Source organism: Emticicia aquatica (assembly GCF_923079645.1).
GTDB classification, from domain to species: Bacteria; Bacteroidota; Bacteroidia; order Cytophagales; family Spirosomataceae; genus Emticicia; species Emticicia aquatica.
The window spans coordinates 1,894,384-1,952,054 of the sequence record NZ_CAKLPY010000001.1; the positions used below are offsets into that span (position 1 = coordinate 1,894,384).

The window sequence follows — 57,671 nt, forward strand, 5'->3', positions numbered from 1 at the left end:
TGAGGTAAATCATCAACTTTTGGGCAAATACAAACTTTATGTGGAAGGAGCTGACGAACTTGTTTTTTGTGAAAATGAAACGAATATGGAGCGAATTTTTGGCAGACCAAACACTGCCATGTTCGTTAAAGATGGTATAAGTAATTATGTAATCACAGGAAATCCAAAAACAATCAATCCAAATCGTATTGGAACGAAAGCTTCTGCGAAATTCACAAAAAAAATTGCTGGTGAAGATAGTTATACAATAAAACTAAGATTTAGTCAAAATTCTAACAATAAAGCATTTGCCGATTTTGATGAAATATTCGATTTGAGATTAAAAGAAGCTGATGAATTCTACGAGCATATTCAAAAAGATATTAAAACTGAGGAACTGAAAAGTATCCAACGTCAGGCTTTTGCTGGAATGATGTGGAATAAGCAATTCTATTATTATAACATTAACGAATGGCTCAACGGAGACCCAAAAATGCCTTTTGAGTTTAAAGGTCGAGCTTTTCCGAGAAATAATACTTGGAAACATGCCTACATGGCGAATATTCTTTCGATGCCCGATAAATGGGAATACCCTTGGTTTGCAGCTTGGGATTTAGCTTTTCATACATTAACATTAGCAAGAATTGATGCTGATTTTGCAAAAAGGCAATTGGCTGTTGTTTTGCGAGAATATTATATGCATCCAAATGGGCAAATTCCAGCATACGAATGGAATTTCTCGGACGTAAACCCGCCTGTTCATGCGTGGGCAACTTGGAAAGTATATGAAATTGACAAGAAAAATAGTGGCGTTGGCGATTTAGCTTTCTTGGAAAAGGTTTTTCATAAACTACTTATCAATTTTACGTGGTGGGTCAATCAGAAAGATGAAGAAGGTAACAATATTTTCGGTGGAGGTTTCTTAGGTCTTGATAATATTGGTGTATTTGATCGAAATGCTCAAATTCCTGGCGTAAAACTAGAGCAAGCTGATGCAACTGGCTGGATGGCCATGTACACACTCAATATGCTTAGAATTGCTTGCGAAATTTCTATCGAAAAACCTGTTTATCAAGATATGGCTTCCAAGTTTTTTGAGCATTTCTTGCATATTGCTGCTGCCATCAATAAACCAATCAAAGGTAATGATTTAGGACTTTGGGACGAAGCAGACCAATTTTACTACGACAAACTACATGCTCCAAACGGTGAAACAATTTTCATGAAAATTCGCTCTTACGTTGGACTTATTCCGTTGTTTGCGGTAGAAATCATTGATGAAGAAATGCTTTCAAAACTTCCTGATTTCAAACGAAGGCTTGAGTGGGTTTTAAATAATCGTCCTGATTTGGCTTCGCTTATTTCACGTTGGAACGAACCAGGTAAAGGTGAGACTCATTTGTTATCATTGCTACGGGGGCATCGCATGAAAATGGTTGTTAAAAGGATGTTCGACGAAGCCGAATTTTTATCAGATTATGGTATTCGCTCTTTATCAAAATCTCACAATGAAACACCTTATCAGTTTAACTTGCATGGTGAAATTTTAAGTGTAAAATATACTCCTGCCGAATCTGATTTAAGTATAATGGGTGGAAACTCTAACTGGCGTGGACCAATTTGGTTTCCAATAAACTTCTTGTTAATCGATTCATTATTAAAGTTTTATGGCTATTATGGCGATGATTTTGAGATAGAATATCCGACTAATTCAGGAAATATTATGTCCATAAAAGATGCGGCATTGCTGGTTGCTGAACGCCTCATTAGTATTTTTATGATGAATGAAAAAGGAAAACGTCCAAATACTGGTGATTTTGAAAAATTTGATTCGGACACTCATTTCAAAGATTTGCATTTATTTTATGAATATTTCAATGGTGATACTGGAGAAGGACTTGGAGCTGCACATCAATGCGGTTGGACAGGTTTGGTAGCTGATTTGATTGGCTATGTGAGCGAGAAAGCCTAAAGAAATGGCGGATGAAAAGAGAAATGATTCTTACTTTTTCATCCGCCTAAAATATTTTAAATTATTCATTTTTGATTCTCTTTATACTTATTCAACTCTGTGAAATACAAGATTTTTGCCAAAAATCTCAAATCCCCAATAACCTCGAACAACAAGTGTATTTATATCTTTCAATTTTACAACCGAATTATACGTTCGTCCAGTATTTGGGTCGTAAATTGACCCATTTTCCCAAGTATCTTTTCCATTGAATAGTAAATTTTCAACTACCAACATTCCAAGCCAAGAACGATTACGCAAATTAGGGTTGGGATTTTCTATATCTTTAAAATCTTCCATATTTGGGGTTTTTGGGTCGCAAATGAACCACACAACTTTCCCCAAAAAATGACCATTTTTCTTAAAAATTTCAACCTTCAAATCTTTATCTTCCGAAAACCATGTTCCAATAATTCTATCAGATACTGGAGTATTTTGGCTAAAACTTAACGAAAAACTCAATAAAAAAACAATAAAAAGCAGTATTTTAAACAATCTCATTTACATTAACTAATTTTATTTTTATAATTTCATCTAAAATACTTCTCCTAAATTAAAGAAAAAACCTTTTGTACCACCACTTCCTGCACCGTAAGAAACAACAAAATAGACATTTGATTTTTTGTTAACTTTTATTCTTAAACTACCACCATAACCAGTCAATAATTTTGAAAATTTATACGTAACAGGCTCTGTAAAACTTTGTGTATTTACAAATAATGCACCTCCTAATAATTCGTTTTTTAAAATATTGAATCTGTATTCCATTTCAAAATAAAGCATATTTCTACCTCTAAATCGGCCTTGAATAAATGTTCTTCCTGCATTATCATAAGTATCCCAAAGGGTACTTGGTAAGTCAAAATAAGGTGATTTTCCTCCAAAAGTTAACCAATTTAGATTCCAAAAAGCTAGTATATTTTTTGAGTTTCGAGGAAATGAAATATAGTGTCTAAAATCAGCATAAATTGTGTTATAATTTGTAGAGCTTTTAAGAACCTTCATGTTTTTAACAAACGAAAAATTACCATACCAACCACTAGCAATTGGACTGTTTTCATTTCTCCGAGAATCATATAAAGCGTTCAACACAATACCCGAAGATACAGTTGAGCGGCTAACGCCATAGTCATCGGCATTGGTAAGTAGGTGGCTATCAATGTTTTCAACTTTAAAATGTTTATCAAAGTTATAGCCAATACCGAGCAGTAAATCGGAGGTAATAGACCTTGACAATAGTTGATGAAAACGTAGAGAATTATAAGTATAATTATTAAAAATATTTTCGGAGGTAAATCCACCTAAACCAAAATCTTTGAGTGAATAATGGTAGAAACGCCAATCAGACACAAAATTATAACGATTATTTTTGCTCCAAATACTGGAAGTTAAAATCGGAGTAAATTGTTTATTTTGAGTATATTCTGGTGTAATTTTAATAACAGAAATATTGGTTTTAGTGTGCGTATAGAATGAAATATTTCCGTCCACTAAAATAGTAAAACCAGTTAATTGACTATATCCAAATCCTGGCAAAATTGTTAATAATGGCACTCCAACTGCTGCTTTTGAGGTGTCTGCTTTATAGTTTTTATTTTTCACTATATGCCAAATATCAACTACATCCATTAAAACCGTTTTATTTGTATCAATTTTTTGACTAAATGCTTGCTTCATTAAACACACAAAAAAAACAATTCTAAAGGAATTGAACATAATAATTTTCTTTCAATTTTATCCTATTTATCACTACGTCTTAACTACTAAAAAGGTGGGGTTATGGTAAAGTCGTCAATGAGAGAATATCATTAAAAAAATCTACGCTACTTTTTAGGTTCAAGTGGCAATTTCAATAGTTTGCTGAATGTATCAATTTTATTTTCTTGTAAATGTGTATCAACGCCAAAGACTACCTCATTCTCTTTTAAGCAACTATAAGTACCAAAAAATCTATCCCAAATACTTAATACATCACCATAATTTGAATCTGTATATGGTTGTAAATAATGATGATGTACTTGGTGAAAATTAGGTGTAACAAAAATACTACTCAATATATTATCTATTTTCTCAGGAATACGGACATCAGCATGTGCCATTACGTTTGAAGCAATTTGAATGAACTGTCGGAATATTAAAACCCAAAGAGAAACTCCTCCAATAAATACCCAAACTGTTGTAAATAACAACCGAATAGCTGTTTCGCCTGGATGCTCACGTAAAGTTGTAGAAACATCAACGTGTGTATCAACATGATGAACCAAATGAAATTGCCACAGGCTTTTCACTTTATGCATCAGAACATGGTATGAATATTCACAAAAATCTAAGAAAAAGAAAGTAGCTATAAATAATAGCAATGGATTTTTAATAATCATCCAATGAAACAATCCGAATTGATGATTTTGAGTCCATTTAAGCGTAAAATTCATTAGTATTCCTAATAAAAACTGTACAGGAGCTGCTGAAAGCATAAATTTTGCATTAAGCGACAGATGGCTCCATTTGTTAAAATTTTTATTAAAATTCAAAAAGTATTCTAAATTCCAAAAGATAAAGAAAGAAAATGTCAGTAATAGTATTCGATCAGAATCTGGTGCAGCATTGAAATAACTAATAATAGTTTGCATTTGTAGTTTTAAGGGTTAGTACATTTATTAAGCATACGTAGATACTAAAAGGATAGTTGGGTAATAAAACTAAATTTCCCTTGTTTAAATAATATCTTACTTGTTAGCAAATTTATTATAATCAATTCAAGAGCATCTTTAACAAAAATTAAAATATGGTTAAAGTTTAAATTATACCGTATGTAGCATACAAACAAATTATTAAAGTGAATCAAACATCTGGCAAAAAAAATCTCTGGTTAAGAAACATGCCTTAACCAGAGAAAAATAACCCTAACTAAACCTAATTACAAAATGGAAAAACCATTTACTCCTAATTTGAAAAAACTCTGGTTAATTACAAACCAGAGTTTTAAATCCTTTTGAATCCTTTTATGAAAATTTCTACTACTTTTATCTTACACAAAAATATGATTTGATACTCAAGGGTTTATCAAAAATAAATTAAATAGCTATTAAAATTAAGCTTTCAAAATATAGCCCATTCCGACAACTGTATGAATCAGTTTTTGGGTAAATTCTTTGTCAATTTTTTTACGCAAAAAATTAATATATGTATCAATTGTATTGCTGGCTGGGTCAAGGTCTGCATCCCATATTTTTTCAGCAATATCAATTCTTGACACGACCCTATTATGATTTATCATCAAATATTCAAGTAAAGCGTATTCTTTGGCTGTAAGTAATATTTCTTTTCCTGCACGAGTCAGATTACGAGCTGTTAAATCTAATTCTAAATCGGCTACTTTCAACAAACTTCGCTTGACTTGCTGTTGAACCATCGAACTACGTCGATGAAGTGCATTTAACCGCATCAATAGCTCTTGAAATTGGAATGGTTTTACCAAAAAATCATCAATTCCTGCTTCATAACCAAAAGCTTTGTCGTTGAGAGTACCCATAGCTGTAAGCATCAAAATTGGTGTATTTTGCTTTTCATTTCTAATTGCCTGAGTAATGTCATAACCATTCATTTTAGGCAAATTCACATCCAATATTATTACATCATACTCATTCTCAAATGCCATTTTTAGGCCTATTTCGCCATCTTTTGCAAAATCAACGAGATGCGTATTTTCTTCCAAACCTTTTTTTATGAATTCAGCCAAACGAATTTCATCCTCAACTATTAATATTTTCATACTTTATTATTGTTAAATCAATCACCTCAAATAGTTGTCTTGTCTTGCATTTTTGTAGACAAATGCATCAAAATACGCTTATTTAGTAGGCAATTCAACGGTAAAAATAGACCCCACTCCTTCGGTTGATTGAACTCTAATATTTCCCGAATGAATTTCCAATATACGTTTAGTCAGTGGCAATCCTATTCCATGTCCAGAAATCTCTTTTGTTTTTTCATTTCTGTAAAAAGGGTCAAAAATATGCTCCATTTCGCTTGAAGTCATACCCACACCTTCATCAATAAACTCCAAAATTATTTTTTCATTTTGGGAGTAAATTTTAACAAGCACTTTTTGGTTAATACTATATTTACAAGCATTTTCCATCAGATTTCTGAAAACTAAAATCAGTAATTCGGCATTTCCACTAACAATCATCGCTTCATCATTTTCAGGAATTTCTTCAAATTCGATGTTAATGTAATAATTGGCTTGATTTTTTTTCACTATATCAGAAGCTCCCCAAAGTACTTCATCAATCCTGACTTCATAAAATGGAACTGATTGAGCATCAGCATTCATTCTGGCCAATTCTAACAAACTATTGACCAAACTTATCATATTATTGATGTCATACTGAAAATTTTCAACGGTATGTTTGTATTCTTCCGCGGTTCGGTCTTTCATTAAAGTCACTTGTGCATTACCAAGCAAAATTGATAGTGGCGTACGCAACTCATGCGTGACATACGAAACAAAATTTCGTTGTTGCGTGTATGATTCGTCTAGTCGGTCTAATAAATCATTAAAAGTATGAGCCATTTGACCAATTTCATTATCTAAATTTGACTCAGGAATTCTTTGTTGAAGGTTTTTGCTTGAAATTCGTTTCATCCGTTTCGCAATTACGCCAATGGGTCTTAGGTCTTTTCTGATGAAATAACGAGTAGTAAGTGTAATAATGGTAATGAGAGTTACTGAGTTCAAAATCAGTATGTAAAGCAAGTTTCTTTGTTTATTAAACCCTGACAAATCAAATCCCGCAGCTTCAATGATTAGTAATTTCTTGAATTTGTTGTTACGACTCAAAAAAATTGTTCGTTCGTAACCATCTTTCTTAAATTCAAGTTCACGGCTAAAAACTTCACGTTTTCGAGCAGCAGTTAAATGTGGAATTGCATATCTTGATTTAAAAATAATTGTGCCCGTAGAATCGTATATGACAAATTGTTCTTTTGTGTAGATATTTTCTTTCATATCATCCATCATCATAATATATTCACCACTAATGCCTTTATTGACAATCATTTTCTCAATCGTGATGGCATTATTTCTGAGATAGAGATAAAATTCATTTTCACGAAAATTGCTGTAAAAAAGGTAAATATTGGTCGAAAAAATGATGAGAGCAATACTCAAAATTGTTGGGATTCTGAGTGTTTGTTTATCTACAATTTGCATAGCTTCCTTTAAAAATGTGAATTTGTCTTTAAAATTAAATGATTATCACGGAATGACTTGCAAAAAACAATAAATAATAGCAGAAAAATCAAATTTCACTTTTTAACATATAACCACGACCAATGACAGTATGAATGAGTTTGTTTGAATAACCTTGGTCGATTTTTTTTCGTAGAAAATTTACATACACATCAATGGTGTTGGTACCAGTATCAAAATTCAGATTCCAAACTTTCTCTGCAATTTCAACTCTTGAAACAACTTTTCCTTGATTTCTCATGAAAAACTCCAATAATCTAAATTCTCTGGAAGTCAATCCAATAATATTGGAATCTCGGCGTGCAACTTTTTCGTTTAAATCTAGTTCTAAATCTGCCACTTGAATGTTCTTTTTCAAATCACTCACATCACTTGCACGGCGATGTAAAGCATTTAAACGAGCTATTAACTCCAAAAAATCAAATGGTTTTACTAAATAATCATCAGCCCCGAAGTCCAATCCCATTACTTTATCCTGAACCGTTCCCATGGCAGTCAACATCATAATGGGCGTTTTTATTTGCTCATTTCTTAGCTGCTTTGTTAGTTCTAAACCACTTATTTTAGGCAAATTAACATCAAAAATCATCACATCATACGAATTCGATAAAGCAAAGTTTTTTCCAATTTGTCCGTCATAAGTAACATCAACTGAGAATCCGTTCTCTTCAAGACCTTTTTTAATATACTCGGCTAACCTAGACTCATCTTCAACGAGTAAAACTTTTATATCTGCCATTTTAATGCTATTTATAATGTACAATGATTTTTAACAATTGTATGAGCAAAAATGCAGTTCAAACCATAGTATGAATTAAAAATAAGATTAAAATTTGATTAAAACCACTTTTCATAAATCAACGAATATTATTCCAGCGTCTTTTCTGTTTTCGTTTATTCAAAACATTTCTTAATTCTTGACGTAGGGTGGTTTTTGATTCTACATAACAGCCATTAGGAACATCGGGTAAAGACCTGAAAATAGGTAAAAATAGGCCAAAATAAGCACTTATTCCTTTTGGATTAGCTACATTCAAAATTCCCATTAAATTGTCTGTGCCTAAAAAAATTGGACCAATACGCCCTAATAAACCAATTGTGAAGTTTTTATAGCCATTTTGCAATGCAATTGGTAAAGAAACTTCTGCTCTTTTTGTTTCAAATCTTGGAATAATAGCAAACATTGAAGCCTGCACCATTCCAGATTTATTTGGATTTCTCAAACTCTGTATCCATGTTGAATTCAAATATATTTTTTCAGAAATTTTATAATCAAAATTAGCAGAAAATGCCATTGGCAAAACCGAAACAAAACTATGTTGATAATCACTAGGACTTAAATTAAAGGCATTATTGGTTTGATTATATAATCTTTCTGGCGAATCAATTTTGTTGAAAGTTCCAGGCAAAACCATGACATTAGTTCTTGCAAAACTTGTTACATTTACATAATTTGGATTGTTAAAATTAATTTGCCCAACATCAACCAAAGCAACACCAATTCGGTACAAATATTTGTTTTTAGTTCCGTCTGATTGCCATTTTCCTTTTATTTTAATATCATATTTATCAAAATCGGGTCGAAACTCATAAACTACACCAATATCAAACCCGTAGCCAGTTCCTGCCGCCAAGTTTCCAAACAACCAGTTCGGATCAAAACTAGCACTTCTAAATCCATTGCTCGATGTCATTCCAAAAGTTCCTTCAACGTTTGAAAACAAAATATCTTGTCTTGTTGGTCGGCCTGCCGTTTGCGTAATCGTATAATCTAGGTTATTTGCCAAATAATGAACATTTAGTAGGCCATTCAGTCTTTTTAAAGTTAATCCTACCTTAAAAAAGTCTTGGTCTTGCTCTCTCACAACAAACCCCAATGATAAACCCATTTCGGTATAACTATTGAGGTTCATGGTAAAATGATTATTTGTCTGCGGAACACCATATAAAGTTGGTAGAAAAGTTCCTTTCGCCATTATATGAGCAACGTCCGAAGTTGTATTTGCTAAATTATTCAAAACTCTTAAACGAGAAGTAAATCCGATAGCCAATTTTGCTTTTTCAAAAGTATAAAACATTGAAGGGCCTTTTACATCAACAGCACCAAAAGCAACCGTATTAGGTTTATTAACTGCTTCTTCAATGTAAGAATTTCTAAAACCAATCAAACCATTTGATGCACGATATTGACTAGGAACAGTGTTGGTTACTACTCCGAAAAATGAATATGGGGCAGCCCATCCAGCATAATTATTAGTAAACTCGACATTTCCACCAGCTACATTCAAAAAGAATTTATAACGAGAATCGGCAATATTTGCAGGATTTGAGTAGATATTGTATGTTCCTGCATAGTTACTTGATGAAATCCCAAGCCATTGTTGAGCTTGCAAAGTATATGTTAGAAAAAAAAAACAAAAAAGAATTCGCATTTTTAAAGCAGAGCTGTCGATGAAATATTATATAAATTATATTTTGTTGTAATGAATCGTAAAATTAAAGAATTATAATCGAATGCTTTTGATTTTAATTATAATATTGATATTTTGGACTCTCATTTATACAAAGACCAAAGAAAAAACATGAATTACGATTTCAACAACTACAATACCGAAAATTTCTTCGATGAAATGGTTACCCCAGATGGAAACCCTCGGATTGGTAATCAGTTTTTAAAAAACAAAATTGAAAACCTTGCTTTTGAAAATCTGAAAAATAAGCAGAAAGCAGCAGAACGTTCGATGGTCTCAGCAGGTATAACATTTAATGTTTACTCAGAAGATGGCGGAACCGAAAGAATTATTCCGATTGATATTGTTCCTAGAATCATTGATTCTCAAGAATGGGACAATCTGGAAAGAGGCTTGGTTCAGCGTATCACCGCCTTGAATTTATTTTTACAGGATATTTATAATGAGCAAAAAATCATTCGTGATGGTATCATTCCTCGTGAAATCATTGAATCAAGTAAAGGTTTTTTGCCTGAATGTAAAGGACTTACACCTCCACAAGGAGTTTGGATTCATATTACTGGAACTGACTTAATTAGAGATAATAATGGCGTTTTTACGGTTTTAGAAGATAATTTACGTTGTCCTTCGGGCGTTTCTTATATGCTTGAAAATCGTGAACTTTCAAAACAAACTTTTCCTGATGTTTTGTCGCAATCTAATGTTCGTTCGATTTCGGAATATCCAGCCAAATTATTGGAAGTTTTACGTTACACTTCTGGCCGCCCTGACCCAACTGTGGCAGTTTTAACGCCTGGGATTTATAATTCTGCCTATTTTGAACATTCTTATTTAGCTCAACAAATGGGCGTTGAATTAGTTGATTACCGCGACTTAGTTGTTGTAGGTGATTATTTAAAAATGAGAACAACGACAGGATTTAAAACAGTTGATGTACTTTATCGTAGAATTGATGATACATTTTTAGACCCAAAAACATTTAATCCACATTCATTAATCGGAATTCCTGGTTTATTTGATGTTTATAAAAAAGGTAATATTGGACTTGCTAACGCTCCAGGCACTGGTGTTGCAGATGATAAAGTTGTCTATGCGTATGTTCCTCGTATCATTAAATATTATTTAGGAGAAGATGCTTTGATTCCAAATGTTGAAACATACTTGTGCGGTGAGCCAGATTCGATGAAATATGTATTAGAAAACATTGAAAAATTAGTAGTAAAAGAAGCCAATGAAGCTGGTGGATATGGTATGTTAATCGGGCCAAAAGCAGATAAGGCCGAACATGATAAATTCAGGGCATTAATCAAGAATAATCCAAGAAATTATATTGCACAACCAACCATTTCTCTTTCACGAAGCCCTTGTTTGGTCGAAAATGGTTTGGAAGGCCGCCACGTAGATTTACGTCCATATATTTTATATGGAAACGGAATTCATGTAACCCCAGGTGGACTTACAAGAGTTGCTTTGAAAAAAGGCTCATTAGTTGTAAATTCATCTCAAGGTGGTGGCAGTAAAGATACTTGGGTACTCAAATAATTATAGTTGATGAATTATGATTTTTTTGTATTTTTGTAGCTAATAAAAATAATCTCTGTGCCATAGTGCCTTTGAAACTATAAAAAATGAATATTACACGTTTTTCAACATTAGTAGCGATTGTGGTTTTGGCAGCATTGTCAAGATTTTTACCGCATCCGTTTAATTTTACACCAATTGCAGCCATTGCCTTGTTTGGTGGAGCTTATTTCACGAATCGTTGGCAAGCAATTGCAGTGCCGATGGGTGCGATGCTTTTGAGTGATACAATGCTAGAAATTTTGACTGGATACGGATTTCATTCAGGAATGATTCTTGTCTATGGTGTATTTGCTTTGGTAACGATTTTAGGTATGGTTTTACTAAAAAATGTAAATCCAGTTCGTGTAATTTCTGCATCAATTGTAAGCTCATTGATTTTCTTTTTGATTACAAACTTTGCTTTTTTATATCCAGAAGCAGTTATTGCAGACCCAAATCTAGGTCATTACCCACATAATTTATCAGGAATCATTGCGTCTTATACAGCAGGTATTCCATTCTTGAGAAATCAAATCTTAGGTGATTTATTCTTTTCGGGGGTATTATTTGGTGGATTTGCCTTATTGCAAAAACGTTTTGAAGTCTTAAAAACAGCTTAGTACTTTTAATCACAAAAAAAGGGAGTTTCCGCTGGAAACTCCCTTTTTTTATGATTATTTTTTTATTTTTTTCAACGAATCTTTCATTGAGATAAAGTCTGATAAAATAAAAATGATGGTCAAAAAAGCAATGATAACTTCCATCAAAACTAAGATTTTTGCGGGAACAGTGGCTGGCATTAAATCGCCATATCCGAAGAAAGTAAAGTTTAAAACACTAAAATAAAAAAACTCAAAGGCTTCTTCGAGTTTACCAAATTCGGGCATTACCCCAACGAAACTTCTCGTATCAACTTCATATAAACAGAAAAAATCAACGGCAAAAGAAAGCGTCATTTGGCCGATGTTATATGTCATCAAAAATAAAAATCGGTGATAAGCAATATCCTCAGAAGTAGCAATGAGTAATTGTGTAGAGTTTTCAAAGATAAAATAAATGCTTTTCACGAATGCCCAAAGTGTAATAAAAACTACAAGTGTTTGCACAGAAAAAAATTGCTGTACAAACACTATTTTGAATAAATATGCTACTACAAATAGGGTAGCAAATTCAGCTATTTCACGCTTGGGGATATTCATTATTTATTTCTCAATCATAATTCAACACTGGAGCGAGCCATTTTTCGACTTCTTCTAGTGGCATATCTTTACGTTTGGCATAATCTACAACTTGGTCTTTGGCAATCTTTCCAATGGTAAAATATTTACTTTCTGGATGAGAAAAATACCAACCACTTACCGAACTCGCTGGGTACATGGCAAAACTTTCGGTCAATTCGATGCCGATTCTATTCGCTTGCAAAAGCTCAAATAAAGCTGTTTTTTCAGTATGGTCTGGGCAAGCAGGATAACCAGGTGCTGGACGAATACCTTGGTATTTTTCGGCAATCAGTTCGTCGTTACTGAAAGTTTCATTTGAAACATATCCCCAAAACTCCGTTCTCACACGCTCGTGCATTAACTCAGTAAATGCTTCGGCCAAACGGTCGGCGATAGACTTGAGCATGATTGAATGATAATCATCATGGTCTTTTTCGTATTGTTCGAGCAGAGCTTCAATTCCTAAACCCGCTGTAACTGCAAATCCGCCAATATAATCTTCAATTCCAGTATTATTTGGTGCAATATAATCTGATAAACAAAGATTGGGTAAATTTTGGGCTTTTAAATTCTGCTGACGCAAATGATGTAAAATTGCCAATGAGGCATTGTCAATCAATTCTCCATTTTCAGCCACGCCTGTTTCACCCAAAACTCTATAACCTGTACCTTTCAATGCTCCTTGACCAGCGGCATTGTATTCATAGGATTCAAAATTATGTAAAACAATATCATCTCCTACCGAATTTGCAGGATAAAATCCGACAACGGCTTTCGCTTGCAATGACTTCTCGGCAATTACTTTTTTAAGCATTGCTTGGGCATCATCATAAAGTTTTTGGGCTTCTTTCCCTACAACTGCATCATCAAAAATCTTTGGATATTTACCTGATAACTGCCATGTTTGGAAAAATGGTGTCCAGTCGATGTATTTTGCAATTTCAGCTAAATCATAATCTTCAAAAACTTTTGTTCCAAGAAATTTTGGTTTAGTGGCTTTGTAATTATTCCAATCAATTTTTACATGATTTTCTCTTGCTTTTTCAATTGGAATAAAGTTTTTATCTTTTTGGCGACTAGCGTGGTCAATTCTCAATTGAGCATATTGGGCTTTGATTTCATCAAAAATCTCTTGATTAGTTTGCTCATTTTGCATCAAACGGCCAGCAACAGGTACACTTTTCGAGGCATCTAAAACATGAATCACTGGCCCAGAATAATGTGGGTCAATTTTTACGGCCGTATGAATCCGTGAAGTTGTAGCTCCACCAATCAATAAAGGGACTTTGAAACCTTGTCGCTCCATTTCTTTGGCTACACCCACCATTTCATCTAAACTTGGCGTAATCAAACCACTTAAACCGATGATGTCAACGTTATGTTTTTTTGCTTCTTCCAAAATTTTATTGGTTGGCACCATCACGCCTAAATCTATGATTTCATAATTATTACATCCTAATACAACCGCAACAATATTTTTCCCAATATCATGCACATCTCCTTTTACGGTCGCTAATAAAATCTTACCCGCACTTGATGATGTTTCTGCTTCACCTTCAACTTTATTCAGTAATTTTTCTTCTTCAATAAATGGCAATAAATAGGCTACGGCTTTTTTCATTACCCTTGCCGATTTTACTACTTGTGGTAAAAACATTTTCCCTTCTCCAAATAAATCGCCCACAATATTCATCCCATCCATCAAAGGGCCTTCGATAACGTGCAATGGTTTTTCTACTTTCAGACGAGCCTCTTCTACATCTTCATCAATAAATTCAGTCAAACCTTTGATTAAAGCATGAGCCAAACGCTGTTCAACGGGTTGCTCACGCCAAGCATTGTCAACTACAATTTCCTTTCCTTTCGATTTTACGGTTTCGGCAAATGTCACTAATCGCTCAGTTGCATCGGGTCTTCGATTAAGAAGTACATCTTCACAAAGTTCCAACATATCCTTTGGAATATCATCATAAACGCCCAATTGACCAGCATTTACGATACCCATATCCATTCCAGCCTTGATTGCATGGTACAAAAACACGGTGTGCATTGCTTCACGAACAGGCTCATTTCCTCTAAAACTAAATGAAATATTTGAAACACCGCCCGAAACTTTGGCATAAGGCAGATTTTCTTTTATCCAACGAGTGGCATTAATAAAGTCAACAGCATAATTATTATGTTCCTCCAAACCTGTAGCTACCGTAAGAATATTTGGGTCGAAAATTATATCTTGCGGAGGGAAATTAACTTCATTAACCAAAATATCATACGCTCTTTTACAAATTTCAATACGGCGTTCGTACGAATCGGCCTGCCCTGCTTCATCAAAAGCCATCACAACCGTTGAAGCACCATAACGTTTAACTTTTTCAGCAGATTCTCTAAACTTCGCTTCACCTTCTTTCAAGGAAATAGAATTTACAATTGATTTTCCTTGCACACATTTCAAACCTGCTTCAATTACCTCCCATTTTGAAGAGTCAATCATCAAAGGTAATCTTGCAATATCAGGTTCAGCAGCAATCAAATTCAAGAAAGTTGTCATGGCTTCCACACCATCGATCATTCCTTCATCAAGGTTTACATCAATTATTTGAGCTCCATTTTCAGCTTGATTTCTCGCTACTGAAAGTGCATCATCATATTTTCCTTCACGAATCAAACGAGCAAAAGCTTTTGAACCAGTAACATTACAACGTTCACCAACATTTATGAAGTTAGTTTCTGCTGTCATTTTCAACGGTTCTAAACCAGAGACTTTTTGAATTGGCTCGAAAGAAGGAATTACACGTGGTTTATAGTTTGCTGCTACTTCTGCAATTGCCTTGATATGAGCGGGCGTTGTTCCACAACAACCACCAATAATATTCATGAATCCATTTTGCAAGAAATCTTCTACAATTACAGACATTTCTGCGGGTGATTGGTCGTATTCTCCCATTTCGTTGGGTAAACCTGCATTTGGGTGAGCCGAAACCAAAAATGGAGCTTCATTAGCCAAAATTTGAACATAAGGACGCATTAAATCTGCCCCTAAGGCACAATTCAAACCGATTGATAATAAATCAATATGAGAAACTGACGTCAAAAATGCTTCAGTTGTTTGTCCTGAAAGTGTTCGTCCAGAAGCATCGGTGATTGTTCCCGAAACCATTACTGGAATATTTTTTTCTACAAATTCCAACAAATTCGCTCTTGTTTGCTTCGCTAAAGATGCACTTTTCAAAGCCCTAATTGTTCCATTTTTTACATCATGAGCAAACAAATCAATGGCGTATAATGCAGCTTTTGCATTGAGCGTATCAAAAATAGTTTCGACCAAAAGAACATCAGCACCACCATCGACTAAACCTTGAATTTGCTCATAGTAGGCATCAACCAATTCATCAAAAGTGATGGCACGAAAACCTGGGTCATTTACATCTGGAGATAGCGAAAGTGTTCGGTTCGTTGGCCCAATTGAACCTGCAACAAAACGAGGTTTTGATGGATTTTTGGCGGTGAATTCGTCAGCAACTTCACGAGCAATTTTAGCAGATTGATAATTCAATTCATACACATAATCTTCCATGTGATAATCGGCCATAGCGATTGATGTTCCCGAAAAAGTATTTGTTTCGGCAATATCAGCCCCCGCTTCAAAGTATTTTGCATGAATTTCTTTGATAACTTCTGGTTTCGTGATAGAAAGCATATCGTTATTACCTTTTACTTCATACGGGAAATCTTTGAAACGCTCGCCACGATAATCAGCATCTGATAATTTGTATTCTTGAATCAATGAACCCATCGCCCCATCAAGGACAAGGATTCTATCTTTTAGTATTTCTCGGATGTTAGCCACTTTTTACTATATTTTTAATTAAGAAATTAATCACAATTCAGGAAATTGTGTTATATGAGAATAACAAAATTTATCTTACAAAAGTACGATTTAAAGATTGATTTTTTAAATAAATTACAAAAAATAGATAAATTATCTAAAATTCAATTGTTTGATACGGTTTTTATTTTTAATTTTGACATAAATATTTGATAAAAACGACATTTTATCTATGCAAAAATTAGATAGTACCGACCGTGAAATTTTGAAGTCACTTCAAGAAAACGCTCACTTAACAACCAAAGAATTAGCTTCTCGATTGAATCTTTCACCAACACCCGTTTACGAGCGTGTAAGAAGATTGGAAAATGAAGGAGTAATAAAAAAATACGTAGCCGTAATTGACCGTGAAAAAGTAGGCAAAGACTTAATGGTTTTTTGTAATATTCGCTTAAAAGAACACGCCCAGGAAGCTGGCAAAAAGTTTGTGCTTGAAATTGTGAAATTGCATGAAGTAATCGAATGCCACAATATTTCGGGTGAATACGATTTCATGATAAAAGTTGTAGTCGAAGATATGCGTGAATACCAAAGTTTTTTGATGAATAAACTGGCTTCTCTCGAAAATATTGGAAGCACACACAGCACATTTGTGATGAGCGAGATTAAAAACGAAACTAAGTTAGAAATTTAGATTTGAAATAATGAATAGGAGATTCGAGAAATGTTTTTAACAAAATCTCGAATCCCATATTTTAAATCTGATAATTAAACTATAAATCAAACTTAATGCCTTGAGCAAGAGGCAGTTGCGTACTATAATTGATGGTGTTTGTTTGACGACGCATATAATTTCTCCAAGCATCTGAACCACTTTCACGCCCCCCACCTGTTTCTTTTTCTCCGCCAAAAGCACCACCTATTTCTGCTCCAGAAGTACCAATATTTACGTTGGCAATTCCACAATCAGAGCCTGCGTAAGATAAAAACTGCTCGGCTTCACGCATATTTAGGGTAAAAATTGAAGATGAAAGTCCTTGTGGAACCGCATTTTGCAATTCAATGGCTTCATCAAGCGTTTTAAATTTCATTAAATATAAAATCGGTGCAAAAGTTTCGTGGCAAACTGTTGAAGTTTGGCTCTCAACTTCAACAATTGTTGGCTTTACATAACAGCCTGACTCAAAGCCATTTCCAGTTAAAACTTCATTTCCACAAAGCACTTTTCCTCCTTCGTTTTGTATATTGGCAATGGCGGTTTTATAATTATTTACTGCATCAGTATCAATCAATGGCCCAACGTGATTATGCATATCAAGTGGGTCACCGATTCGTAGTTGAGCGTAGATTTTAACTAAACGGTTTTTCACTTCTTCGTACATACTTTCGTGCAGAAATAATCGGCGTGTGGTTGTACAACGCTGTCCCGCAGTTCCAACTGCACCAAAAACTACCGCAGGAATAACTACTTCTAAATCAGCATTTTGAGTGACGATAATAGCATTATTTCCACCCAATTCTAACAAACTTTTCCCGAAACGAGCGGCTACAGCTTGACCAACCGCCTTACCCATGCGAGTAGAACCAGTGGCAGAAATCAAGGCCACATTGGCATCATTAGAAAGCCACTCTCCTACTTTTCTATCACCAATAATCAAACTCGAAACGCCTTCAGGAATATCATTTTTTTTGAGAACAGTTTGAATAATATTTTGACAAGCGATGGCAGTTAAAGGAGTTTTCTCTGATGGTTTCCAAACACAAACATCCCCACAAATCCATGCAAGCATGGTATTCCAAGACCAAACCGCCACAGGGAAATTAAACGCTGATATAATCCCGACGATTCCAAGCGGATGCCATTGCTCATACATTCGGTGCTGCGGACGCTCAGAGTGCATTGTCAATCCATAGAGTTGGCGAGAAAGGCCGACCGCAAAATCGCAAATATCAATCATTTCTTGTACTTCTCCCCAGCCTTCTTGTAGGCTTTTGCCCATTTCGTAACTTACCAAACGGCCTAAAGCATCTTTATTTTCACGCAAGGCATCGCCCATTTGTCGTACAATTTCCCCACGTTTGGGAGCAGGAACTGTTCTCCAAACTTTAAATGCTTCTTTGGCATTTTCAATTACTTTATCATAATCTTCTCGATTCGCTTGTCGGACTTTCCCAATCAATTGTCCATCAACGGGCGAATAAGAATTAAGCACTTTGCCACTACCAGCCCAACTTTCAACACCAGTGCTTACTCCATTGTTGAGGGATTTAATTTTAAGCGTTTTTAATACTTGTTTCATTTGTTTTGTTGTTTTTTTGAAGTGTTATTTTGTTTGTAGTTTAAATTTTATTTTTTTTCAATGATTGTTTTATTAAACTTATAATGTAATCGAAATCGTCATCATTATTCATTAGAATTTCATAATCACCATTTCCCCAATGCCCTAAATTAGAAACATCCCTTGTAATTCCTTTTGGGTCATTTAATTCTCCTTTTTTTAAATTAATCCATAATTTTAAATTATTTTTTGCAAAATTTATATCAATTATATTTGACTTTGAAACAAAGGCTATGTAAAGTTTTTTGGGTTTTACTTCAATTTCATCCAAATTTAAAATTTCAGTTTTTAACTTTTGATATAATTCAAAAATTTCGACGTTGACTTTAGCTAAGTGTTCTTGCTCTGTATATACTTTTATTTCATTTGACACTTTTTGAATTGTATCATCTTTTCTGCTAATTGTTTTTACACTTACCGTCGAATTTAAAGTTTGAATTTTTGTATAGCTCACCATTTTATTGTCAAATCTTTTAACTTCCCAAAGTTCAATTGGTAAGTCCTTGAAACTAATGGCTTCTCTTTGATAAGTAGTAAAATAAGGAGAAACAAAAATTACTTTTGATTGAGACCAATCAACATTATCTCTTTTTAAACTAACAGTGTTGTTTTCATTAAATTCTAAAATAAAATCTGCTTTATTATTGAGCATCAAAGATAAATAAGCAAATCCTTGGTCTATTACACTATAATTTTTGTCTCGCTTATATTCTATAATGACAAAAGCGTTTGATTCAAAATCGAATGCCAATGTATCAATTCTAAAATTACCTATAACAAACTCATTCTTTACAAATTTCAAATTAAAAATTGCCTTTAAATTATTTTCGGTTAGCTTTTGAATATCCTTTTCAAGTTTAAAGTCTAATTCTTTCACTTGTTCTAAACATTCATTATCTTTTATACTAAATAGCGACATTCCTCTTCTTTTTTTATAATAAATATAAATTCCCCTCCCACAAATATAAAGAAACCAACCCAAGCCACAAACTCTCAATACTTTATCATGATATTTCTTTATATTTATGCTTCAAATCTATTCAATCAACTAAAATGAACGCTACCGAATTATCTTGGAAAACTTCCGACGGAATCAATATTTACGGCAAAATGTGGAAAACAAATATGCCTACAAAAGCCGTAATTTGCCTTATGCACGGCATGGGCGAACATATCAATCGTTATAATCATGTAGCCGAAATGTTCACTTCTAATGGTTACGCTGTCATTGGCTGCGACCAACGTGGTCATGGAAAATCAGGTGGTTCTCGTGGACATTTTCCTGATTTTGAGACTTTTTTAGATGATGTAGATGCCTTGTTAAATGCTACTTCCGAACATTTTCCTGATGATAAAAAGATTCTTTATGGCCATAGTATGGGTGGAAATTTGGTAGCAAATTATTTACTTCGTCGGCAACCAAAAATTACTGGTGCAATTTTGTCTTCACCTTATTTTCAATTGGCTTTTCAACCTTCAAAAATCACGCTTTTCATCGGAAAATTAATGAAAGGTATTTTTCCTGCATTATCATTGAGTAGCGGCTTAGATTCTTCTGCTATTTCAAGAGATGCTAGTGTCGTAAAAAAATACAACGAAGACCCATTAGTTCATGACAAAGTTTCGGCAAAAATGGGAATCGAAATGATAGAAACGGGTCAATGGGCCATTGATAATGCTGAAAAGCTAAGTGTTCCAACACTTATTTATCACGGTACAGCCGACAGACTAACTTCTTTCGCAGGAAGTAAATTATTTGCCGAAAAAGTAGGAAAACTCGCAACTTTTGTGCCATTTGAAGGCCTTTTTCATGAAACTCACAACGAACCAGAAAAAGAAGATGTCTTTAAAATGATTTTACAATGGTGCAATAATGTTATTCAATAACATTCAAATTTAATTTTGTATAACTATAAAAGGGCATCCGCATCATCCAACATAAACGCTTTTGGATGATGCGTCATTCCTATTCTTGGGTAATAATCCACAGCCGCTGGAGCTGAAAGTAAAATCAATTTAGCTTCTCGAGAAAGTAATTTCGTTTGCCGAATCAATTCTTTTCCAATACCTTGTTTTTGGTAATTTTTATCTACAAATAAATCAGAAAGGTAGGTACAAAATACCCAATCAGTAACTGACCTTGCAACACCAACTAATTTCCCTTCATGACGAGCAGTCACTATTAAGTTGGCATTTTCAACCATAAGTTTTATTCTATCTAAATCATCAATCGGACGGCGTTCTCCTAAAGTTGAAGCAATCAAGGTTGCCCTAAACTCTTGCCAATCAAGGTTTTCTTCTTGTTTATATTTTATCTCCATCATACTTATTGTTTCTCAAATATAATTATTTAAGCTAAAAAAGACCATAAAACTTATTTAAGTACAAATCAATAAAAAAATATTCACAATATAATTGTCATAACAATTAATTTCAATAACTTTGTACGCATAACAATATTTAGTACAACAATTAAATATTTTCTATTCAAATGCCTATTTATCATAAACTAGGAAAAATTCCATCTAAAAGACATACGCAATTTGAAAAACCCGAAAATAAAGGCTTATACTATGAGCAGCTTTTCGGAACAATTGGCTTTGACGGAATGGCTTCATTGATGTACCACATTCATCGACCAACGCAAGTCGTACAAATTCTTGATAGCAAAGACATTACGCCAAAAATAGCCGATACTCACAACATGATGATGCGGAAATTTATCGGTTTTGATGTTACTCCAAAGGATGATTTCTTAGAAAGTCGAGTACCGATGATGACAAATTCCGCTTGTACAATCGGCTTGGCTGCTCCAACAAAATCTTTACGTGAATATTTCTATAAAAATGCTGATTCTGACGAATTGCTTTTTATTCATCAAGGTTCTGGTACACTTCGTACGCAACTGGGAAATATTAATTTTGAATACGGCGATTACTTTATTATTCCACGAGGAATTATCTATCAAATTGATTTTGAAACAACCGAAAACCGTATTTTTTACGTAGAATCTCATTCACCAATTTATACCCCAAAACGTTACAGAAATCATTTTGGACAGCTTTTGGAAAGTTCACCATTTTGCGAAAGAGATTATAAACTTCCTGAAATATTAGAGACTTTTGATGAAAAAGGCGAATTTTTAATAAAAATTAAGAAACAAAACCAACTTCATCAATTAGTTTACCAATATCATCCTTTTGATGTTGTTGGGTTTGATGGCTATAATTTCCCTTGGGGTTTTTCGATTCACAATTTTGAGCCAATCACAGGTAGAATTCATCAGCCTCCACCCGTTCATCAAACTTTTCAAAGCGATGCTTTTGTGATTTGTTCGTTTTGTCCGAGACTTTACGACTATCATCCTAAGGCAATTCCTGCTCCTTATAATCACTCAAATATTGATTCTGATGAGGTAATTTATTATGTAGATGGCGATTTTATGAGTCGAAACGATATTGCAAAAGGGCATATCACGCTTCATCCTGGCGGTATTCCACATGGCCCTCACCCAGGAGCAATGGAACGTAGCATTGGAAAATTAGCTACACAGGAATTAGCAGTCATGGTTGATACTTTTCAACCACTAAAAATCACTGAAAATGCTTTAAAATATGACGACGGAAAATATTTTCAGAGTTGGAAAGCCGATTAAATTGAATTTAACGGGTTGTTCAAAGATTTACACAAAATAAAAAATCATCATCGCTAAAAAATAAAATAATGCTACTCCAAGAAACAAAAAATATGATTGACCAAGATATTAATTTTCTACCAATCAACGGCACAGATTATATCGAATTGTATGTAGGCAATTGCAAACAGGCTGCACATTATTATCAAACAGCTTTTGGTTTTCAGCCGTTAGCTTATGCAGGTCTTGAAACAGGTCTGCGTGACCGTGAAAGTTATGTGTTGCATCAAGGGAAAATTCGTTTGATTTTGACTTCACCTCTTCATGGAGGGACAGCGATTGGAAAGCACATTGACCAACATGGTGACGGTGTAAAAGTAGTAGCTCTTTGGGTTGACGATGCACGAGATGCTTACTATGAAACTATTTCTCGTGGAGCAAAATCATATTTTGAACCAACCATTGAAGAGGATGAATTTGGTAAAGTTGTGCGTTCGGGCATTCATACTTATGGAGATACTGTTCATGTTTTTGTGGAAAGGAATGAATACAAAGGAGTTTTTCTGCCAAATTTTAGAGCATGGAAACCAAGTTATCATCCTTCGCCAGTTGGTTTAAAATACATTGACCATATCGTAGGAAATGTTGGTTGGAACGGCATGAATGAATGGGTTAATTTTTATGGAAAAATAATGGGATTTAATCAATTAGTAAGTTTTGATGACAAAGATATTTCAACCGAATATACAGCTTTGATGAGCAAAGTTATGTCAAATGGAAATGGGCGAATCAAGTTTCCAATTAACGAACCAGCAATTGGAAAAAAGAAATCCCAAGTAGAAGAATACCTTGGTTTCTATGGTGGTGCAGGTGTGCAGCATTTGGCAGTTGCAACTGATGATATTATCACAACTGTTACACATTTGCGGGAACATGGTGTTGAATTTCTGCAAGTTCCCGCTAGTTATTATGCTGAACTAAAGGAAAGAATTGGTGATATTGAGGAAGAAATTGAACAACTAAGCCAACTCGGAATTTTGGTTGACCGTGACGAAGAAGGTTATTTACTTCAAATTTTCACCAAACCAATTGAACCAAGACCAACCATGTTTTTTGAAATTATTCAGCGAAAAGGAGCAAAATCTTTCGGAAAAGGCAATTTTAAAGCACTTTTTGAAGCAATTGAGCGTGAACAAGTTTTGAGAGGAACGCTATGAAACAAAATTATAACTTATATACAACCTCCGACCAAGAAGTTTGGAGACGACTTTTTGAACGACAAATGCAAAAGTTGCCATTCATTGCTAGCGAGGTTTATCTTGAAGGTATCGAAAAAGCAGGGTTTGTGGCCAATCATATTCCTGATTTTGATAATGAAACAAATCCTCGACTTCAAACACTTACGGGTTGGTCTGTTGTGGCAGCCGATGGGCTCGTGCCAATCAAAGAGTTTTTTGAACTTTTAGCCGATAAAAAATTCCCAGCATCGACTTGGTTACGTAAAATCGACCAACTTGATTATTTGGAGGAACCTGATATGTTTCACGATACTTTTGGTCATATTCCTTTATTGACAAATCAAGATTTTTGTAATTTTTTGGCAGAATTTAGTAAGATTTCTTTGAAATATATTAATCATGAAGTTGCTGTAAAATTCTTACAAAAACTATATTGGTTCACGGTTGAATTTGGATTAATCAAAGAAAAACAGCTGACAAAAATTTATGGCGGAGGCATTATTTCATCAAGCGGAGAAAGTACATATAGTCTTTTCAGCGGTGTTCCAACAAGAGTTCAATATTCGATTGAAGAAATTTTTAATACCGAAGTGAAAATTGATGCTTATCAAAAAAAATATTTTATAATTGATTCTTACGACCAATTGTTTCAATCATTGCCAAAATTTGAAGAAATTTTAGAGCAGCAATTATTAGTGTATCAATAATTGAAGGTTTTTTCTACTTTTGTAATATTAATTGTTCTTAGCCAACAGCTATTAGTTATATGATTTAAAATATTGTTTGGATTTAGTTGTTATTTATACAGTATTCTATTGTTTTTTTAATAAATAACCGAATTCTTTAATTTTTACTCATTGCTAAAAGTCAACCGCCAAAAACCTACAAAGTAGATAAAGACTCAAAATAAATGACACACTCAGACAAACGTTCGTACTATTTCAAGATTGATACTACCATCAAAAGGATTCGTAGCTTCATGCAAAAAGGCCTAACTGATGGCGGAATTGACTTAACTGTTGACCAATGGGTAGTCATTGACCACATCAAGCCCAAGGCTGGAATTAGTCAAAATGATTTGGCAGTTGATACCGCGAAAGATGCTCCAACAATTACTAGAATTTTGGATTTATTAGTCGAAAAAGGATTAGTTCGCCGCCAAATGGCCGACGATGACCGACGAAAATTCAATATTTATTTAACCGAAGAAGGTGAAATTTTACATCAAAATGCCTTAGGTGTAATTGGTGAAATTCGTAGAAAATCATGGGGAAACCTTACTGATGAAGACTATGAGCATCTTGTAAGAATAATGGATAAAATTCACGAAAATGTAAGTGAAAAATAATTGAGTTTATGAATTCAGTTGGAAAAACTGTTTTTCGTAAACTGAATTCAAAATATAAAACTGAATGAACACTTGGCTCAAAATAGCATCAAATAGCGATTTTTCAATTTATAATTTGCCTTTTGGCATTTTTAGTACTTCCAAAAATAAACCTAAAATTGGCACTAGAATTGGAGATTTTGTCATTGATTTGGAACAATTACGCAAACTAGGTTTACTTCAAATTCCACATAATATTTTCAATCAATCAAGTCTAAATCCTTTTATTGGTTTGGGTAAAAAACGAACAAATAATGTTCGTTTACAAATTCAAAAATGGCTTTGTGAAGATAATTCTCCCTTAAAAAAACATTTTGACCATGTTTTTCATAAAATTGAAAACATCAAAATGCACTTACCTGTTAAGATTGGTGATTACACAGATTTTTATTCGAGCATCGAACACGCAACCAATGCTGGCAAAATTTTTCGCCCTGATAATCCACTTTTCCCAAACTGGAAACATATACCAATAGCCTATCATGGTCGAGCGAGTTCAATTGTTATTTCTGGAACGCCTATTCATCGTCCAAAGGGACAATTTAAACCAGCTGATGCTTCAAGTCCTGTTTTTGGGCCAACCAAAGAGATGGATTTTGAATTAGAAATTGGAGCAATTATTGGTAAAAACTCTTCACATGGAGAATCAATAAATATCTCAGAATCAGAAGATTATGTGTTTGGACTTGTCCTTTTCAATGATTGGTCAGCAAGAGATATTCAACGATGGGAAACGCTTCCTTTAGGGCCATTTTTAGGTAAAAACTTTGCTTCTTCCATTTCACCTTGGGTCGTTACAATGGAATCTCTTTCACCTTTTAGAGTTGAATCACCAACCCAAGACCCCGCTCCATTACCTTATTTAAAAGTAGATGGCAAACGAAACTTTGATATAAATTTAGAGGTAAAATTGGGAAACAATATTATTTCTGAGACAAATTTCAAGCAAATGTATTGGAGTATTGCTCAACAAATTTCGCATCATACTATCAATGGTTGTAATCTAAAAATTGGCGATTTATTAGCTTCTGGAACCATAAGTGGCTCAGAACCAAACAGTTATGGCTCAATGCTAGAATTAAGTTGGGGTGGAAAAAATCCGATTAAATTAAAGAATGGAGAAACCAGAACTTATCTTAAAGACGGCGATGAGGTGATAATAAGCGGATTTTGCAAAAAAAACGAAATCAGGGTTGGTTTTGGAGAAGTTAGTGGAAGAATTTTGCCTGCAATAAGTTAAATTTTCAACAATGTTAACATTAAATCCTAAAGAATTAGATTCGAGAGTATTTTACAGTTATATGACTGGAACGGTTGCACCACGCCCAATTGCTTTTGCAAGTACTGTTGATAAAGTGGGAAATGTTAATTTAAGTCCGTTCAGTTTTTTTAATATTATGGGCATTAATCCACCTATTTTAGTTTTTGCACCAAACAATCGTGGCCGAGATGGCTCCAAAAAAGACACCATTTTGAATCTCGAAGAAGTTGGAGAAGTGGTAATAAATATGGTTGATTTTAGTATGGTTCAACAAATGTCTTTGTCGAGTATTGAGTTTCCAAAAGGCATAAATGAGTTTATAAAATCAGGATTCACCGAAGAAAAATCAGTTTTTGTAAAGCCGCCAAGAGTAAAAGAATCTCAAACACAATTTGAGTGTAAAGTGCTCGAAATCAAACAAATTGGAACAATGAATTTGGTTATTTGTGAAGTTATTTTAGGACATTTTTCTGATAGAATTATTGGTGAAAATGGAAAAATCGACCAACAAAAAACTGACTGGGTTGCACGAATGGGCGAAAATTGGTATGCAAGAGCTGACAAAGTTTCTATGTTTGAAGTAGAAAAACCAACCTCTAAAATCGGCATTGGTTACGATGCTATTCCTGAAAAAATTAGGTTTTCTAAAATTCTTAACGGCAATCATTTGGGACAATTAGGTAATGTTGAAACCCTGCCAAATCAAGATCAAATTTTAGCATTTCGAGAAACGCCTTTCATGCAAGAAATTATCGAACAAGTGCTATATGGTTGTGCTTTTTTAGATAATTTATTACATGCGGCAGCAGCAAAACTACTTGACCAAAACAAAGTTAAGGAAGCTTGGTTAGTTTTACTTCAATCAAATTAGTTAAAATATTTTATTCATTTAAACTATTTTCAATCAGGCGTTGGTCGCCATTTAAATGATTGATTATCAATGGCTCGCATGGTACAAAGTATGCCGTCTAAATGGTCATATTCATGTTGGAGCAATTCAGCAATGGCATCTTCTACCATCCAAGATTGACTTTGCCAATTTTCATCTAAGTACCTAATTGTCAAACCTTTATGTCGTTTAACTTTCACTAATAAATTTGGAAATGACATACAATCATCCCATAATTCAAACGTTTCTTCGCTCAAATTTTCAAAAACAGGATTAATAATAATAATCGGACGGTCAAGATTTAGGTAAATCAGCCGTTTCATCACTCCCAATTGTGGTGCGGCGATGCCTCGTCCAAATTTATATTTTGCCCGAATTTCTTCCATCACATGATGTAAATCTGTTACCCATTCACTAACCATAGGTAATTCATGTTCATAAACAGGCTCACAAACTTCATATAATCTTGGGTCGCCGAGTTGGAGTAAATCTTTTAAGGTTTTCAATTCGAAATCTATTGATAACAAAGTTCATTTAACAAAAATTAACAAACGCAAATAAACTAAAAAATAGCTATATTCGTTTTTTCGGTGCAACAAATTAGCTTTAATCCATCATGAAAAATTTACTTATAATCACCTTCTTTTTATTTTCTTATTGTGGATTTGGTCAGTTAATCACCAAAATGCCCGAAATTGACGACCAAACAAGTTATGAAACCGATATTACAAAAGTAGAAATTCGGGATAATTATACCATCATTTCGTTTTCTTATCAAGCAGCAGCAAGAAAAAACAATTCTTATCAATTTCAATTTCCTTACCCAAACGAACGCCAACCTGCCTCAATTTCGAGTATTTCATTTGAACCAAAAAGTTATTTGAACGGTAATGGAAAACGTTTCAAATATATCAAATCAATTGGAATACCTGAAACCCCCGAAAATATGACCGTTAATCCAGGTCAAAAATATCGTTTTACGGTTTATTTTGAAAAACTTGAACCTGGAATTGAAACTTTCAACCTTATCGAAGGCAAAAATAGTAGTCAAAGTACTTATCAATATTGGAATTTTTATGGCGTTCATATTAATAATCCTCTGGTTAAAAAGGCTACTCCAACCGCACCAAATGATAACGGGGAAATTGCTATCACAATTAAAGGAAAACTTTTTGATGCAAAAACCAATAAACCAATTTCGGGTAAAGTTAGCTACCGTTTTGATTATGATGCACAAAAATCAGACTCGGTAAAAACCAATAATTTTGGAGAATATTTATTCAAAATTAAACCAGATTCTTATACTTTTATTGCCACAGCCAAAGGTTATGAAGATGGCCAAGAAAGCATGGACTTTTCAAAATCCACTAAAAATCAGCAATTTTCGCAGAATATTTATCTAAATCCAATTGTTGAAAAACCTATAAAAAAGACAGAAACACCAAAAATTGAAGAACCAAAAATCGAACCAGTCGAAGTTCTCAAGGAATCGCCAATCACAAAAATTGAAGACAATAAATTTAGGTTAAATAATTTCATTTTTAATCTCGGAGAAGCAACTTTCTCGCCTGAATCTACCGACCAAGTTGACGCTCTTTTAAAAATGTTGAAAGAAGACCCAAAAATGAAAATCCGATTAGAAGGACATACAGATAATGTGGGAGACCCCGATAAAAACAAACGTTTATCTTTAGAAAGAGCCTATAATGTTCGAGAATATCTAATAAGTAAAGGAGTCGCAGGAAACAGAATTCAGTTTAAAGGCTACGGCGATACAAAACCAATTGCCGACAATAATACTGAAGAAGGTCGAAAAATGAACCGTAGAGTTGAGTTTGTGATTTTAGAGTAAATGGTTTGTATCAATAATATCTAACACTTTGAGAATGAAACTTTGCGTAGCTCAAACCCGACCAATAAAAGGTGATATTGAAAAAAACATTCAAAATCACCTTCGATTAATTGAATTAGCTGTGTCAAATCATGTCGAAACAATCATTTTCCCTGAATTATCATTAACTGGCTACGAGCCTACCTTAGCTAAAGATTTAGCTACCAATCAGCATGATAATCGTTTTGAGATTTTTCAAAAAATAAGTAACTCAAACGCCATTCGCATTGCGGTTGGCATTCCTACAAAATATGAAGAAAAAATTCATATCAGTTTGGTTATTTTTCAGCCCAATGAAGAGGTTAGGTTATATTCAAAGAAATTTTTACATGCTGACGAAGAACCATTTTTTACAAGTGGACAAAGCTTGACAAACTTTATCGGAAATGAAATTGCGTTAGCCATTTGTTATGAATTATCTGTTGCAGCACATATTGAAAAATCATTTAGCGATGGAGCTAAAATATACATTGCAAGCGTAGCAAAATCAAAAGATGGCGTTGAAAAAGCTTTTAAAAGTCTATCAGAAATAGCAAAAAAATACGAACTGACTGTACTAATGTCTAACTGTTTAGGCAAAAATGACGATTTTGTAAGTTCGGGAAACTCTGCAATTTGGAATAATAAAGGTGAATTATTAGCTCATTTGAATGATGCTGACGAAGGTATTTTAATTTACGATACAGAAACGAAAATGATAACTGAAATTGTTATTTAGACAATAATTTCATAAACTTAAAACCGAATATTTTCAATAATATCGCTCGCAATCATATTATTCATTCCTCGATTTTGGGCAGCTTTATCACCTGCTAAACCATGTTGATAAACGCCCAAAATCGCAGCTTCTTTTGGACTATAACCTTGGGCGAGTAATGCCAAAATCATCCCTGTTAACACATCACCGCTACCTGCTTTTGCCATTCCTGCATTTCCTGAAGAATTAAAATGTATAGTACCATCAGGCAATGCAATTGCTGTATTTGCTCCTTTCAAACAAACAATAACTCCTTGATTCACAGCAAATTGCGTTAATAACTCTAACTTTTCATAATCATCTTTCCAAGATTTATTCAATAGATTTTGAAACTCTTTTGGGTGAGGAGTCAATATTGAATTTTTCGGAATCTTACTCAACGACTCTCGGTTTTCATCCATCGACAAATTATTCAGTGCATCTGCATCGATAACCATCGGGATACTCAATTCAGCACAGAGTTCACACAATTGCTCAATACTTTCCTTAATTTTAATGTTTACGCCTAATCCTGGTCCAATTCCAACTGCTTGAAATTTATTGGCAATATTTTCAATGTTATATTGAGTCGAAATAAATAAATCAGATTCGCCAGATGCAGTTTCCCAGTACATTGCTTCTGGTAAAAGCATTTGCATGATTGCCAAACCCGATGGAATCGAATGTACGGTTAATTTTCCAACGCCAGACCGCATACAAGCACGTGCAGAAAGTATGGCCGCTCCCATCATTCCGTAACTTCCCGAAACCAGCAAAGCATGACCAAAAGTGCCTTTATGAGAAAATTTCTTTCGCGGTTTTATTAATTTTTCGACTTCCAATGGTGTTGAATAAAAAAATTTGGCTGTCACTTTTTCGATAAAATCTTCATTTAATCCAATATCCACAATATGCCAATCACCTACAAATTCAGCATTTTGAGGCAGCATAAAAGCTAATTTCGGTATTTGAAAACTAACCGTGTGTGTTGCTTTTATAATGGTATCAGATAAATTATTTGATTTATTGGCAAACAATCCAGAGGGAATATCTACCGAAATAATTGGCACTTCGCTCTCATTTAGCTTTTCAACGACCGATTTTAACAAACCTTCCAATGAGCGAGACAAACCCGAGCCCAGAAGTGCATCAATTATGACGTCTTTTTTTTCAAAATTAACTATAAACGATTCATTATCAATAATTTTCACTGGAATCTGTTTTTCCAACCGATAAAGGTTTTGGTCAAAATTCTCCGAAATTTTCTTGGAAAACTTCACAACAAAAACCTCTAAATCATATCCTAAAGGATGAAGCATTCGGGCAATCGCCAAGCCATCTCCTCCATTATCGCCAAGTCCACAAAAGATTTTTACTTTATAATTTCCAACCAAATAATTTTCTTTAAACCAAGACACAAAAGCACTCGAAGCACGTTCCATCAAATCTATTGAATCGATGGGTTCGTGCAGAATTGTATAAGCATCTGCTTCTCTAATTTCATTCACAAATAAAATTTTCATTTATTTTATTTCTTTTAAATCTCGAAAAAACTTTATTTCGTAAACTTCAAACTTATATTTTTACGAAAATTGACTAAAAGCTTTGAAAATTAGTGTTATTATTCCGACTTATAATGAAGCCGAAAATATTGGCTTTTTAATCGAAACTTTGCAAAAGTTTGGAGGAGTAAATTTACACGAAATAATCGTAGTAGATTCTCCATTTACTAATGATAATACTTTTGAAATTACTAAAAAATTTGATATATTTTTTGTAAAATCGCCTAAAAGTGGCCGAGCGACGCAAATGAATTTTGGAGCGACATTGGCAAGTGGGGATGTACTTTACTTTGTTCATGCAGACATAAAAATCCATCCTGATTTTACTTTTGACATTATTTGTTCGATTGAAAATGGGTACGATTTCGGTTGTTATCGTTATCAGTTTGATTCTTCTAGTTTTTTATTAAAAATCAATGCTTTTTTTACGCGATTTCCTTTCATTTGGTGTAGAGGTGGCGACCAAACGCTTTTTATTCGTAAAAATGACTTCATAAATGTGGGGCATTTCGATGAAAACCTTCTGATTATGGAAGATTATGAATTTATATTGAGAGCAAATAAACAATTGAAATTTAAAATTATTCCAAAAAATGTAATTGTGTCTGCCCGTAAATACAAAACAAATTCATATCTTCGGGTTCAAAAAGCAAATTTTAAATTAATGCGAATGTTTCTTAATGGGAATGCTTCACAGCAAGAAATGGTTGAAACTTATCGTAAAATGTTAGATTACAGATAATGAAATATGATACAAATAGGGGTATTTTATAAGCCAAATGTCATAGAGTAAAAGTCATTACAAACCCTATTTACAAATTATATGTCAGAACTGATTAGTGGAATTCAGCAAGTTGGAATTGGTGTAAAAAATGCACAAGAAGCATTTAGTTGGTACAATAAAACTTTGGGGCTGAATGTGCCTCTTTTTGATGATGTTGCAGAAGCAACCCTAATGACTCGCTATACAAATGGAAATGTTCGTCAACGCCGTGCAATTTTAGCATTAAATATGGCTGGTGGCGGTGGTGCAGAAATTTGGCAATCGAATCGTCCAGAGCCACTTGCAGCAGATTTTGAGCCACAAATCGGTGATTACGGTATTTTTGCAGTAAAAATAAAATGTTCGAATGTCAAAAAATTTGCCGAAAAACAAAACTTAAACACTACAAATTCGCCAGAAAACAAACCTTATTCATGGCTAAAAGATAGTTATGGCAATCAACTTCAAGTAGTTCAAGACAATTCTTGGTTTAAACAAAATGACAGTTTAACAGGCGGAGTTTTGGGTGTGATGATTGGCGTAAGCGATATTGACAAAGCCCTGAATTTATATCAAAATATTCTGCAAATCAGTGAGTTAATTTATGATGAAACTGGCACATTTGAAGATTTAAAAGAGTTGAATGCTGAAACAAAACGTTTCCGTAGGGTTTTGTTACGTAAACCAATGAATAATACTGGTGCGTTTAGTCGATTGCTTGGAAATGTAGAAATTGAACTAATTCAGGCTCTTGACTCAACACCAAGAAAAATATTTGATGGCAGAAGTTGGGGAGATTTAGGTTTTATCCATGTGTGTTTTGACACGCTTGATATGGATACTTTGAAGAAAAAATGTGATGCGAATGGTTTTCCTTTTACAGTTGATAGCGATGATACTTTTGATATGGGCGAAGCTGGTGGTCGATTTACTTATTTAGAAGACCCAGACGGAACGCTCATCGAATTTGTGGAAACGCATCGCGTACCAATTTTGAAAAAAATTGGTTGGTATCTCAATCTAAAAAAGCGAAAAACACAAAAACCTCTACCCGATTGGATGGTTTCGACGATGGGTTGGGGAAAAGTTAAAGCATAAAAAAATTAAATAAAAGAAAAAGACGTCCAAATTGGGCGTTTTTTTATGAAAAAATATTTAAAACAAGCAAAATGGCAACAATTTATCACATAACCAGCAAAGAATGGTGGCAAAAATGGAATGAACTTGATTATTATGAAAGTCCAACATTTCACCAAGAAACTTTTATTCATTTAAGTACTTCCACACAAGTGGCGGGTGTACTCGAAAGATATTATGCTGGTCAAAGTAATTTACTGAAACTTCATATTAATACTGAAATGTTAACTGCTGAATTGAAATATGAAAAAGCGACTAACGATGAGTTATTCCCGCATTTATTTGGGTCGCTCAATAAAAGTGCGATTGAAAAAATTGAAGAACTTTAGCGTTTAAAGTCTATTTCAAACAAAAATCCGTATATAAATCAAAAAATATCAAGAAAATTATGAAAACGTATTACAATCCTGATGATTTAGCAAAATTTGGTAAAATTGGCGAATTTGGTGGTAAAGATTTAGCCAACAAGTTTTTTAATTATTATGGCGAAACCTTTAAGGATGGAGCATTAACGGAACGAGAAAAATCATTGATTGCCTTGGCTGTTGCTCATACCATGCAATGCCCATATTGTATTGATGCATACACAGCTGACACGCTCGCCAAAGGTTGTACAGAAGATGAAATGATGGAGGCTGTTCATGTTTCGGCAGCTTTGGCGGCTGGAGTAAAACTTGTTCATAGCGTTCAAATGATTAATAAAGCAAAAGAGTTGATGATGTAAATCTCTATTGTTGACTCAAAAAGGACATTCAGGAAGATTACTATTTTCTGAAATGCCCTTTTTTTTTATTCATTGAGTTTCTCATTTTTGGAATTTTTCGGAAATATCTCTTATTTTTGATAATTATATCAAACCAACTTCAAATGAAATTAAAATCTACCATTTATCTTTTTATTTTCTTCCTCACATTATCAATCGCTAAAGCACAACAATCAGGAAACAGCGTTTATGCTTATTTTAACAATCCAACAACAGATAGTTATTCTTGTGGTGGTCATTCAATCATTGGAGAATTATCTGCCTACTACTATAATTATGATGAAACAGGAAATGGTCAATCTACTGAAATCGTTTTAATGGATGATAATCAGCTCTTTCTTGAGATTGCTGACATCAATTCTAACAATTTTTCTAAAATTCCTGTAAACAAAATTGATATTGGAAATTACAGAAAAGGATTATTCAAATTGCCTGATAGCCTAAAAGTAGGCAAGCAATATTTAATCAGAATGAGTACCACTAATCCAGCTTTAATATCAAATATAACTACCATCACTTTTGGTGCTGGAGTTGTGCCTTACAGCGTAAATTTTAACCAAGAATTTGATTTCTACACAATCCCTTCAAATGTCTATCTTAATGTAAATATTAAGATTAAAAACGGTAAAGACAGTATTCAAAATCAATTTTATCAGAAATATTTTGTTAAACTTTCCGATGGTACTAAAAAAGAATTTAGTGCGTATTATATGCCTTCCTACGCCACTATTCAAGTTTTGGCGAAAGACACTGTAAATGTTTATAAAATAACCGAAATAGTAAATTCATGTGGAGTAAAAGGAGAAATTTCGGGAGAAGCAAAGGCAAAAAAAAAGCAATACCTAGATTTGATTTTTATAAAAAGTTCGTTTCCAGAAGATAGCTACAATATTTGTAGTGGGTCTAAAGTCAGTATTGATGTTAATTCCAAATCATTACCACCAAAAAGTAAATTAAAAGTACAGGTATCGAAGGATTATTATTTTAGTACCCTTTTAGGAGAATTTGATGCTGTTTTAGATGAAAATAATCGACTTGTATTCGATATTCCAAAATATCTAAAAGAGAATGAACAATTCACCATTCGAGTTTATAGCAGTGAAAAGAATTTGATGAGTAACAGTATGTCATATTATGTGATGCCTGTTTTGAATACTATGTCCTATTATTACAGTTATTCAAAGGCAGATAATATAAACATTTACTTTTATGCATACAATCCTGAAACGAATCAATCTAGTACGTTGCCAATTCGGGAATTAGAAATTAATGGCAAAAAAATAGATAAAAGTGAAATTGATTATAGCACCATTAATATAAAACTCACTCAAAAAGACACGGTTTTAACCATTAATAAAATCACTAATACTTGTGGCAATTTAGCAATCCTCAACCCAACAATTACTTTTAAACCTTCAAATTTTAGGTATTTAACATTCAAAACAGACAACAAACCCGTTTGTCAAGGAAGCACTATTGATTTACCATTTGAAATCAATAATACCGCAAGAATCAACGAAATTAAGTTTGAAACTTATATTAGTGCAACGGGAAGAGAATATTCAGAAGAAACAAAATCATACTCTGGAAAAACCGCTTACACGACAATTTATAACATAAAATATAGTTATAATTCGGAGAAAAAAAATGTTTCGGTCACAATTCCTGACAACCTGCTTGAATTATTAAATAAACAATTCAGTAATCGCAAAGTAAATATACAAGAATTATATTTTTCGATGTATGGGTATTCAAATACATCAACATTATCAATTTCAAGCAATTATTTCCATATTCCAGTAAAATTAGCTCCAATCTTAAAACTAACTTCGCCAAGTATCGAAGTTCTTGGTAAAGGCAATGTAAAAATTCCTGTTCAATTTATAGGTGGCGATAAAATTAGTTATGCTTTATCAAATGGATTGAAAGGAAATATTGACCAAAAAAACTATGATTGCTACTATTGCGAACCATTGAGTAGCGGAGAAGACAGCATCAATGTTTTGGTCGAAAAAAATAGTACATTTAGAATCGTTTCTGCTGAAAACGACTGTGCTGTGGCAGCAATTTCTGGCGAAACAAAAGTGATTGTTAATAATCCTGATTTACAAAAAATAGAAATCGATGCTTCTATTGGGCAAAAAGCGTGTTCTAATTCAACGTTTGAAATACCTTTCAATAAGTATGGCACTTGGAATAATCAAAAAATATATGCTTACGTTACAGTTTATGATTATAATAAAAATAGTACACAATATAAATACGAAGTAACAACTTCACCGTTTAAATATAAAGTACCCAATGTTAGTAGTTATAGACAATTTACGGTGAGGTTTGAAACAGAAAAGAGTGAAATAAAAACCAAAGTTTATTCATTTTCAATCGTTTATTTTCCCAATAATGTTAACTTTTCAACGAGTTATTATTCAATAGATTATAAGGATGGCGTCGAATTAATAAAACTTGTAGAAAATACTTCATCTCAAAATATCAACTTTAATTTCTATGGCTATGGAGGAGATTTAGATTTCAAAGTCAATGGAATAAATCAGGAATATTCGTATAGTGATGGCAATTATTCTTCTTTGAGTTCAAGTTTTACTTTTAAAAAAGACACGACTATTATTCTTAACTCAGTATCAAATAGTTGTGGAACTTTAGAAATTAACCGAAAGTTTGTTATTTCGACAACTCCGACTGTCATAAAAAATATCTACGAAAGTTCCTACCAAAACTTTTTACCTACTTCTTCTTGTGCTGGTTCAAAAAGATATATTCACTATGAATATGCGGGTAAAATACCTAAAAATGACTCAGTGATAGTACAAATTGCAGGTTATAAAGGTGAAATTTCGTCGCCATCAAAATTAGTTTTTTTTGATATTCCAACCAAACAAGGTATCAACGAACTACTCGTAACAATTCCTGATACATGTTTTGGTTCTTATGCATTCAGAGTACGTTCGGCTGTTACATCTTCGGTATCGTATTACAATTATGGCCTTCATTTTGAACAAAAACCAATTATTAAACTGACGTCAAAATCAGGTGCAACCGAACTTTTGAATACCGAAGGCGTGTATTTATACCTACAATCTAATCTTGAAAAATCACAGAGTTATAACCTTGTAATGAATGATGGAAGTACATATTCTAATTATGATTTTGGTCAATATTTTAGCAGCGACTATAATGATTCCACTCAAAAATATACACAAGTAATCAGAAATTATGGAAAATTCTTCAATCCAAAACAAACTATCACTTATTCAATCGCATCGGTTTATAATTATTGTGGAATTGGTAAAGCAGAAGGAAGCATCAAAGTAATTGTTAATCCAAAGATTAATCCGAGTATAAATAATGAATTATCAAGCTCTACGTTTTGTGCAAGCGATAGTTTAAAGCTTAATTTGAGTTATTTTGGCGAATTCCCTAAAGATACGCTTATGGGTATTTATTTGCATACAAATGCCAAAGCTGCTTATAATCAAGAATTAGCAACATTTAAAAACAATCCAAGCGAAATCAGTGTAAAACTTCCGAAAGAGGTATATTCAGGCTATTATTTTATTCAAATTCGTAAAAAAAGCCGTTCTAAAATTTATTATTCTGGAAATTCTCGACCAGATTCATTGTCGAGAATTGATATGTCTAAAAATTGGGATTCAGAATATTTGTATTTCAACATTGCAACTCCACCAAACATAAATTTGAGTGGTAGTACAGAGATTTTCGTTGGAAATTCGGCAAAGCTAAATATTAATCCAATCAACAATCTTGGACAAGATATTTCAGTTTCAAAAGATACTATTTCATTTATTTACGGTATGCCTTACTTTTTTGAGTTTAATAACGGAAGTAAATATACATCTACCAACGCCTCAATTGTTGTCAACCCATCTAAAACAACAACTTACACAATTTCATCTGTTAAAAATTATTGTGGCGTAGGAAAACCTAGCGGAAGTGCGACCATAACCGTTTTGCCCAAATCAGACAAACGGATTGAAAGTCTTGGTTTTTTAAGAAAAGCTGATTATCAAGAAAAAGAAGTGATTTATTATTACTATTATGATTCATATACCGAATACTGTGCTGGAAAAAGTGATTCATTAGATATTAAAGTTTATGGCGTGACAAAAGACAGTGATTTTTCTAAATATAAAGTTTTATTGTCAGATAAAGATGGACAAAATTACAGTCCAATTAAAACCACTAAATCGGTTCTAGTGGTTGATTCGCTTGCTTATAAAATCGTAAGATTATGGCACGAATTACCCGAAGACCTAAAATTTGGATATAGTTACCGTATTAAAGGAGTATCTGACGATGAAGGGATTTTGAGTACGCCTATAATTCATCCTTTAAAAATACATGAATTGCCAACAGCTTCTTTGACAGGTAATGCAACTTTCTTGACGGGTGAAAAAGTCAGTGCAACAGTAAAATATACTGGAGATTTACCTTGGTTAACATCAGTCGTTGACAACGATGGAACGCTCGTGTATAATGGTCTTCCTTCCAAATCTGATTCGACTGAAAACTTTAAAAACTTTCAACCAAAATTGATTTATACCAATGAATTAAAACTTGAATTAGCACCTCAAAAAACAAATACTTACAAAGTCTCAAAAGTTTATAATATGACTTGTGGTTCAGGAAAAATCATGCAAGGAGAGTTTTCTGTTGATTTGATTTTGGCAAATGAAAATCTTTCACAAAATCTCATTCAAATTTATCCAAACCCAACAGTTAATCAATTAAATATTGATTTATCTACATTAAATGCCACCACCACGATTGATTTATTTGATATAAATGGGCGTTTATTGAGCAGTAAAATTATTGATAAAAGCGAAGTTCATCAAAAACAAAATTGGGATTTTAGCCAATATCATACTGGAACATATTTATTAAAAATCAGCAGTGATAAATTTTTACAGACTTATCGAGTCATGAAATATTAGTAAAAATGGGGCATAAAATTTATGCCCCATTTTTTTACAAATTCATCTTTTTTAATTCTTCCACAGCATAATTTGCCGCTCGGGCCGAAAGAGCCATATAAGTTAAGGATGGGTTTTGACACGGTGAAGAAGTCATTGCAGCACCATCTGTGCAAAATACATTTTTCACTGCATGATGCTGGTTATATTTATTAAAAACAGAATTTTTTGGGTCATTTCCCATGCGAGCCGTACCCATTTCGTGGATACTCAAGCCAATCGTAGCTTTTGCATCAAAACCTTCGATATTTTTAAAACCTGATGCTTCCATCATTGCAACGGCTTGTTCTTGAGCATCTTTTCGCATTGCCATTTCATTTTCTCGATGCTGTGCATCAAATTTTAAAACAGGCTGCCCCCATTTATCCTTCATTTCTTCAGTAAGAGAAACTTTATTTTCGTAATAAGGCAAACATTCTCCAAAAGCGTCCAAAATCATTTTCCATTTACCAAATTGGGTGTTTTTTTCTTTAAAATCTTCTCCAAAACCTTCCATTCCCGCGGCACTGCCCCAACCTTCACGCCAAGTATAAACTTCAAATCCATAACCTCGTTTGAAATTTTGCTTATCGCCATTCACATTTCTAAAGCGTGGAATATATAAACCCGCAGGATGGCGACCATAATAAACTTTATCTAAATCGCCTTCATAATCGGCATTTGCCCCAACATGAAAATGATGGTCCATCAAATTATGACCCAATTGTCCGCTATCGTCCATCCCATTAGGAAAACGATTAGACTTAGAATTCATCAAAATAAAGGTTGAACCTAGAGCCGAAGCATTCAGGAAAATCACTTTGGCATTGAACTCAATCCATTCATTGGTTTGCTCATCAATTACTCTTACGCCAGAAGCTTTTCCTGTTTTTTCATCGTAAATGATTGAATTAACAATCGAATGTGGACGAATCGTCAAATTTCCAGTTTTGCGTGCTGCTGGAATTGTAGCTGATTGACTACTAAAATATGCCCCAAACGGACAACCACGCATACAAAGATTCCGAAATTGACATTTTGCTCGTCCCAATGCAGTTTGTTCTTCCGTTGGCTGAGTCAAATGAGCGGCTCGAGCGGCAATCACTTTTCGGTCGGAAAATTTTGTATTAACTGCTTCCCTAAAATGACTTTCAATACAATTTTCAGGTAAAGCAGGTTGAAAAATGCCATCGGGTAATTGAGGCAATCCATCACGATTTCCTGCAATTCCTGCAAATCGCTCTACATGGTCATACCACGGAGCAATATCTTTATACCTGATAGGCCAATCAACACCAATTCCTTCTTTTATATTTGCTTCAAAATCTAAATCTGAAAAACGAAAAGAATACCGTCCCCACATGAGCGAGCGTCCGCCAACATGATAGCCACGAATCCAGTCGAATGGTTTATCTTCTACATAAGGATTTTCTAAATCATTAACAAAATGATGAGCCGTTGCTTCAGTAACCGTAAAACCAGTACGGTTTTGAATCAATTGCTTTTCAAGTTCTTTTTCGGGCATTTTTAAGTTATGATGCTCAAATTTCCCAAGGGGCTTTCATTGCCGTATGATAATCTTTTACGTGTTCAATCATTCTTCCACGTTCAAGCATCAATACTTTAAGTCCTTTTTCGGATAATTCTTTTGCAGACCATCCACCCGAAATCCCAGAACCCACCACAATAGCATCATAAGTTATTTGCTCTTTTTGTTTTCCTTGTGTATTCATTTTGTTTTTTAATTTGTTGCTCCAATGTCTTTATAAGTTGGTGAATATACAAATTATTCAATGATGTCAAAAATTTCAATTATTTTCTACATAATAAATGTAACATTCCAAAATCACGTAAAAACCCCTAGCGATTATAGTATTTTAACGCTATGCTTGCTTCACTTAAGTACTTAAATTTGTAGCATCTTAATAGCCATGATATAAGTATTTAGTACTGAAAGCTGATTCTTCGGAATCAGCCTTTCATACTAAAGAATTACAGTTTGTTTTTTTTTTGTTTAAAATAAGGTTTCATTAGTTTAGGGTTAGATACGTAGCACACCTTTACATTAGAGCGTGTGCTATTTTTTTTCTATCAAAACGTAAATTATATTTTATTGCTGTACTTTTGTTGGAAATAGTGAATATTAAATGAAATCAAAAGGAAACATAAAATCTACTAAAAGCCCTAATAATTCAGAGAAAAATGGACTTCACCCACGTAATCCACACCGATTTCGTTATGATTTTGAGCAATTAATTTCCTCTTCTGCTGAATTATCTCCTTATGTTTTTGTAAATCAATATAATAACGAAACCATTGATTTTGCGAATCCAGATGCTGTTAAAACACTTAATAAAGCTATTTTGAAACATTTTTATGCCATAAATCTTTGGGATATTCCCAAAAACTACCTTTGTCCACCAATTCCAGGTCGAGCCGATTACATTCATTATATTGCTGATTTGCTCGCTTCTTGTAATAACAATCTGATTCCGACTGGTAAATCAATAAAAATACTCGATATTGGCATTGGGGCAAACTGTGTTTATCCCATTATTGGACAAAAAGAATACGCTTGGCAGTTTGTCGGTACGGATATTGACCCAATTGCTATCAAATCGGCCAAAAACATTATTGATTCAAACCCAATTCTTGCAGGAAAAATTGAGTGCCGTTTGCAGGAATCAAATAATAATATTTTCAAAGGCATAATCATACCTAATGAGGCTTTTGATGTTTCAATTTGTAATCCGCCTTTTCATTCTTCACTCGAAGAAGCAACGGCTGGCACACAACGAAAACTTAGAAACTTGGGAAATAATAACGCTAAAAAGCCAATTTTGAACTTTGGTGGACAAAATTCCGAACTTTGGTGTGAAGGTGGTGAAGAAGCTTTTGTGTGTAAAATGATTCGTGAAAGTGCCACAATTCCAAATCAATGCTTTTGGTTTACGAGTTTAATTTCCAAAAAAGAGCATTTACAAAGTATTTATCATGCACTTCGCCAAGCAAAAGCATTTAGCGTTCGCACCATCAAAATGACACAAGGACAAAAAAACAGTAGAATTGTAGCTTGGACTTTCCTCAACGAAACTCAACAAAAAGAATGGCAAAAGAGAAAGTGGAAATAATCAAATTCAAAGAGAAAATTCATATTTCTCTTTTTTATTCAAAAACTATATCGTAATATTGCAATATAAAAATAAGCGATAATGGGTATTACAAAAACTGACCTTTTTACTGAAAATCAAAATGAGATTGCAACACTGGCAAAAGCCATCGCACATCCAGCAAGAGTTGCTATTATTGAGTATTTATTAAAAGTAAATGCCTGTATTTGTAATGATATTGTGAACGAACTTCCATTGGCTCAACCGACCATTTCGCAACATTTAAAGGAGTTGAAAAATGCTGGAATTATCAAAGGAAATATTGAAGGCAATGCCATTTGTTATTGTATCAATGAAGTAAAATTTAGTAAAATTCAAGGGCTATTTGCTTCGGTAAAAGCTCCTAACAATAGTTGTTGTTAAAATTTTAATCATAAAAAGACAAAAATATGAAACTCTCTGAAATAAAAAATTATCTTAATAACGCCGAAAGTGTCAATTTTGAACTTGAAAATGGAGCAAAAGTTCCAGAGCATTTCCATGTAACGGAAGTCGGAGTAATTACCAAGCACTTTATTGATTGTGGTGGAGTTATTCGCAACGAGAAAGTTGCTAATTTTCAATTGTGGGATGCCAATGACTTTGACCATCGTCTAAAACCACAAAAATTACTCAATATCATTGCTCTTTCAGAAAAAGCTCTAGGAATGGAAGACCTTGAAATTGAAGTAGAATACCAAGCAGAAACTATTGGAAAGTATGATTTAGGTTTCAACGGAACAGATTTTGTTTTAAAAAATAAACAAACAGCTTGTTTAGCTCAAGATTCATGCAGTATTCCAGCCGATAAATTAAAAGTAAATATTTCTCAAGTAGCTGCATCTACCAATGCCTGTTGCACACCAGGTGGTGGATGTTGTTAAGTTTTTGACCAAATTTCATTCAAAAATGTATCAATCAATCAGAAAATTCGTAAAAGATTTAGAGCAAGATTTTGCAATAATCCCTGGAGAACGAAAAGAGTTATTACAAAAAATTGCAACATATATTCAAGCAAGATATGATAAAAATGAGCCTATCAAACTTGTTTATATCTGTACTCATAATTCTCGCAGAAGTCATTTTGGTCAAGTTGCTGCGGCTGTTGCAGCAGCCTATTATAATATTGATAATGTAGCCACTTTTTCAGGTGGAACAGAAGCAACAGCTTTCAATCCAAATGCAATCAAAGCCTTGCAAAGTATTGGTTTTGTGGTAAATTCTGACGATAAAGTAAACAATCCAGTCTATAAAGTTAGCTTCGGTGAAAATGACTTTACAACTTGTTTCTCAAAGGTCTATGACCATGAAGCAAATCCCAAAAACGATTTTGCTGCAATAATGACTTGCTCTGATGCAGAACAGAATTGTCCATTTATTCCAAATGTTGCATTGAGGATTGGAACAACTTATGAAGACCCGAAGAAATCGGATGGAACGCCGCAACAAGATGAAACTTATATTGCCCGATTTAAACAAATCATTACCGAAACTTTATTCGCTTTTTCGCTTGTGAAATAGTTTTTGATTAATTAAAAAATCTAAACTAACAACAATCATACTCAAGTATGACCAAATGTACCTTCAATTAAACCAATTGAAGGTACATTTACACGTTATAATTTTTTTCTAAAATTTTTCTTGACAAAACTTTACAAGTACTATTTTTTTTTATACTTTAGTCATTGAAAATACAACAAAGGAAAATTTTATTCGTTGTTTGTGGTTTACATTTAGATTCATTATCTTTGCAGTCCGATTAGGAGAATGCTGGGCTTTGTACGGTTCAGCCGCTTCACTAAGCGACTTAAATATTTGATAATCAAGTAAATAACAAAACAATGGATTTGATTAAGTTAGTCGAAGCAGAATTTGCTGGTAAAAGACAAACGCAACCCGATTTTAAAGCAGGTGATACAATTAACGTTCACGTTAAGATTACTGAGGGAAACAAAGAACGTATTCAGATATACACTGGTACTGTAATTCAACGTCGTAACGTTGGTACAAACGGAGAATCATTCACTGTACGTAAAATTTCTAACGGAATTGGTGTAGAGCGTATTTTTCCAGTTCTTTCACCTAGCGTTGACAAAATTGAAGTAGTACGTCAAGGTAAAGTACGTCGTGCTAGATTATTCTACTTACGTGGAAAACAAGGTAAAGCAGCACGTATTAAAGAATTAAAAAAGAAATAAGAACATATTTTGAAAAAAGTCAGATTTTTTTCTAACTTTTTTATTTCAAAATTGTCTAAAGATAAAAGTAATAGCTTTTTCATAATTTTGTGTAGGAAAAGGCCGCCCCAATGGAGCGGCTTTTTTTATATATATCGCTTTTAAACAAAATTGATGATTTCAAAAATCTAATTCAATGGAAACTTCAACTGAAAATATCAAATTCTACAAATATCAAGGTACAGGTAATGACTTCGTGATGATTGATAATCGCAACGAAAATTTTCCTGTAAATCAATCTTATATAGAACATCTTTGTCATCGACGATTTGGCATTGGTGCTGATGGCCTAATTTTGCTCCAAAACGACCAAAATTACGATTTCAGAATGGTCTATTTCAATGCAGATGGACGTGAAGGAAGTATGTGTGGAAATGGTGGCAGATGTACCGTTCGGTTTGCTGAAGATTTAGGTATTTTCAAAAAAGAAACCAAATTCATCGCTGTCGATGGCGAACATACAGCACAAGCCAACGAAAATGTTATTGCTCTGAAAATGGGCGAAGTTCATAGCTTGGAACGCCACCCTACTTATGATTTTATGAATACCGGGTCGCCACACTACGTTGAATTTGTAAAAGATATTGAAAATTACGACGTTTTTTTAGAAGGCAATCAAATTAGATATTCGGAAGAATGGGTAAAACGTGGCGGTACTAACGTAAATTTTGTAGAAATTATCAATGAAAACACCATTTATGTGCGTACTTATGAGCGTGGAGTCGAAGATGAAACTTATTCATGCGGAACTGGCGTAACAGCTAGTGCATTGGCTGCTAATCTTCGTTATGGACTTAATAGCCCAATAAGAGTAATTACTAAGGGAGGAAATTTGGAAGTTTCATTTGAAGAAAACTTTCAAAATATCCATTTAATTGGCCCCGCTGTTAGCGTATTTGAAGGATATTTAAAGTAAAAATAATAATTTCTCTTAAAAAAGTCTTGGTTTGTAGAAATACGAGCCAAGACTTTTTTTGTAACAAAACATTTACGCCAAATATTTGCATTATCACTTAGTCCTTCCTAATTTTCGACAACCTAACAAAAAAACGAAAATACAATGACTGAGTTTGTTTTAGCCATCGAATGGGCTGGTTTTGAAAAAGATAAATATGTACATACTGTTTTAGAAGATAATATCTTACCTCCTTTCATTGCTCAATGTCGCTGGTTTGCTGGCAAAGCACGCTCGATTAAGCAGTTGAAAGTTAAAGATGCGGTTCATTTCGATGAGTTTATTTTCATGACTTTTGAAGCTAAATACGAAGAAGGCGATGTTGAATTATATCTTTTACCATTATCATTTGTAGAAACCAATACGCAAGATATTTCACCAAAAGGAATATTGAGTAAAGCGAGTATGGATGATAAATTAGGTTTTTTGGTTGATGCAATTTATGATGTCAACTTTAGAAATGCCTTATTTTCAAGCTTCTATAATCAAAAAGCTTACGACCAAATCAATAAAGATGTTTTGTCTTTTCTTAAAGGAAAAGCTTTTATTGCTGAATCTGAAGTAATCGAATCTGTGTTGCCAAATATTGACTCATCCAATTCTGCAATGATATTCGATGGAAAATATTTCCTTAAACTATACCGTAAAATTTTTGCTGAGACTAATCCTGAAGCAGAAATGGTTGAATTTATTACTCAAAATTCTGACTTTAAAAATATTCCTAGATTTGCAGGAAGTATTACATGGAAGCGTTCGAACGCCCCTGAAATTACATTTGCGGTGATGGTTGAAGTAGTGGAAAGCCTGAAAGATGATTGGAGCATGACTGGCGATTATCTAAATGATTTCATGGAAGCGTTTGTTGATGGTAATTTTCAAATCAGAGAATCAGTTTTTGGCAAAGTTTCTCAACTTGCAGTTCGCACTGCTGAAATGCACAAAGCACTTTTTGCATTGCGTGGAGCTGAAGCTTTCAATGCAGAACCTTTCGACCGTCAATATCGTAGATTTCTGCATCAGAAATTTGAAAACCTACTCGAACGAAGATATACTTTATTGACAGATAATTACTTGAGGCTAGATGAACAAGCACAATTTTTGGCATGGAAATTTATGGAAGCCAAAGATATGATTCTAGATTTCATCGACCAAGTGCTTACTCGTCCACTTTTTTCATACCGTACACGTATTCATGGCGATTATCATTTAGGTCAAGTTTTAGCAACGGAAGATGACCTTGTTATAATTGATTTTGAAGGTGAGCCAGAAAGTACAATTACTGAGCGAAAAATCAAACATTCGCCTTTAAAAGACGTTGCAGGAATGATTCGTTCATATCATTACGCTGTATCAGCAAAACTTTTTAATTCGGCTGAAACCAGTAATATTGATGCTCAAGAATTACAAAGAGCTGCCGACCGTTGGTATAAACTGATAAAAGACACGTATTTGGAGGAATATTTGGCAGTTTTTGGCTCTCCACATCCTCTCTTCAAAGATAATAATGAAATTAACTATTTGTTACTTTTCCATTTACTCGAAAAAGCTGTTTATGAAATTGGCTACGAAGTAAATTATCGACCAACTTGGGTGAAAATTCCTTTGAAGGGTATTGCAGAAGTATTGGCAGAAGTTGAAAAATTGAGGCGATAAAATCGGATGAAAGAATATTTCAAAACGCTATTTGAACATGAACATTGGGCAAATCTGAAAGTTTTAGAGGCGTTAATTTCTATTCAGAACGCTCCTAAGAAAGCTATTGAGGTATTTTCGCATACGATTGCAGCTCAAAGAATTTGGCTTGACAGAATTAATCACAATACAACCGATTTGAAAGTTTGGGAAGTCTTTGAGGTTGAAATAATGTTAGAACTTTTGGAAATAAATTATAATGATGTTTGCAAAATAATTGATAGTCAAGATATTAATCAACTAATTGCTTATCAAAATTCTAAAGGTGAAAATTTTACAAGTACTATAAATCAGATTTTAACTCATCTTGCTTTACATGCTTCGTACCATCGAGGGCAAGTTATTTTACTTTTAAAAGTTGACTTAACAACCTTACCATCAACAGATTATATTTTGTATCTAAGATAATTTTACGACTAATCAATCGTCATTCAAAAAATGAACCATATTCCAAGTCTTGAAGATATTCAAACTGTCCATGAACGAATAAAATCATTTATTCACCAAACTCCTGTGCTTACTTCACAAAGTATCAATGAATTAATTGGTTGTGAAATTTATTTTAAGTGCGAAAATTTTCAGAAAATTGGGGCATTTAAAGCACGAGGAGGCATGAATGCAGTTTTATCATTATCAAAAGAAGAACAAGAAAAGGGAATCACGACACATTCATCTGGCAATCATGCTCAAGCAATCGCGTTAGCCGCAAAAACAGTTGGCACAAAGGCATTTATTGTTATGCCAACTAATGCACCAATTATCAAGAAAAATGGTGTAAAGGCACTTGATGGAGAAATAATTGAATGTGAACCAACATTAGAAGCAAGAGAATCGACGGTTCAAAAAGTAATTGAGCGAACTGGAGCTACTTTTGTACATCCATTCAATAATTATGATGTTATTGCTGGCCAAGCAACCGCTACAATTGAATTAATTACCGAAATACCAAATTTACAAGTTGTGATGGCTCCTGTGGGTGGTGGGGGATTATTAAGTGGCACTGCTTTGGCAACTCATTATTTATTACCAAATGCTGAAATAATTGCTGGTGAACCTGAAGGAGCTGCAGATGCAATTTTGTCATTTAAAAGTGGTAAAATTGAAAAAGCTCCTTTCATAAAAACGATTGCAGATGGCTTGATGACCAATCTTGGTGATAAAACATTGGAAATTATCAGAATGTATGTAAAAGATATTATCACGGTCAGTGATGAAGAAATTATTTCAGCAATGCGTTTGATTTGGGAACGTTTAAAAATAGTAATTGAACCATCAAGTGCGGTTCCATTTGCAGCACTTTTAAAGCAAAAAGAACGATTTGAAGGCAAAAAAGTGGGTATCATTTTAACTGGTGGAAATGTAGATTTAGGTAAACTACCTTTTTAAAATCAGATTAGAATAAATATGAAAAAAGCCTTATTTAGTTGCACTAAGTAAGGCTTTTTGTTTTGTATATTTACAATCCATTTATTCAACCTATATAACAAAACTTACTTATGAATTTCGCATTCTTCTCAACAAGAAGAACATTTCTTGTTATATGTCTATTTTTATTCACCAAAAGCCTCATTTTTGCTCAAACATCACGGGTTTTAGTGTTTTCAAAAACCAAAGGATGGAAACATAGTTGCATCCCTTTTAGCATTAAAGCCATACAAAAACTAGGTCAAGAAAATAGTTTTATGGTAGATACAACTACTAATTCTGCTCTTTTTTCTGACCAAAATCTACAAAAATACCAAGCCGTAATCTTCAATAACACAACAGGTGATGTATTAAATAACGAACAACAAGCGGCATTTGAAAGGTATATTCAAGCGAGCGGTGGGTTCGTTGGAATTCACTCCGCTACCGACACAGAATATGCTTGGCCATGGTATGGTGAATTGGTTGGGGCATATTTTGGAAGTCACCCCAATAACTCAAATATTAGAAAAGCTAGTATTGATGTCACTGATAATCAGCACATTTCAACAGCACATTTGCCTGCAAGATGGGAAAGAACTGATGAATGGTACAGTTTTAAATATTTTTATCATGGAATCAAACCTTTGGCTTTTTTAGACGAAAATACCTATGAAGGAGGAACAAATGGTGGAAACCATCCTATCGCTTGGTTTCATGAATATGACGGCGGAAGAGCATTTTATACTGCAAACGGACATACAGACGAAAGTTATTCTGAACCACTTTACTTGCAGCATTTGTTGGGAGGTATCAAATACGCTATCGGAAATGCAAATGCTTTAGATTATTCAAAATCATATTCAAAGGCTGTTCCTGAAGAAAATCGGTTTGAAAAAACGGTTTTAGTGAATGACCTTAATAACCCAATGGAATTGGCGATTGCCAAAGACGGAAGAATATTCTTTACCGAATTGGCCGGAAACTTATCTGTTTTTAACACAAAAACCAACGAACATAAACTAATCCATCGTTTTCCATTAGTGATGAAGGGTGGAACTGGTTTAATCGGAATTACACTTGACCCAAATTTTGAGCAAAATCAATGGGTATATCTGTATTACTCGCCACCAATAGAAGGTGAACCAATTCTTTTTAATTTATCTCGATTTACAATTAGCAAAAATAACGTTCTTGATTTAAGTTCTGAAAAAGTTCTATTGCAAGTGCCTGTTCAAATCAATAGCGGTTCACACCACGGCGGCTCTTTAGCTTTCGATAAAAATGGTAATTTATTCTTATCAACAGGTGATGGCACTACGCCATTTCCTTCTGATGGATATGCTCCACTTGATGAACGCAAAGATGAAAAATATTATTCAATGGATGCCCAAAGGTCAGCAGCAAATACTAATGATTTAAAAGGAAAAATTTTAAGAATTCATCCCGAAAAAGACGGCACTTATACAATTCCTCAAGGGAATATGTTTCCAAAGGGCAATCAAACCAAACCTGAAATCTTCGCTATGGGCTGTAGAAATCCCTACCGAATTGCTATAAATCCCGAAACATCAACTGTTTACTGGGGTGAAATTGGACCCGATGCAGGCGAAGATAAAATACGTGGCCCAAGAGGCTACGATGAATTTAATCAAGCAAAAAAACCTGGTTTTTATGGTTGGCCTTATTTTGTTGGCAATAATTTTCCATATTCTGAGTGGGATTTTGAAACAGCCACCGCGGGTCCTAAATATGATGTAGAAAAACCAACCAATAATTCGCCAAACAATACTGGTTTAACAAAATTACCACCAGCAGTTGCTCCGATAATTTGGTACCCTTATAGTCTTTCACCTGATTTCCCAGAATTAGGTTTAGGCGGAAGAAGTGCCATGGCTGGAGAATTCTATACTTATGATAAAAATTCTACCTCTAAAACTAAAATCCCTGAATACTATAATGGAGCATTATTTGTTTTTGAAATGAAAATTACGTTAGAAGTGAAAAGTTTATGCCAACTAATGGAGATTTTAGAAGACCTATTGACTTAACTTTTGGAAAAGACGGAGTCATGTATGTATTAGAATATGGCTCTGTATATGGTGCTGATAACGTAGATGCAAGGCTAGTAAAAATTGAGTATAATAGCGAAAATCGTTCTCCCAAAGGTGACGCATATTTTGTGGATTCCAAATTAGTTGAAAAATTAAACGCTCAATCATTTATTACATCAGAAACAAGAAATTTTCCAAAACCAAAAGAGATAGTAGGTAAATCTCCATTGACGGTAAAAGTTTCTGGTAGAGGAACTGACCCTGATTTTGATGATAAATTGACTTACCAATGGTTATTAAATGGCAAAGAAATTTCAAATAAACCAAGTGCAGACTATACTTTCACAAAATCGGGTAAGTTCAAGCTATTATTTAAAGTAACCGACCAAAAAGGCTCTACTAACATTGACACTTTGACCGCAATTATTGGTAATGAAAAACCAATTGTAACTATTAAATCAAGCAAAAATCGCTCATTTTACTGGGATAATCAACCGTTCGACTATCAAATTGATGTAAATGATTTTGAGGATAAAATTATTAATACAAAGAAAATAAAAACAGTTTATAATTATAATCCACAGCCTTTTAGTCCTGATGCTGATGTAACTACAAAAGCAATTTCAACGGTTGAATCGGGTTCTATTGGAAAAACTTTAATAGAAGGAAGTGATTGTAAAGCTTGTCATACGATCGATAAAAAAGCAGTTGGGCCGTCCTTTACTGAGATTTCTAAAAAATATTCTGGTCGTGAAGGTTCACTTCAACTATTGACAAAAAAAGTAATTGAAGGTGGTGGTGGTACTTGGGGAACAGTACATGTTATGGCTGCTCATCCCCAATTAGCTAAGCAAGATGTCAATGAAATGATAAAATATATTCTTTCACTAAGCGACCCGAAAAAAGAGTTTAAGTCAATTCCTCCCCATGGCTCACTAGTTTTAGAAGCACATAAAACTGATACCCCTAAAGGTTTTTACACATTAAAATCACAGTATTTGGATAATAAAACAAGTGAAGCTTCAGCCCAAACTGGAACTGACATTGTTAGATTAAAATACCATATTTTAAGAGCAATGGATGCTGATTTACACCCTGGATTTAATTTTGAATGGGGTCAATTACGTCAAGGCAGTTCAAAATCATATTTAATGTATAAAAAAATTGACCTTACTGGTATCAAAAATATTAGTTTTGAATATGCATCGCTGGACAAAAATGGGGAAATAGAGATTAGAAGAAATTCGGTTGCAGGCCCAATTATTGGTAAAGTTAAATTTGAAGCAACAGGAAATTGGGATACAATGAAATGGATTGAATGTAAACTTGAAAATTCAGAAAATTACTTTCAGGATTTATATTTTGTAGCAGTAAAAAAAGACAAACCGAATGATAATATTATAAAATTCAAATCAGTAAAATTTGATTAATAAAATAAATAAGCTGAATAAAATTGATATTTTATTCAGCTTATTTTATTCAAATAAATCAACAAACTCAAATTTTTCTCCATCAAAAAGCCCTAAATCACTTAATTTCAAAGCTGGAATAACTAATAACGCCATAAACGAAAGACTCATAAAAGGCGAACCAAGTGTACTACCAAGTTGTTCTTTCACAAAACGGTCTATCATTGTATAGCTTTCAGCTACTTTATAGCCATCATCATTACTCATTAATCCAGCAATTGGCAAACCCAATACCCCTCTTTTTGTATTACTCACCGCCGCTACTCCTCCTTTTTCACGTATTATTAAATTAATTGCTTCACAAATTGAAAAATCATCAACGCCAACAGCAATAATATTATGAGAATCATGTCCAACAGAAGAAGCAATCGCACCTTCTTTTAAGCCATAATTGTTAATAAAAGCAATTGCAGGTGCTGCATTTTTATAGCGATTTAAAACCACAATTTTAAGTATATCATTTTCTATATCTGAAACAACAAATCCATCTTTAATTTTAGGTTCTACAAAAATTTCTTTAGTAATTAACTGACCATCAATCGTTTTAATTACCCTCATTTTTTTGTTTCCATCGGGTGCAGCCATTTCAATTTGAGATGGACTTATTGGTTCACAATTAAAGTTATTTATTACCTCACTTTGTAAATTTTCAATAAGTGAACCACCATTTTCAGCAACTTTTTCACCATTAATGTAGGTTCCTAAAACATTAAAATCTCTTAAATTATCTACCAAAATAAAATCTGCCCAATCACCTTCTCTTAATAAACCAACATTCATTCTATAATGTAAAACAGGATTAATTGTAGCCATACGAAGTACTTTAAAAGTATCTATACCTTTAGCAACAGCCCTTTTTACTAATTGATTAATATGCCCTTCTACTAAATTATCAGGATGCTTATCATCAGAGCAAAACATCATACTCGCAAAATACTCATTGGCTAATGGAATCAATTCGTCAAAGTTTTTTGCAGCACTTCCTTCTCTAATCAATATTTTCATCCCAAGTTTAAGTTTTTCCAAAGCTTCACCTCTGGTAAAACACTCATGGTCAGTTTCAATTCCAGCATCAATATATTTTTTAGCAGAAGCTCCTCTTAAACCAGGAGCATGGCCATCAACTGGTTTATTATACGCTTGTGCGAGAGCAATTTTCTGTAAAACAATGGGATCTTCATTCAACACTCCAGGGAAATTCATCATTTCGGCTAAATATCCAATTTCCTTAAATTTAAATAAATAAGCGATGTCCTTAGCGTTAATTTCTGCACCTGCCGTTTCAAAATTCGTCGCTGGAACACAAGATGGTGCTCCAAAACAAAATTTAAACGGAACTTTTCTCCCATCTTCTATCATAAATTCTACTCCTTTTACTCCCAAAACATTGGCTATTTCGTGTGGGTCTGACACACTTCCAACACTGCCATGAACAACTGCCAAACGAGCAAACTGAGCTGGTGTAAGCATTGAACTTTCCACATGTACATGAGAATCAATCAAGCCAGGTAATATATATATAACATCTGTTTTCTCATTTTCTTGGTATTTTATTTGATGAATTCTTCCTTTGTCAATTGTCAATATTCCATACGAAATCGTTCCGTCGAATACATTTACAATATTGGCACTTAATGTTGTCATAAAGGGTAGTATAAAATTTTGGTTTGTAAAATAAAGTATTTTTTAGAAAATATCACCATTAACACCAAAACTATTAATAAAATTTGATTGGAAATAAAATTCAACCAAATTCAAAGTGAAATTATGCCTTTTAGAGTAAGAATCTTGTGATTTTTAGAACTTTTGAGTCGTTTTACTAATACAAGATAAGTAGCGAATATTTAGAAGTATTTCTCAAAGCAAAAAATAAAAAAGTCATCCAATAATATCAGATGACTTTAAGTCTATTGAGTGAACCTTTTTGAATATTTTCAATGATATGCGTATCTTTTGCGAATATCAAATTGACGACCAAAATCATGCCAAAAATTATATTAGTAATTATATCCCTTTTGTTATCAAAATCTACAATTTTCATTCATTTTTTAAGTTTGGCACCAAGTTTGTGATGACCGACCATAAAAAAAGAGACCCATGTGAACACATGAGTCTCTTTTTTTATGAATGATAATAATTAAAAATGTCTTTCGCCAGGTTCACGTTTTGCTAACATCACCGCTCCAGCCATCGCAACTAAAAACAATACAGATACTAATTCAAAAGGCAAAATATATTCTCCATAAAGTGATTTTCCTAAGACCTCAACCATTCCAGTTTGTGAACTGAAATTAAGTTTATCTGCGGTTTGTTTGTCAGACCTTCTTAAAAATAATATCAAGATTCCACCCATCAAAAGTGCAGTTACGACCGCGGCAACAATTGTTTTATTATTTTTCATTTCATCTGCTTCTTCTTTCAGATTCAAAAACATAATAACAAGTAAGAATAGAACCATTATTGCCCCTGCATAAACGATTATATTAACCGCTGCTAAAAATTGTGCATTAAGAAGGATATAATGTGCTGATATTGAAAAGAAAGTCACAATGAGATAAATCACACTATGTACTGGATTTTTCGACATAATAGTGCCTAAAGCTCCAAAAAGAGTAAGCACAGATAATATTGAAAACGTGTACCAAATAGGTGGTAAATTGAATATATTCTGTAAAAATTGCATAATTATAATAAATCTTAGATAGTCCCCAAATTTGGGTTTATTTTATTTCCAAAGTTTCTGAGCGTCTTCCTTGGTCCATGCATCTCTTTGATAACGATGATTCATGTCTTCCACCAATTGGTCTTTACCATAAATAACATCTTTACGGTCTGAAAATACAGGTACAAACATGTCGTGTCTTAAATAAACTGCTTGTTTTGGACAAGCTTCTTCACAAAGACCACAAAAAATACAACGCAACATATTTATTTCATATACTGCAGCATATTTTTCTTCACGATATAAATGTTCTTCACCCTTTACTCTTTCTTGAGCAACCATCGAAATCGCTTCAGCAGGACACGCAACCGCACACAAACCACAAGCAGTACAACGCTCTCTTCCTTCTTCGTCTCGTTTTAAAATATGATGTCCACGAAAAACCGGTCCAAGATACCTTTTTTGTTCAGGGTATTCTATCGTTGGCTTTTTCATGAAAAAGTGACGGATTGTAATACCTAAACCAGTTGCTAGAGAAGGTAAATAGCTTCTCTCAAACAAACTCATTTCGGATTTATCAGTTTTTTTTGCTCTATTCGTTAATTGCATATTTTTATCAATTTTGGCTTTAGAGTAATTTAAAGCGTCAAAAGTATCACTAATAATAATTGACTAAGCTCCCAAAACAGCATTTTTCTTTTTCGGACGTAATGACCAGAAAATTGAAATTATAAGAACCATAACGGCTAGTCCAGCCCAAATACCAACTAATTTATATCCTGAAAGTAATGCAATTGCGGTAATAACAATGTTACCAACTGCCAAAGGAATTAATCCTTTCCAACCTAAATTCATTAATTGGTCATAGCGGAAACGTGGAACAGTCCAACGTACCCACATAAAGAAAAATATACCAAATAATATTTTCGTAAACATGGCTCCAATACCAACTAAAGTAGCAACGTTATGTCCAACTGTATCTCCCAAAAATGCTACCAACTGTGATTGAACGAAATCCATTCCTGGGTAATTATATCCTCCAAAAAATAAACATGCAGTAACCGCTGATGAAGCAAACATATTGATATATTCTGCAAAAAGATAAAATCCTAATTTCATCGAGCTATATTCAGTATGATAGCCACCAACTAGTTCTGTCTCACACTCTGGCAAATCGAATGGAGTTCGATTGCACTCAGCAAATGCACATACTATAAATATCAAACAACCCAAAGGCTGATAAAATACATTCCAATTGCCACCGTGTTGTTGCTGCGTAATTTCACGAAGTGAAAGTGTACCTGACATCATCAAAATTGCAATAATTGACATTCCCATTGCAAGCTCATAGCTAATATTTTGTGATGCTGCACGAATAGCCCCCAACAAAGAAAATTTGTTATTTGATGCCCAGCCACCAATCATTACTCCATAAACTCCTAACGAAACAACTCCAAAAACATATAAAATGCCTATATTAATTTCAATTCCTTGTACAATTACTGGTTTTCCATCAATAAGAAATGAATTACCAAATGGCACAACTGCACTTGACATTAATGCCGTAAACATTGATAAACAAGGGCCTAATATAAATAACCATTTGTCAGCTTTTGCAGGAATAAAATCTTCTTTAAAAAACATTTTTCCAGCATCTGCCAAAGGCTGAAGTAAACCACCCCAACCAGCACGGTTTGGTCCTCTACGGTCTTGAATATAAGCTGCTACTTTACGTTCCGCCCAAGTTGAATAGGCTGCAATTCCCAATGTAACTGCAAAAAGCACTAAAATTATTAGGGATTTCCAAAGGAACATACTTTCGGTTATCCATTGTACAAATGAACTCATAATTACTATATTTTTAATTCACCAAAGGTGTATTACAATTACTTCTTAAAATAATTTTCATTTTGTTGCATCAATGTCTTATAGTCTTCTGACTTCTTTATTTCTGACATTTCACTAACAAAAGGGCGAGTATCATCAATTTTTTTGTATTGAGATTCAGCAAGTTTCAAAGCAAAATCAGGTTTTTTGATCAAATTACCAGCATATTTATTTGCAGAAATAACTGATGCACGTTTTACCTTAGAAGGCCCTTCAATTACCCAATCGCTTGTTTTTTTCTTTTCAAAACGACAAGCATTGCAGATAAATTCTTTTACTTCACCCCATTCATTTTTACGGGCTGTAACACGTATTACTTCATCTCCACGATACCATAATTGAACATTTCCACTACATTTTTCACAATCGCAATGGGCATCAACAGGTTTTGAGAACCAGACACGATTTTTAAAACGATAAGTTTTATCAGTCAAAGCACCAACAGGACAAACATCTATGACATTTCCTGAAAAATCATTATCAATTGCTCTACCAATATAAGTGGAAATCTCAGCATGGTCTCCTCTTCCCATTACCCCATGAACACGTCCATCAGTCAATTGGTCAGCCGTATAAACACAACGATAACACAATACACAACGTGTCATGTGCAACTGAATATAAGGTCCAATATCTTCTTTTTCAAATGTACGACGTTCCTCTTCGTAGCGTGTTGTACCTACCCCATTTTCGTAAGAAAAATCTTGCAAATGGCATTCTCCAGCCTGATCACATACTGGGCAATCAAGTGGATGATTCAACAACAAAAACTCAACTACTGCTTTACGAGCTTCAACTACTTGTGGACTTGTAAAATTTTCCACAATCATTCCATCTTGTACTGGAGTAATGCAAGAAGCTACTAATTTTGGCATCGGACGAGGATCTTTTGCAGAACCAGCCGCTACCTTTACCAAACATGCACGGCACTTTCCTCCTGTACCTTTCAATGGTTCGTAGTAACACATTGCTGGTGGAGCAACCTCAGGGCCAATTTTACGGGCAGCTTGCATAATGGTAGTTCCTGGGGCAACTTCTACCTCAACACCATCAACAGTAACTTTAAACATTATTGGTTTTATATCTTCCATCAGTTTATTCTGATAAGTAATCTTAAAATCTGGTTTTTACTTTAATCGTTTCTTGGTAAATTAAACCAAAACTCCATCACCCATATAGACTGCTCCAGGCTTAGTGGCTTCTAAAGGATGTTTGATATGCCATTCAAATTCATCTCGGAAATGGCGAAT

49 protein-coding genes and 1 pseudogene (2 of these 50 only partly in view) are annotated in these 57,671 nt (G+C 33.8%); 29 read left to right on the forward strand and 21 right to left on the reverse strand.

Going from position 1 to position 57,671, the window contains the following annotated elements; translation table 11 throughout:
• On the forward strand, positions 1-1,951 hold the 3' portion of the coding sequence (locus tag MJQ71_RS08185) for an MGH1-like glycoside hydrolase domain-containing protein (protein ID WP_238806085.1). The gene continues 689 nt to the left of window position 1, outside the view; 1,951 of the gene's 2,640 nt are visible here — the last part of the coding sequence; the start codon falls outside the window, past its left edge; the stop codon is at positions 1,949-1,951.
• Between the two features lie 87 nt (positions 1,952-2,038).
• Here MJQ71_RS08185 and MJQ71_RS08190 read toward each other — a convergent pair whose 3' ends face one another.
• The 7 genes from MJQ71_RS08190 to MJQ71_RS08220 form a co-directional block, all read right to left on the reverse strand.
• Positions 2,039-2,491, reverse strand: coding sequence for a DUF2147 domain-containing protein (locus tag MJQ71_RS08190; protein ID WP_238806086.1), 453 nt, complete (start codon positions 2,489-2,491; stop codon positions 2,039-2,041).
• Positions 2,492-2,524: 33 nt separating this feature from the next.
• On the reverse strand, positions 2,525-3,706 hold the full coding sequence (locus tag MJQ71_RS08195) for a BamA/TamA family outer membrane protein (RefSeq protein ID WP_238806087.1): 1,182 nt from the start codon (positions 3,704-3,706) through the stop codon (positions 2,525-2,527).
• Positions 3,707-3,813: 107 nt separating this feature from the next.
• Positions 3,814-4,620, reverse strand: coding sequence for a sterol desaturase family protein (locus MJQ71_RS08200; RefSeq protein WP_238806088.1), 807 nt, complete (start codon positions 4,618-4,620; stop codon positions 3,814-3,816).
• A 461-nt stretch (positions 4,621-5,081) separates the two neighbouring features.
• Entirely contained in the window at positions 5,082-5,762 is a 681-nt protein-coding gene (locus tag MJQ71_RS08205) for a response regulator transcription factor (RefSeq protein WP_238806089.1), read from the reverse strand.
• 78 nt (positions 5,763-5,840) lie between these two features.
• Positions 5,841-7,205, reverse strand: a complete 1,365-nt coding sequence (locus MJQ71_RS08210; protein WP_238806090.1) for a HAMP domain-containing sensor histidine kinase — start codon at positions 7,203-7,205, stop codon at positions 5,841-5,843.
• An 88-nt stretch (positions 7,206-7,293) separates the two neighbouring features.
• Positions 7,294-7,983: a response regulator transcription factor gene (locus MJQ71_RS08215; RefSeq protein WP_238806091.1), complete on the reverse strand. Its 690-nt coding sequence runs from the start codon at positions 7,981-7,983 to the stop codon at positions 7,294-7,296.
• 118 nt (positions 7,984-8,101) lie between these two features.
• The gene (locus MJQ71_RS08220; RefSeq protein ID WP_238806092.1) at positions 8,102-9,676 is read right to left on the reverse strand and encodes a DUF5723 family protein; all 1,575 of its coding nucleotides are present in this window, start codon (positions 9,674-9,676) and stop codon (positions 8,102-8,104) included.
• Between the two features lie 150 nt (positions 9,677-9,826).
• Between MJQ71_RS08220 and MJQ71_RS08225 the strand changes: the two genes are divergently transcribed.
• Both MJQ71_RS08225 and MJQ71_RS08230 read left to right on the forward strand, forming a co-directional pair.
• Entirely contained in the window at positions 9,827-11,257 is a 1,431-nt protein-coding gene (locus MJQ71_RS08225) for a circularly permuted type 2 ATP-grasp protein (protein WP_238806093.1), read from the forward strand.
• 86 nt (positions 11,258-11,343) lie between these two features.
• Positions 11,344-11,898, forward strand: coding sequence for a DUF6580 family putative transport protein (locus MJQ71_RS08230; protein WP_238806094.1), 555 nt, complete (start codon positions 11,344-11,346; stop codon positions 11,896-11,898).
• 54 nt (positions 11,899-11,952) lie between these two features.
• Here the strand turns inward: MJQ71_RS08230 and MJQ71_RS08235 are convergent, their stop codons facing one another.
• The gene (locus MJQ71_RS08235) at positions 11,953-12,477 is read right to left on the reverse strand and encodes an ion channel (protein ID WP_238806095.1); all 525 of its coding nucleotides are present in this window, start codon (positions 12,475-12,477) and stop codon (positions 11,953-11,955) included.
• A gap of 10 nt (positions 12,478-12,487) precedes the next feature.
• On the reverse strand, positions 12,488-16,291 hold the full coding sequence (metH, locus tag MJQ71_RS08240; RefSeq protein WP_374759615.1) for a methionine synthase: 3,804 nt from the start codon (positions 16,289-16,291) through the stop codon (positions 12,488-12,490).
• A gap of 265 nt (positions 16,292-16,556) precedes the next feature.
• On the opposite strand from metH, the gene MJQ71_RS08245 reads away from it, so the two are divergent.
• Positions 16,557-17,018: an Lrp/AsnC family transcriptional regulator gene (locus MJQ71_RS08245; RefSeq protein WP_238806097.1), complete on the forward strand. Its 462-nt coding sequence runs from the start codon at positions 16,557-16,559 to the stop codon at positions 17,016-17,018.
• 79 nt (positions 17,019-17,097) lie between these two features.
• Here the strand turns inward: MJQ71_RS08245 and amaB are convergent, their stop codons facing one another.
• Positions 17,098-18,624 (reverse strand): L-piperidine-6-carboxylate dehydrogenase, encoded by a 1,527-nt coding sequence (amaB, locus tag MJQ71_RS08250; protein WP_238806098.1) that lies wholly within the window; start codon positions 18,622-18,624, stop codon positions 17,098-17,100.
• Between the two features lie 40 nt (positions 18,625-18,664).
• Positions 18,665-19,582: a DUF5655 domain-containing protein gene (locus MJQ71_RS08255; protein ID WP_238806099.1), complete on the reverse strand. Its 918-nt coding sequence runs from the start codon at positions 19,580-19,582 to the stop codon at positions 18,665-18,667.
• Positions 19,583-19,716: 134 nt separating this feature from the next.
• Here MJQ71_RS08255 and MJQ71_RS08260 point away from each other — a divergent pair, with 134 nt between their 5' ends.
• Positions 19,717-20,550, forward strand: a complete 834-nt coding sequence (locus MJQ71_RS08260) for an alpha/beta hydrolase (RefSeq protein WP_238806100.1) — start codon at positions 19,717-19,719, stop codon at positions 20,548-20,550.
• 23 nt (positions 20,551-20,573) lie between these two features.
• Here the strand turns inward: MJQ71_RS08260 and MJQ71_RS08265 are convergent, their stop codons facing one another.
• Entirely contained in the window at positions 20,574-20,987 is a 414-nt protein-coding gene (locus MJQ71_RS08265; RefSeq protein ID WP_238806101.1) for a GNAT family N-acetyltransferase, read from the reverse strand.
• Between the two features lie 167 nt (positions 20,988-21,154).
• On the opposite strand from MJQ71_RS08265, the gene MJQ71_RS08270 reads away from it, so the two are divergent.
• The 6 genes from MJQ71_RS08270 (at position 21,155) to MJQ71_RS08295 (ending at position 27,054) form a co-directional block, all read left to right on the forward strand.
• Positions 21,155-22,318, forward strand: a complete 1,164-nt coding sequence (locus tag MJQ71_RS08270; RefSeq protein ID WP_238806102.1) for a homogentisate 1,2-dioxygenase — start codon at positions 21,155-21,157, stop codon at positions 22,316-22,318.
• Positions 22,319-22,386: 68 nt separating this feature from the next.
• A complete protein-coding gene (hppD, locus tag MJQ71_RS08275) occupies positions 22,387-23,514 on the forward strand; it encodes a 4-hydroxyphenylpyruvate dioxygenase (protein ID WP_238806103.1) in 1,128 nt (375 codons plus the stop codon).
• Positions 23,511-24,242: a phenylalanine 4-monooxygenase gene (locus MJQ71_RS08280; protein ID WP_238806104.1), complete on the forward strand. Its 732-nt coding sequence runs from the start codon at positions 23,511-23,513 to the stop codon at positions 24,240-24,242. Before hppD ends, MJQ71_RS08280 begins: the two co-directional genes overlap by 4 nt.
• A gap of 203 nt (positions 24,243-24,445) precedes the next feature.
• Positions 24,446-24,883 (forward strand): MarR family winged helix-turn-helix transcriptional regulator, encoded by a 438-nt coding sequence (locus MJQ71_RS08285; protein WP_238806105.1) that lies wholly within the window; start codon positions 24,446-24,448, stop codon positions 24,881-24,883.
• Positions 24,884-24,947: 64 nt separating this feature from the next.
• The gene (gene fahA / locus MJQ71_RS08290) at positions 24,948-26,162 is read left to right on the forward strand and encodes a fumarylacetoacetase (RefSeq protein ID WP_238806106.1); all 1,215 of its coding nucleotides are present in this window, start codon (positions 24,948-24,950) and stop codon (positions 26,160-26,162) included.
• A 10-nt stretch (positions 26,163-26,172) separates the two neighbouring features.
• Positions 26,173-27,054: a flavin reductase family protein gene (locus tag MJQ71_RS08295; protein WP_238806107.1), complete on the forward strand. Its 882-nt coding sequence runs from the start codon at positions 26,173-26,175 to the stop codon at positions 27,052-27,054.
• A 29-nt stretch (positions 27,055-27,083) separates the two neighbouring features.
• Here the strand turns inward: MJQ71_RS08295 and MJQ71_RS08300 are convergent, their stop codons facing one another.
• Positions 27,084-27,578 (reverse strand): peptide deformylase, encoded by a 495-nt coding sequence (locus MJQ71_RS08300; RefSeq protein ID WP_238806108.1) that lies wholly within the window; start codon positions 27,576-27,578, stop codon positions 27,084-27,086.
• 110 nt (positions 27,579-27,688) lie between these two features.
• Between MJQ71_RS08300 and MJQ71_RS08305 the strand changes: the two genes are divergently transcribed.
• Together MJQ71_RS08305 and MJQ71_RS08310 are read left to right on the forward strand one after the other, a co-directional pair.
• A complete protein-coding gene (locus MJQ71_RS08305; protein ID WP_238806109.1) occupies positions 27,689-28,924 on the forward strand; it encodes an OmpA family protein in 1,236 nt (411 codons plus the stop codon).
• Positions 28,925-28,958: 34 nt separating this feature from the next.
• The gene (locus MJQ71_RS08310; protein WP_238806110.1) at positions 28,959-29,681 is read left to right on the forward strand and encodes a carbon-nitrogen hydrolase family protein; all 723 of its coding nucleotides are present in this window, start codon (positions 28,959-28,961) and stop codon (positions 29,679-29,681) included.
• A gap of 17 nt (positions 29,682-29,698) precedes the next feature.
• Here the strand turns inward: MJQ71_RS08310 and MJQ71_RS08315 are convergent, their stop codons facing one another.
• Entirely contained in the window at positions 29,699-31,222 is a 1,524-nt protein-coding gene (locus tag MJQ71_RS08315) for an NAD(P)H-hydrate dehydratase (RefSeq protein ID WP_238806111.1), read from the reverse strand.
• A gap of 82 nt (positions 31,223-31,304) precedes the next feature.
• Here MJQ71_RS08315 and MJQ71_RS08320 point away from each other — a divergent pair, with 82 nt between their 5' ends.
• From MJQ71_RS08320 to MJQ71_RS08340, 5 genes are all read left to right on the forward strand, one after another.
• Positions 31,305-32,003 (forward strand): TIGR04283 family arsenosugar biosynthesis glycosyltransferase, encoded by a 699-nt coding sequence (locus MJQ71_RS08320; protein WP_238806112.1) that lies wholly within the window; start codon positions 31,305-31,307, stop codon positions 32,001-32,003.
• Positions 32,004-32,084: 81 nt separating this feature from the next.
• Positions 32,085-33,122, forward strand: a complete 1,038-nt coding sequence (locus tag MJQ71_RS08325; RefSeq protein WP_238806113.1) for a VOC family protein — start codon at positions 32,085-32,087, stop codon at positions 33,120-33,122.
• 71 nt (positions 33,123-33,193) lie between these two features.
• Positions 33,194-33,490 (forward strand): DUF952 domain-containing protein, encoded by a 297-nt coding sequence (locus MJQ71_RS08330; protein ID WP_238806114.1) that lies wholly within the window; start codon positions 33,194-33,196, stop codon positions 33,488-33,490.
• Between the two features lie 59 nt (positions 33,491-33,549).
• The gene (locus MJQ71_RS08335; RefSeq protein ID WP_238806115.1) at positions 33,550-33,885 is read left to right on the forward strand and encodes an arsenosugar biosynthesis-associated peroxidase-like protein; all 336 of its coding nucleotides are present in this window, start codon (positions 33,550-33,552) and stop codon (positions 33,883-33,885) included.
• A gap of 143 nt (positions 33,886-34,028) precedes the next feature.
• Positions 34,029-38,894 carry a T9SS type A sorting domain-containing protein gene (locus MJQ71_RS08340; protein ID WP_238806116.1) on the forward strand — a complete coding sequence of 1,622 codons (4,866 nt, stop codon included), beginning with the start codon at positions 34,029-34,031 and terminating at the stop codon, positions 38,892-38,894.
• 34 nt (positions 38,895-38,928) lie between these two features.
• Here MJQ71_RS08340 and MJQ71_RS08345 read toward each other — a convergent pair.
• Positions 38,929-40,645, reverse strand: a pseudogene (locus MJQ71_RS08345) (GMC oxidoreductase).
• Between the two features lie 414 nt (positions 40,646-41,059).
• On the opposite strand from MJQ71_RS08345, the gene rlmF reads away from it, so the two are divergent.
• The 11 genes from rlmF (at position 41,060) to MJQ71_RS08400 (ending at position 51,833) form a co-directional block, all read left to right on the forward strand.
• Positions 41,060-42,043 (forward strand): 23S rRNA (adenine(1618)-N(6))-methyltransferase RlmF, encoded by a 984-nt coding sequence (gene rlmF / locus MJQ71_RS08350; RefSeq protein ID WP_238806117.1) that lies wholly within the window; start codon positions 41,060-41,062, stop codon positions 42,041-42,043.
• Positions 42,044-42,124: 81 nt separating this feature from the next.
• Positions 42,125-42,445 (forward strand): ArsR/SmtB family transcription factor, encoded by a 321-nt coding sequence (locus MJQ71_RS08355; protein WP_238806118.1) that lies wholly within the window; start codon positions 42,125-42,127, stop codon positions 42,443-42,445.
• Positions 42,446-42,471: 26 nt separating this feature from the next.
• The gene (locus MJQ71_RS08360) at positions 42,472-42,945 is read left to right on the forward strand and encodes a DUF6428 family protein (protein ID WP_238806119.1); all 474 of its coding nucleotides are present in this window, start codon (positions 42,472-42,474) and stop codon (positions 42,943-42,945) included.
• Positions 42,911-43,582: a low molecular weight phosphatase family protein gene (locus MJQ71_RS08365; protein ID WP_238806120.1), complete on the forward strand. Its 672-nt coding sequence runs from the start codon at positions 42,911-42,913 to the stop codon at positions 43,580-43,582. The genes MJQ71_RS08360 and MJQ71_RS08365 overlap by 35 nt, the downstream gene beginning before the upstream one ends.
• Before the next feature lie 320 nt (positions 43,583-43,902).
• The gene (rplS, locus tag MJQ71_RS08370; protein WP_238806121.1) at positions 43,903-44,259 is read left to right on the forward strand and encodes a 50S ribosomal protein L19; all 357 of its coding nucleotides are present in this window, start codon (positions 43,903-43,905) and stop codon (positions 44,257-44,259) included.
• 175 nt (positions 44,260-44,434) lie between these two features.
• The gene (gene dapF, locus MJQ71_RS08375; protein ID WP_238806122.1) at positions 44,435-45,214 is read left to right on the forward strand and encodes a diaminopimelate epimerase; all 780 of its coding nucleotides are present in this window, start codon (positions 44,435-44,437) and stop codon (positions 45,212-45,214) included.
• Between the two features lie 144 nt (positions 45,215-45,358).
• Positions 45,359-46,906: a maltokinase N-terminal cap-like domain-containing protein gene (locus MJQ71_RS08380; protein ID WP_238806123.1), complete on the forward strand. Its 1,548-nt coding sequence runs from the start codon at positions 45,359-45,361 to the stop codon at positions 46,904-46,906.
• Positions 46,907-46,912: 6 nt separating this feature from the next.
• Positions 46,913-47,353 carry a DinB family protein gene (locus MJQ71_RS08385; RefSeq protein ID WP_238806124.1) on the forward strand — a complete coding sequence of 147 codons (441 nt, stop codon included), beginning with the start codon at positions 46,913-46,915 and terminating at the stop codon, positions 47,351-47,353.
• A gap of 30 nt (positions 47,354-47,383) precedes the next feature.
• Positions 47,384-48,331, forward strand: a complete 948-nt coding sequence (locus tag MJQ71_RS08390; protein WP_238806125.1) for a threonine ammonia-lyase — start codon at positions 47,384-47,386, stop codon at positions 48,329-48,331.
• Positions 48,332-48,441: 110 nt separating this feature from the next.
• Entirely contained in the window at positions 48,442-50,400 is a 1,959-nt protein-coding gene (locus MJQ71_RS08395) for a ThuA domain-containing protein (protein ID WP_238806126.1), read from the forward strand.
• The gene (locus MJQ71_RS08400; protein ID WP_238806127.1) at positions 50,361-51,833 is read left to right on the forward strand and encodes a carbohydrate-binding protein; all 1,473 of its coding nucleotides are present in this window, start codon (positions 50,361-50,363) and stop codon (positions 51,831-51,833) included. The genes MJQ71_RS08395 and MJQ71_RS08400 overlap by 40 nt, the downstream gene beginning before the upstream one ends.
• A 45-nt stretch (positions 51,834-51,878) precedes the next feature.
• On the opposite strand, the gene ade is transcribed toward MJQ71_RS08400, so the two are convergent.
• From ade to nuoF, 6 genes are all read right to left on the reverse strand, one after another.
• The gene (gene ade / locus MJQ71_RS08405) at positions 51,879-53,516 is read right to left on the reverse strand and encodes an adenine deaminase (RefSeq protein WP_238806128.1); all 1,638 of its coding nucleotides are present in this window, start codon (positions 53,514-53,516) and stop codon (positions 51,879-51,881) included.
• Between the two features lie 493 nt (positions 53,517-54,009).
• Complete coding sequence (locus tag MJQ71_RS08410) at positions 54,010-54,555, reverse strand: NADH-quinone oxidoreductase subunit J family protein (RefSeq protein ID WP_238806129.1); 546 nt, start codon at positions 54,553-54,555, stop codon at positions 54,010-54,012.
• A 42-nt stretch (positions 54,556-54,597) separates the two neighbouring features.
• Entirely contained in the window at positions 54,598-55,143 is a 546-nt protein-coding gene (locus MJQ71_RS08415; protein WP_238806130.1) for a NuoI/complex I 23 kDa subunit family protein, read from the reverse strand.
• A gap of 63 nt (positions 55,144-55,206) precedes the next feature.
• Complete coding sequence (gene nuoH / locus MJQ71_RS08420) at positions 55,207-56,382, reverse strand: NADH-quinone oxidoreductase subunit NuoH (protein ID WP_238806131.1); 1,176 nt, start codon at positions 56,380-56,382, stop codon at positions 55,207-55,209.
• Between the two features lie 38 nt (positions 56,383-56,420).
• Positions 56,421-57,512, reverse strand: a complete 1,092-nt coding sequence (locus MJQ71_RS08425; RefSeq protein WP_238806132.1) for an NADH-quinone oxidoreductase subunit G — start codon at positions 57,510-57,512, stop codon at positions 56,421-56,423.
• Positions 57,513-57,572: 60 nt separating this feature from the next.
• Positions 57,573-57,671 carry the 3' portion of an NADH-quinone oxidoreductase subunit NuoF gene (gene nuoF, locus MJQ71_RS08430; RefSeq protein ID WP_238806133.1) on the reverse strand. 1,242 nt of this gene lie beyond the right edge of the window, so only the last 99 of its 1,341 coding nucleotides appear in the window; the start codon falls outside the window, past its right edge; its stop codon occupies positions 57,573-57,575.

Coding starts and splice junctions, on each gene's coding strand:
- rplS (WP_238806121.1), top strand. CDS start 43,903: ATGGATTTGATTAAGTTAGTCGAAGCAGAATTTGCTGGTAAAAGACAA.
- MJQ71_RS08265 (WP_238806101.1), bottom strand. CDS start 20,987: ATGATGGAGATAAAATATAAACAAGAAGAAAACCTTGATTGGCAAGAG.
- MJQ71_RS08380 (WP_238806123.1), top strand. CDS start 45,359: ATGACTGAGTTTGTTTTAGCCATCGAATGGGCTGGTTTTGAAAAAGAT.
- MJQ71_RS08315 (WP_238806111.1), bottom strand. CDS start 31,222: ATGAAAATTTTATTTGTGAATGAAATTAGAGAAGCAGATGCTTATACA.
- hppD (WP_238806103.1), top strand. CDS start 22,387: ATGCTACTCCAAGAAACAAAAAATATGATTGACCAAGATATTAATTTT.
- MJQ71_RS08330 (WP_238806114.1), top strand. CDS start 33,194: ATGGCAACAATTTATCACATAACCAGCAAAGAATGGTGGCAAAAATGG.
- MJQ71_RS08255 (WP_238806099.1), bottom strand. CDS start 19,582: ATGTCGCTATTTAGTATAAAAGATAATGAATGTTTAGAACAAGTGAAA.
- MJQ71_RS08280 (WP_238806104.1), top strand. CDS start 23,511: ATGAAACAAAATTATAACTTATATACAACCTCCGACCAAGAAGTTTGG.
- MJQ71_RS08390 (WP_238806125.1), top strand. CDS start 47,384: ATGAACCATATTCCAAGTCTTGAAGATATTCAAACTGTCCATGAACGA.
- MJQ71_RS08395 (WP_238806126.1), top strand. CDS start 48,442: ATGAATTTCGCATTCTTCTCAACAAGAAGAACATTTCTTGTTATATGT.
- MJQ71_RS08385 (WP_238806124.1), top strand. CDS start 46,913: ATGAAAGAATATTTCAAAACGCTATTTGAACATGAACATTGGGCAAAT.
- MJQ71_RS08220 (WP_238806092.1), bottom strand. CDS start 9,676: ATGCGAATTCTTTTTTGTTTTTTTTTTCTAACATATACTTTGCAAGCT.
- MJQ71_RS08340 (WP_238806116.1), top strand. CDS start 34,029: ATGAAATTAAAATCTACCATTTATCTTTTTATTTTCTTCCTCACATTA.
- MJQ71_RS08205 (WP_238806089.1), bottom strand. CDS start 5,762: ATGAAAATATTAATAGTTGAGGATGAAATTCGTTTGGCTGAATTCATA.
- MJQ71_RS08310 (WP_238806110.1), top strand. CDS start 28,959: ATGAAACTTTGCGTAGCTCAAACCCGACCAATAAAAGGTGATATTGAA.
- fahA (WP_238806106.1), top strand. CDS start 24,948: ATGAACACTTGGCTCAAAATAGCATCAAATAGCGATTTTTCAATTTAT.
- MJQ71_RS08270 (WP_238806102.1), top strand. CDS start 21,155: ATGCCTATTTATCATAAACTAGGAAAAATTCCATCTAAAAGACATACG.
- MJQ71_RS08225 (WP_238806093.1), top strand. CDS start 9,827: ATGAATTACGATTTCAACAACTACAATACCGAAAATTTCTTCGATGAA.
- MJQ71_RS08355 (WP_238806118.1), top strand. CDS start 42,125: ATGGGTATTACAAAAACTGACCTTTTTACTGAAAATCAAAATGAGATT.
- MJQ71_RS08410 (WP_238806129.1), bottom strand. CDS start 54,555: ATGCAATTTTTACAGAATATATTCAATTTACCACCTATTTGGTACACG.
- MJQ71_RS08360 (WP_238806119.1), top strand. CDS start 42,472: ATGAAACTCTCTGAAATAAAAAATTATCTTAATAACGCCGAAAGTGTC.
- MJQ71_RS08235 (WP_238806095.1), bottom strand. CDS start 12,477: ATGAATATCCCCAAGCGTGAAATAGCTGAATTTGCTACCCTATTTGTA.
- MJQ71_RS08230 (WP_238806094.1), top strand. CDS start 11,344: ATGAATATTACACGTTTTTCAACATTAGTAGCGATTGTGGTTTTGGCA.
- MJQ71_RS08400 (WP_238806127.1), top strand. CDS start 50,361: ATGCCAACTAATGGAGATTTTAGAAGACCTATTGACTTAACTTTTGGA.
- metH (WP_374759615.1), bottom strand. CDS start 16,291: ATGGGTTCATTGATTCAAGAATACAAATTATCAGATGCTGATTATCGT.
- nuoH (WP_238806131.1), bottom strand. CDS start 56,382: ATGAGTTCATTTGTACAATGGATAACCGAAAGTATGTTCCTTTGGAAA.
- MJQ71_RS08210 (WP_238806090.1), bottom strand. CDS start 7,205: ATGCAAATTGTAGATAAACAAACACTCAGAATCCCAACAATTTTGAGT.
- rlmF (WP_238806117.1), top strand. CDS start 41,060: ATGAAATCAAAAGGAAACATAAAATCTACTAAAAGCCCTAATAATTCA.
- MJQ71_RS08245 (WP_238806097.1), top strand. CDS start 16,557: ATGCAAAAATTAGATAGTACCGACCGTGAAATTTTGAAGTCACTTCAA.
- MJQ71_RS08295 (WP_238806107.1), top strand. CDS start 26,173: ATGTTAACATTAAATCCTAAAGAATTAGATTCGAGAGTATTTTACAGT.
- MJQ71_RS08200 (WP_238806088.1), bottom strand. CDS start 4,620: ATGCAAACTATTATTAGTTATTTCAATGCTGCACCAGATTCTGATCGA.
- ade (WP_238806128.1), bottom strand. CDS start 53,516: ATGACAACATTAAGTGCCAATATTGTAAATGTATTCGACGGAACGATT.
- MJQ71_RS08305 (WP_238806109.1), top strand. CDS start 27,689: ATGAAAAATTTACTTATAATCACCTTCTTTTTATTTTCTTATTGTGGA.
- MJQ71_RS08365 (WP_238806120.1), top strand. CDS start 42,911: ATGCCTGTTGCACACCAGGTGGTGGATGTTGTTAAGTTTTTGACCAAA.
- MJQ71_RS08285 (WP_238806105.1), top strand. CDS start 24,446: ATGACACACTCAGACAAACGTTCGTACTATTTCAAGATTGATACTACC.
- MJQ71_RS08190 (WP_238806086.1), bottom strand. CDS start 2,491: ATGAGATTGTTTAAAATACTGCTTTTTATTGTTTTTTTATTGAGTTTT.
- MJQ71_RS08425 (WP_238806132.1), bottom strand. CDS start 57,512: ATGGAAGATATAAAACCAATAATGTTTAAAGTTACTGTTGATGGTGTT.
- amaB (WP_238806098.1), bottom strand. CDS start 18,624: ATGAAACAAGTATTAAAAACGCTTAAAATTAAATCCCTCAACAATGGA.
- MJQ71_RS08335 (WP_238806115.1), top strand. CDS start 33,550: ATGAAAACGTATTACAATCCTGATGATTTAGCAAAATTTGGTAAAATT.
- MJQ71_RS08260 (WP_238806100.1), top strand. CDS start 19,717: ATGAACGCTACCGAATTATCTTGGAAAACTTCCGACGGAATCAATATT.
- dapF (WP_238806122.1), top strand. CDS start 44,435: ATGGAAACTTCAACTGAAAATATCAAATTCTACAAATATCAAGGTACA.
- MJQ71_RS08195 (WP_238806087.1), bottom strand. CDS start 3,706: ATGTTCAATTCCTTTAGAATTGTTTTTTTTGTGTGTTTAATGAAGCAA.
- MJQ71_RS08415 (WP_238806130.1), bottom strand. CDS start 55,143: ATGCAATTAACGAATAGAGCAAAAAAAACTGATAAATCCGAAATGAGT.
- MJQ71_RS08215 (WP_238806091.1), bottom strand. CDS start 7,983: ATGGCAGATATAAAAGTTTTACTCGTTGAAGATGAGTCTAGGTTAGCC.
- MJQ71_RS08325 (WP_238806113.1), top strand. CDS start 32,085: ATGTCAGAACTGATTAGTGGAATTCAGCAAGTTGGAATTGGTGTAAAA.